Raw genomic sequence first — 57,671 nt, 5'->3', positions numbered from 1 at the left:
TCTGCTGTGAGAGCGGGTGGATCAAATAAAATAAATATGGCAAATATTGTTGCAATTGTTGGTCGTCCAAATGTTGGTAAATCTACCTTATTCAATCGTCTTACGGAAAGTAGAAAAGCGATTGTTGATGACTTTAGCGGGGTGACGCGCGACCGTCATTATGAAACAGCCGAGTGGATCGGAAAGAAATTTACAGTAATTGATACAGGTGGTTTTGTACATGGTTCGGATGATGTCTTTGAAGAGGCTATCCGCGATCAGGTCTATATCGCTATTGAAGAAGCTTCGGTCGTTATATTCATGGTGGATGTCACCACTGGCATTACCGACTTGGATGACGAAATCGCTGATATTCTGAGAAGAAGCTCCAAACCTGTGTATGTAGTGGCCAATAAAGTCGATCACGCGAAATTGCATCATGAATCGGCAGAGTTTTATGCCTTTGGTTTAGGAGAGGTCTTCAATATCTCGTCGGCTACAGGATCGGGTACAGGTGAATTGTTGGATGCTGTGGTTTCTCATTTCGAAGTGGAGGAGGAAGAAGAAGAATCCTTACCTAAATATACCATCGTAGGCCGCCCGAATGTGGGTAAATCTTCTTTGACAAACGCTTTGATCGGAAAAGATCGCAATATTGTAACGCCAATGGCGGGGACAACACGTGATTCAATCCGTATACATTACAATCAATATGGACATAACTTTTTATTGATCGATACTGCAGGTCTTCGTCGTAAGTCCAAAGTAAATGAAGATATTGAGTTTTATTCGGTGATGCGTACCATCAAAGCCTTGGAAGATTCTGATGTGACGATTTTAATGTTGGATGCACAGGATGGATTAGAAGCGCAGGACGTTAATATTTTCAACCTGGCGGAGAAGAACCGTAAAGGTATCGTAATTGTTGTCAATAAGTGGGATTTGATTGAAAAAGACAACAAAACAATGAAGGCTTTTGAAGATCGCATCAAAGAGAAAATAGCACCATTTACAGATGTGCCTATTATCTTTACTTCCGTAACCGAAAAACAACGTGTTCTTAAGGTGTTGGAAGTTGCCGACAAGGTATATGCCAACAGGACCAAAAAGATCCCTACTTCCAAATTGAATGAAGTGATGTTGGATATTATCGAGAATTATCCACCGCCATCCTTAAAGGGTAAATATATTAAAATTAAATATGCAACACAGTTGCCAGGACGGACACCGATGTTTGCATTCTTCTGTAATCTGCCACAATACATCAAAGATCCGTACAAACGTTTTATTGAAAACAAATTGCGTGAGCACTTTGACTTTACAGGTGTGCCAATTCAAATATATTTCAGACAAAAATAGATTTCCAAGCAGCGATTAAACATGGACCATAATCTCTTTTTATATAATACGCTTTCGCGAACAAAAGAAAAATTCGAACCTATTCATCCCAATCTCGTTGGTATGTACGTATGTGGCCCCACAGTGTACAGTGATGTGCATTTGGGAAACTGTCGGACGTTTGTGTCTTTTGATTTGATTTTTAGATACTTGCGTCATCTTGGTTATAAAGTGCGTTATGTGCGCAATATTACCGATGCAGGGCACTTGGAAGGCGATCGTGATGAAGGGGATGACAAATTTGCAAAAAAAGCAAAATTGGAACAATTGGAACCAATGGAAATCGTTCAAAAGTATACGATAGGTTTTCATGACGTATTGCGTCTTTTCAATACGTTGCCGCCCAGTATTGAGCCTACTGCAACAGGACATATTTCCGAGCAGATTGAAATGATCGAACAGATTATAGAGAATGGCTATGCCTATGAGCGGAACGGTACGGTTTATTTTGATGTTGAAAAATACGTTGAAACATACGATTATACGATATTGACCAATCGTAAATTAGAAGATATGCTCAATAATACCCGTGAATTGAGTGGTCAGGATGAGAAAAAGGGGCGTTTGGATTTTGCTTTGTGGATCAAAGCAAAACCTGAAACGATTATGCGTTGGCCTGCACCTTGGAGTGTTGGCTTTCCTGGTTGGCATATTGAATGTTCGGCCATGAGCAGAAAGTACTTAGGTGATCAGTTTGATATTCACGGCGGTGGAATGGATTTGGCAGCTACACATCATACCAATGAAATTGCACAGTCTGAAGCATGTAACCATACGAGCCCTGCCAAATATTGGATGCACACGAATATGTTGACTGTAAATGGTGCTCGTATGTCCAAATCTGCAGGAAATGGATTTTTACCGGGCGAACTATTTACTGGAAATCACCCCTTATTGAATAGAGGTTATTCGCCGATGGCCGTACGCTTCTTTATGTTGCAGGCACATTATAGAAGTACGTTGGATTTCTCTAATGAGGCATTGGATGCAGCCGACAAAGGGTATAAAAGGCTAATGACTGCGATCAGTCTTTTAGACAAATTGAAGGTGTCGAAAGGTGCTGATTCATTCAATTTAGCTGAAATCCACCGCAAGTGTTATGCAGCTATGGATGACGATTTTAATAGCCCTGTACTCATTGCCGAATTGTTTGAAATTGTACGTGTCATCAACTCGATTTATGATGGCAAAGCGAAAGTAACAGCTGAAGGATTGGAAGGTCTTAAAGTATTCATGAAAGAATTTGTTGAGGATATCCTAGGGCTTAGAAACGATCAGACCTCAGCATCCGATGATATCGATGACGTCATGAATCTGGTCATTAAACTACGTAATGAAGCCAAAGCAAATAAAGACTTCGTCACCTCAGATCGTATTCGTGATGAGCTTAATTCTATTGGAATTCAATTGAAAGATAGCAAAGAAGGAACACTTTGGAATAAGATTTGATAGATAAGAAATCGAATTTATAAAAGAGGAATAAAATGGAATATTCCTATTGGGAAAACACATCATCGTGGAAACCAAAGGATATTCCATATAACCTTTAAAAGAAAGATCATTTTGCATATGAATTTTTGGAATAGGCTATCCGTCGTCGCAGTGATGAGTGTTGCTGGTACAACACTATACGCGCAGATACCTGAGAAAGTTGGAAGCCTATTGCAGGCTGATAAGGATGCTGCTGCATTGGCTAAAGCGTCTACGCCGCATCAGGCGTTTCTTTCGATCATTGATAAGGAATCTACGTTTTATGTCCCGTCAGCAGTAAATGCTTATAACTATCTTAATAATAGACCAAATATTCCCGATGTTTTAAATTGGCAGCCTACGTTTGCGTTGATTGCTAAAAGTCAGGAGTTTGGTGTGACTTCGGGGTCTATGGACTTTCAGAAAGTAGGTGCAAGACTGCGTCATGGAGAATACCTGACTGTGTGGAAACGCAATAAGAAGGGCAAGTGGCTGGTCGATATTCGTGCCGAAGTTGAAAATAACGGGAAGGATGGGGAATTTGATCTTGAATATATCGAACCTACGGATTCGTGGTATCTGAAGCATCGCTCTAAAGTGCGATTGGATCAGCGTGAAGATATTGTCCTGGAGACGGACAAATTGATGTCAACAGTTTTGAAGGCAGACAACCCAACCGCATATAAGGAGTTCTTAAGCGAAGATGTCCGCTTTTTGTTTCCTTGGACCAGTCCGATGGAAGGAAAGGCAACAATGATGGCTTATCTCAAAAAACAACGGATGACGATAGAAACAGTACCCGAAGAAGTAAAACGTTCTTATAGTGGCGATTTTGCCTATACCAAGGGAACTGCAACGGTGCGACAAAAGGATAAAGTTGTGAAGTATAATTATATTCGTATCTGGCAACTGAGCGAATTGGCGAAGGATGATGTGAAGAAAGCGAACTGGAATATTCTGATCGAGATGATGTTTGAGAAATAGCATGACGATTGCAAAATAAAAAAAGGGCTTGAATATATACTATTCAAGCCCTTTTTTTATAGGATAAGTGTATTGTACACTTATTGTTTTTTCCATTTTTTCAATCCTTCACTCTGACCGAAGTCATCACTGATATTAATGTAAGTGGTCTTCAATTTATCATCGAACCATTTGCTCAGATTACGATTGGTTTTATCCTGAACGGCGGCCTCTTTGATCTTTGTGAAATCCTCATCCAAATTTGCTTTGTGCGGTGGGATACGTGTTTTTAAGTAATTGAAACGGTAGCCTACATCGCCCATTTTGTCTGTAAATTGCTCTGGTTTGGAGTATTCTCCTGGTTTTAGTGGATCAATTGCTGTAAATACTGATTTCTCCAAGCCATCCATAGGAATTACGGTTGTGCGGCTTGAGCCTTCTTGATTTAAGATCATACCACCATTGAATTTACTTTCCTCTGCATCTGAATAATTTGTAGCGGCATGGTAGAAATCCATTTTTTTGTCAACAACCAATTTATAGATACTGTCCAATTTGTTTTTTGTTCGTTCCAACGCTGCAGCACCAGGATTGATCTTCATCAGGATATGGCGTGTGTGTACCTCTTCGCCACGTCTTTCTAGCACCTGAATAATATGAAAGCCATATTTGGATTCTACAATAGGTGATATTTCTCCAGGTTTTGATTTAAAAGCCATCGCAGAGAATTCCTTTACATAGTTGTCACGTGTACCAAAACCTAAATCACCACCATAAGGGGCAGATCCGGGATCTTGAGAATATATACGGGCCATTGTACCAAAGTCCGAGCCATCTACAATCTGTTTGCGGATACCCTCAATCTTCTCTCGCTGTTCCTTTTTCTCTGCATCGGTCAATTTGGGCATCATGACAATTTCACCGATTTCTACCTCGGTATTGAAGTAAGGCAGACTGTCTTTATTCAAGCCTTCAAAATAACGCTTTACTTCCAACGGAGTTACATCTATCTTAGAAACGATGTTTTGTCTCATTTTCTGCGCTTTTAATTGTTCGAAAACACTAGGACGCATTTCTTCTTTGTATTGCAATAAAGAGCGGTTAAGGAATTTTTCAAGACGTTCTTGCCCCCCTGCCTGTTGGGACATATGGCGCAGACGTGCATTGAGGTTGTCATCAACTTCGGTCTCGGTTACATCGATGGAGTCAATTACGGCTTGTTGAGATAATAATTTTTGGACAATTAACTGTTCCAATATACCATCTTTATAGTTTTCATCTGGTTTATTCCCTTGCGCCAACCATTGAGAATATTGCATATCCACGTCGGACTGTAAGATAATGCCCGATCCAACCGTTGCTACAACGCGATCAATAACTTGACGTTGCGCAAGACTGGCCTGAATTGATGCAAACAGCAATAAAAACAATATATAAATGTTTTTTTTCATCCGTATAAATTATTTATGATATTTATGAGTGATCTTCATTTGTATAAATGAATTCGTTTCACTCGGTTATTTGTTCATCATTTATTTTTTTGTCACAAGCATTCACGCTGCCTTCGGCGGTATGCGTAGTAATTGTGTTCAATATATACTTTTTTGAACAACAGCACAAAATTATCAGATTATATGAATTATTCGTACTTTTATTTAACAATATTTTTGTATTCCCAATATTTTAAATGGGCGATTTTAGAATTGTTAAAATTGATGTGCTAAAATACGCATTTGCCTATTAGAAAGGACGGTTTTAACCAAATTTAACAAGTCTATTGACGATATTTACGCCTATAAAATAGCGGGGTTTTTAGATCCTCACACGGAGGGATGAATGGGTGAATTTAAGTAGGGTCCCGTATAATTTAGAAACAAACTTGATGTAACGGTCTCATTCAACAAATGAGTATCTACATTTATAAAATAATTTCAATGAAAAAAGCATTTATTTATTTGATGACAATTTTACCTCTTGCTAGTTTTGCGCAACAGATTCCCATGTTTGTGGGCACATATACAAGCAAAACCGCGAGCAAGGGCATCTATATTTATAATTTTGATGTTAAAACTGGTGAAACAACTTTGTCGAGCACGCAAGAAAGTAAAGATCCATCCTTTTTAGCGCGAAATAATAACTTTATCTATGCCGTTAATGAGGTGCCAAATCAAGAGGGAACTGTTTCTGCCTATTCTTTTAAGGACGGTCATTTAACTTTTCTAAACTCACTTCCTTCCGGAGGGGAGTCGCCTTGTTTTGTTGAAGTACATCCTAAGGGTAGCTTGCTCGCTGTGGCAAATTATACAGGTGGCTCTGCGGCGCTGTTTGATTTAGAAAGTAATGGGGTTTTAAGCAAAAGAGCACGTTTAATACAACACGAGGGTAAGGGGGTGGATCCCGTACGCCAAGAAAAGCCACATGTACATTCTACTTTTTTCTCCAATAAAGGGGATAAGTTGTACGTCCAAGATCTTGGTTTGGATGAGATTTCTATTTATCCTGTGAATAAAACGGGAAATGCTTATAGCCTTGCTGATGAATCAGAAGATATCTTTACGCCTGCTGGTGGCGGTCCTAGACATATTGTATTTGATAAGAAAGAGAAATTCCTATATGTCGTATTGGAAATGACCGGTCAAATTGCATCGTATAAGAAAGATGGCGACGCATGGATGTACCAAAGTACTTTCGATATCAACCCCGAAGGTTTTAAAGGAAGTAATGGCGGTGCTGATATTAAGATCTCTGCTGATGGAAAATTTCTGTATGCGACCAACCGGGGCGATGCCAATACGATAGCTACTTTTTCGGTAGAGAAGGATGGGGAATTGAAGAAAATAGCGAATCTTTCAGTAAAAGGTAAAGGTCCGCGTAATTTCAACCTTTCTCCGGATGGGAAATATCTTTTGGTCGCCAATCAATATACCAACAACATTGTTTTGTTTAGTCGGGATGCTAAAACGGGTTTGTTGACGGATACTGGGAAAGAAATTGCTGTACCAGCACCTGTTTGCATTATATTCTAATTCAGAAAAGAAGTTCGAATAAGACAAGAAGATTTTTAGGAAAAACCGTATGCGCTTTTCTTAAAAATCTTCTTTTCTACAATCTAATTTACCTTCCTTTTCAAGGTCATTTAAGGTGGTTCCCTTCCATGTTTTTACCCGCTGTATATAAGCAGCCCTGCCAATCATATGTGCTGCAACCGGAGCCGTTAAGATCAGAAAAAATCCAATAGCTATAGCCTTGGTCGTTACGGATACATCCGGGAAGGTCATTGCCGCACAGATGAGTAAAAGTCCCACACCCAGCGTTGCCGCCTTTACCGTAACCGAAAGACGTAAATAAAAATCGGGCATCCGCAAGATGCCAATAGACGCAAATAGTATGGCCAATGCCCCGATGGTACTGAGTATGGCTAAAGTAATATCAATCATCTTTGCTTTGTTTTTCTAAATAAAATGAAAATGCGATGGTACCAAGAAATGCGATAAGCGCCAAGATCATGGCAATGTCTAAAAACACTTCCTGCGAAGTTCGTATACTATAAACGGTAATAATGCCAATTCCGATGGTGATAATGAGATCTAGGGCAATAACACGATCAAATATCTGGGGACCTTTATACAGACGAATAAAAGCCAGTATGACTGAGATAGTCAAGATCGGAAGGATCACATAATCAAAATAGCTATTTAAAGTCATCTTAAGAGTTCTAAAAGTCTTCGTTCAACATTATTTTTAAGGGTAGAAACAAACTGTTCCTTGCTTTTCATGTACATGACGTGAATAAAGAGCGTTTTTTTATCTTCACTTACGTCGAGGATAAGTGTGCCGGGTGTCAACGAGATAAAGGTTGAAAGCAGATTAATTTCCAAATCGGTTTTTGCATCCATGGGATACTTGACAATCGCAGGTTTGATAAAAAACTTGGGGGTTATCACGTCGTAGGCAACCTGCACATTGGCAACAATCATTTCCCACAGGAAAAAAAGAATAAAACTCAATGTTTTGGGGACCCGATAAAAGTAGCGTTGATCCACCTCATTCCTGTTCATAAGCCAGAGGATACCAAATCCCAACATAAAGCCGAATAGGAAGTTGGTGTAATACATCGATCCCGTCAATGCGACCCAGATAAAGGATAACATGAGGTTCATTAAAAACTGTTTTATCATATCATTTCTGCCCTCCTAGTACAGCGTTTATGTAAGGTGATGTGTCCAATAATTGTGTAGCGATCTGATCCGCTACATGGATAATCGCTTCGGCGTTGAGTCCGATATACAGAGACGCAGATGCCAAAATAACGATAGGGAGTATGAGCATTGTTTTTTTATAACCGATCATACCCGCAAATTTATCGTCAATGACTTCCGGATCAGGGACATCTTTCCAGAATACCTGTGCCCACATTTTGGCGATGACAAACAAGGTGATAAAACTGCCGATAATCAGGGCTCCTGCGAAAGCATACTTTTCTAACTGGAAAGCATCTTTGAATAGATAGATTTTAGGCCAGAAGCCCGATAGTGGCGGGATGCCTACCAGTGAAAAAAGAACAATGGCAAAAAGTAATGAAATCTTTGGGTATTGGGCATAAAGTCCGCCCAGTTTAGTCATATCCATGGTACCGCGGAGTTGCCGTATAACGCCAGCGATGAGAAATAAATTCGTTTTGACCATGATATCATGGATCAGATAGAATACTGCCCCCAATAAAGCCCATTTGCTATATAAGCCCAATCCGCCAATCATAAAACCAATATGACAAACGATCAAATAGGAAAACAACCTCCGGATATTGGTTTTGATCAATGCACCAAAAGCGCCCGTCAGAATTGTCAATATGGCTAGTACGATAAGGAGTTCCTTGGTAAAATGATTGGGAATAAATAGTAGGGAAAATACCCTGAACAAGGCGTAAATCCCAACCTTGGTCAATAAGCCCCCAAATGTCGCCGCTACGGCCGAAGGTGGCGTATGGTAAGAGGACGGTAGCCAGAAATAGAGTGGAAATACGGCGGATTTAATACCGAAACCAATCAGGAAAAATGTTGCTGTAATTTCTACTAATGCCTGGTTTTGTATTTTAGGAATACGCAGGGCTAGGTCGGCCATGTTTAATGAACCTGAAATTCCATAAAGTATGCCTATTCCGGTTAGGAAAAATGTGGAGGCCAGGATATTCATGGCCATATATTTTACAGCTCCCTCCAACTGGGATTTTCTACCCCCCAAGGTCATGAGTACAAAAGAGGAAATAATAATGACTTCAAACCATACGTACAGGTTGAAGATGTCACCTGTCAGAAAGGCGCCGTTAAGTCCCATCATCAAAAAGTGAAAGATCGGGAAATAACCATAGAGGATGCGCTGGCGTCCCACACCGACACAGGAAAAGATGGAGACTGCCAGACCTGCGATAGAAGTCAGGAGAACAAGGGTACTACTGAATAGATCGGCAACAAAAACGATCCCAAAAGGAGCTTTCCAATTGGCGGCATTCATGGTCAAAATACCATCATCATAAACCTTGAAGAATAGTTTAAAGGCAAGAATAAGTGCGAGCAAGCTTCCGCCAACGCTCAGAAAACGTTGTGCAGTGGATTTGCGCCACAACATCAGTTGGACAATAGCAATAAATAAATGCACGATAATCGTGGCAATAATGTGGTTGTCTATCATATATCTTCTTCCTCAGGCGTGTTCAAATCATCCAGATCATCGGTCCCCAGCAATGCATATACACGCTTGAGTAAAACGATGGCAAAGGAGGTTAGGCCAAAGCTGATCACGATGGCCGTTAAAATAAGTGCTTGTGGAATCGGGTCCGCATAAATATCGGTGAATACCTTCAGATCGGGTCCAATGATGGGTGGTTTACCTTTAATAATATTTCCCAATAAGAAGATCAATATATTGGTACCATTGCCCAGTAACATAATCCCTAACAACAATTTCACCATGCTTCGACGCAAGATGAGGTATATTCCGGCAGCATAAAGGATGCCGATCAATAACACGAGTATCAGTTCCATTATTCTTCTTCTTCAGTAGTTAAAGCAATTGTAAATAAAATTGTCAGGACGACACCTATGACAACAAAGTACACACCAAGGTCAAAAAATAAGGCGGTTCCTATCATCCCGATAACAGGAATTTTCTCTTCCAGCCAAAGTCCGGTCATGACGGGATAGCCAAAAAATGCAGGTAAGAACATGCTTATAGCCGAAATTCCTAATCCTATGGGAATAAGTGACAAGGGTTTGTACTGAATCAATTTCATGGTATTTTGAGGGCCAAAGGCAAAACTATGCAGCACAAAGGCAATCGAAGCAACCAAGCCGCCAACGAAACCTCCGCCAGGGTAATAATGCCCCCTGAGTAGAAGGAACACCGAGAAAAGTAAGAGTATCGGTAATAAATACCGCGTAGCGGTCTGTAATATTGTACTGTTCATTTGTTACTATTTAGCAATGAGTTATCAGCTCATTTGTGCATAACCTTTATCTATCATTATTCTTTATCAGAGGATTTTAAACGTAATTTTAATAAGCTATATACCCCTAATGCAGCAATACTCAATACCACAATTTCAAACATGGTGTCAAAACCTCTGAAATCCACAAGTATTACATTGACGACATTTTTTCCTTTAGCAAGCACATAAGCATAATCGCCATAGAAATCACTGATATTGGTTGTCGTTGGTTCATGGAGTACACGGAGTGCGACCATGGATAGCAAGATTCCAAAAACGATAGCGACCACGGCGTCGCGAATGATGGTGCGTCGGTTGGCCAAATTCAGAAAAGAAGGGAGCTTAAAGAGTACCAATACGAAGAGTACCACCGTGAGTGTATCAATGGTGAATTGCGTCATCGCTAGATCTGGGGCACTGTAAAACACGAAAATAAGACATATGGCATAACCTACAACACTGGTGGCTACTACGGCTGTTAAACGGGATGAGGTGCGGATGGTGAGTACAATGGCGCCGATCAAAATGCAGACTGTGGTGACTTCGTAGAAACTCACAGGAGATAAGGTTTCCCATTTGATATGGAGTGGCCCGCCCAGGTATAACTGGTAGGCGATCAATAATTCGGCAAATAAGATAATTTTCAACAGATACGAACGCAAATAGCCGTTGTGCATTTTGTTTGTGAAGAAGGTAGAGAACAAAACAATTTCCTGCGCACATAATCGGATGATATATTCAGGAGAAATCTTATTGAAATTTGCAATCCAAGCCAATTTTTTCTCGCTGGGCCTGTTTGTGAAATAAAGTAACGTACCAGCGGCAATTGTAATAGCGCTTAATAGCAGGATTAAATTAAAGCCATGCCAGATTTTCAGCTGAAATGTTTCGGGTTTTGCGAGTATGCTTGTTGCAGTAGGTCCAGCGATCCATTCGCCGATAAGTCCGGGGATACAGCCAAAAACAACACCGAGAACGGCTAAAAGTAGAGGTGGGATCCACATGGCTTTATAGGGCAGGTGGATTGTATTAAATTGCTCGGGTAGCTTACCCATAAAAGGTTTGATACCGGCCATAAATCCAGCAGAGACCAAGAGTATATTTGTTACTACTGCAGCGATGGTCAAATAGAGAAATAAATCGGGTGTGGCATGTAGTGTTGCCTCATAAATCAGATCCTTTCCAATAAATCCAAATGTAAGTGGAATACCTGCACTGGAAAGTGCCGCTAGGAAACCTGCTATAGCGACAGGCATTAATACCCTGCGTAGCCCCCGTAAGACTGTAAGATCCCGCGTTCCCGTTTCATGGTCTATAATTCCCGTAATCAAGAATAAGGCAGCTTTATATAAGGCATGTACGAGTATAAAGACACTTGCTGCGATAATGGCATCCTTGGTGCCGAGTCCCAATAAGAAAACCAAAATACCGAGGGCGGATATGGTTGAATAAGCGAGTACTCCCTTGAGGTCTGTTCTGAAAAGCGAATGGAATGCGGCATAAAGCATCGTGAGGCCACCAATGGCCATAAGGGAATACATCCAGATCGGGTTGCCCCCAAGTATCGGTGAAAAACGGGCCAAAAGGTAGATTCCTGCCTTTACCATGGTCGCCGAATGTAAGTAGGCCGACACAGGTGTTGGCGCCTTCATGGCACCGGGTAACCAAAAATGGAAAGGGAATTGTGCTGATTTCGTAATCGCTCCAAGTGCTACGAGGCCAAAGACCAGGGGAAAAAGTGGATGTTGCTGAATGATCGATACTTTGCCGATGAGTGCTGTAATATGGTAAGTACCGGCAATATTACCCAGCAAAATAAAACCTGCCAGTAGAAAAAATCCACCCAACCCAGTAATGGATAGTGCGGTCAGTGCGCTTTTGCGCGAATCATTTTTGTCATTGTTAAATCCAATGAGAAAAAATGAGCTGATCGAGGTCAGTTCCCAGAAGATAAACAATAGTAACATGTTGTCCGACAGGACAAGCCCCAGCATAGCCGACATAAAAAGGCAGAGGTAGCCAAAGAATCTATCGATATACCGATGACCTTTGAGATAGGCATTCGCGTAAAAGAATATACAGGAGCCGATCCCAGTAATCAATAAGGCAAAAAGTAGTGACAGTCCATCTAATTTAAAATCCAGATTGATGCCTAAGGAGGGCACCCACGACGTTGATTGTACGAAATAGGAGCCTTGACCAATAGGTACAATATATTGAGCAAAGTATAAAAATAGAAGTACCGGTAAGAATGCGAGAATAAAACCCCATTTGGTTTTTAGGAATCGACCAAATGGAACAATAAGGCTCGATGATATTAGTCCTGACAGAACAGTAAATAGCATTTAGTCTTTGTTTTAATTTTTTATTGAAGTGTTTGTTTTATTTGTCAATAAGAACCTTCTATATTTCATCGTTGCCAACGCTTATATGGCGATGAAGGTTTTTTAAAAGTCTACAATATAGTAAAAAAAAGCGAAAAAATGCTAATTTTTGACCGTTTTTCCTCTATATAAATGATAAAAGCAGGGATTTTGTTTTGAATTCGGAAAAAAAATCAAGGTTAAAAATTCTTAAAAAAAATGCATGAAAAAACACTAATTTATTGAGAAATATGATTTTTACGCGATGATATTCATATTTTATGTAATAAAAATGTTAAATCTTGTTAAACAAAATTTAAAAATTCTATCTTTAGAGTAGTTAATCAGCCGCCAAGGACTGTTTCTAATCAATTTTGTTATACCCGTTGGAATTATGGGCCCTGAAGAGAAGTTATTTAGAACGCATTATAAAAGCTTGTGTCATTTTGCATGGAAATTTGTAGGAGAGTCTGCTATTGCAGAGGATTTGGTGCAAGAGGCATTTATTACATTCTTTAGAGAGCAGCAACGAATGGATGAATCCGAAACTTTTGTACGGAACTATTTATATACTGCGGTGCGGTTTTCTTGTCTGAAGCATTTAAGGCATGAAAAAGTAAAGGAAAAGTATTGGACCCGAGTAAAGTTCATTGAGGAAGATGCGCATTCAGTTGAGCTTTCTATGATTCATACCGAAGTGATCAATGAAGTCTATCGGATTATTGCTGAAATGCCGGCTGCTTGTCAGAAAATTTTTAAGATGGGCTATTTGGAAGGGTTGTCGAATCTTGAAATTACAGAAAGACTTCAGATCAGCGTAAATACAGTGAAAACGCAAAAACAGCGTGGTATGAAGATTTTATTAGATAAGCTACACCCCGAATTTTTACCCTTTATTATTTTTTTATTAAAATAATTTTAATTTCCTGTCACCCTTGACGAATCTATAGGGTTTCTAACCTATAGATATGAAAGCTAATACCAATTACATAGCCAAACTCATCAATAAGTTACTTCGTGGTCAAGAAACCATGACGGATTGGGATGCTATTGAGCAATGGCGGAAATCTGACAAAAGTAATGATGATTTGCTTGAGAGCTTTCGGGACGCAAAAAATATTGAGGAGGATCTTATCTTTTTGGACAATTTGGATGAAGATGGTGCTTGGCATAAAATTCAACATGTTTCCGCTAAAGCAAAGAGAAATTATAGACCACTTCTTCGTGCGGCAGCCATTCTCGTAATATTGCTGGGAACATCGCTCTTTTATATCCTTCAGCAGAAAGGTAAAGTTTTAGAGAAAGTAGCAATTGTACATCCTGTAAAAGGGGATATTTCACCGGCGAAATCTGGAGCTTTACTCGTCCTGGCGGATGGATCGATTATGCCTTTGGAGAAATCTAACAAAGCTGTTGATCCGAAAATAGTTGCCTTAACGAATAAAGATAGTGTTGATCAACTGAATAATCCGAAAGCAGAGACTCGAATACAATTTAATACGCTGGTTGTTCCTAAGGGTAATTTTTATAAATTAAATTTAGAAGATGGTACTCAGGTTTGGGTAAATGCCAACTCTCAGCTTAAATTTCCTGTAAAGTTCAAAGAAAATGAGCGTCGCGTCATCTTGGAGGGGGAGGCTTACTTCGAGGTTGCTCATGAAGCTGAGCGTCCTTTTGTTGTGGAATCTAGAGGAAGCGAAGTGAAGGTGTTGGGGACACATTTCAATGTTAACGCTTATAGTAGTAATGTCCGTACGACATTATCCTCGGGAAGAGTTCAAGTTAGCCATTCAGGCAATGTTATCGTTCTTGAGCCCGGAGAGTATGCGAATCTCAAAGGTGAACTTCTCAGCAAAGGGAAGGCAGACTTAGATCACGATCTTTCCTGGCATAATAATCAGTTTTATTTTAAGAAAGAAACGATTGTAGAGATTGCCTCTACACTATCTAAATGGTACGATGTTCAGGTTCGATTTAAGAAAGATGTGGCGCTGGATAAGGTGTATAACGGTAATTTTAAACGCGATGTTAAGCTGTCCGAAGTTTTGGAAATGTTGACTTACGTCTGCGATTTGAAATTTGAGCTTCAAGGAAAAGAATTAATTGTCGAAAACAAATAAAAAGGAGTGCTTATGTAAGAGAAATAATACCTAACCTAAAGGTCTTACATGTAAAGTAGAACAGGAATGTTGCAGCATCCCTGTTCCGAAATGATCAAAAGGCCTAGAAATTTTTAAAGCGAATTAAGTAAACCCAATTAACCACAAAGAGTAAATGTATGAATAACTTACCATTTGGCAAAACGTGGCGACTGATACCTCATGACCCACGGTTTTGTAAACCTTTACGTATTATGAAAATTAGTACCTGCCTTCTTTTCGCCTTTGTGACCGGAGTTCAAGCCAACGGCCTTGCACAGAAAGTTACTTTAAAGATGAAAAACGCAAGGATTGAGGAAGCGTTGAATGCGATTTCCAAACAATCCAATTTGCAATTATTTTATGGGGAAAATGTTGATTCTAAGTTGAGGGTCAATGTGAACTTGAAAAATGCTTCGGTAGAAGAAGCGTTGAATTCTGTCCTACGTAATAATCATATAGACTATAAGATTATTGCCAATACGATTTCAGTGAATGGTGAGGAAGGTAATCGTTCGGATCGAATTGCGCTGCAACAGGGTGTCTCTGGAACTGTTAAGAGTCAGGATGGAAAAGGGTTGAGCGGTGCGACAGTAACCGTAAAGGGAACCTCTATTTCAACACAGACTGATGACTTGGGCCATTTTAAAATCAATGCTTCTTCATCGGCTGTTTTGGTTGTACGATATGTAGGATTTGGCACTCGAGAAGTCTCTATGGACGGTAAGTCAACCGTAAATATTACACTTACAGCTAATGATTTAAAATTAGACGAAGTCAACGTGGTTGCGACCGGATATCAAAATCTTGATCGTAAGTTTTTCACGGGAGCATCTACAAGAATTGATGCGAAAGAAGCCGAACGAGCTGGGGTTCCTGATGTTTCCCGAATGTTAGAAGGCCAAGCAGCGGGCGTCTCTGTTCAAAACGTATCCGGCACATTTGGTGCAGCACCAAAAATTCGGGTACGGGGTGCAACCTCATTAACTGGGGATAATAAACCCTTATGGGTAATTGATGGTGTCATCCTGGATGAGGCGGTCAATATCTCCAACGAAGCATTATCTACAGGAGATGCTAATACATTATTAGGGTCTTCTGTAGCAGGGCTAAACCCCGACGACATCGAATCGATTACTGTGTTGAAAGATGCTGCCGCAACTGCGATGTATGGTGCTGCTGCGATGAATGGCGTGGTCGTTGTGAATACAAAAAAAGGTAAAAATACAGATGGGCAGGTACATTTTAATTATTCTGGAAACTTTACGACCTATATTAAACCCAACTATAATCAATTCGATATCATGAATTCTGCTGAGCAGATGCAGTTGGTAATTGATATGGAAAACAAAGGTTATCTCAATCACTCTCAGGTTTCGAGAGCTGGAACAGGAGGGGTGTTTACCAAAATGTACAACCTTATGTATGAGTATGACCCTAGTACTGATTCTTTCAAACTCAGAAATGATGCACCTTCTCGTTATAATTTCTTACAACGTTATGCAAATGTAAATACAGATTGGTTTGACCTATTGTTTAGAAACAGTTTTGTACATGACCACTCGTTAAGTATGAGTACCGGAACTGCAAAAGCGCAGACCTATGCTTCAACCAGTTTTATGAATGATCCTGGCTATACGCTTGGCAATCAGGCAAAACGTTTTACGGCGAATATTCGTAACAACTATAAGATCAATGATAAATTGAGTACAGAGTTTATTTTTCAGGGAAATATCCGTGATCAACGTACGCCTGGAACTCTAAATCGTAACTCCGATGCCGTTTATGGTAGTTATTCCCGGGACTTTGACATTAACCCATACTCCTATGCGCTCAATACCAGTCGTATTATTACACCGTACGATGAAAATGGTGACCTAGAGTATTTTACGCGAGATTATGCGCCATTTAATATCTTCAATGAACTTGATAATAATTACATCAAACTAAAATTGATGGATATTAAAGTTCAGGCGGGTTTAACGTATAAGATTTTGCCCTCCTTGACCTATTCAGCAACCGGAATGTATCGTTATTATAATTCCGAAAGGCAACATATGATCACGGAGAATGCCAACCTTTCTAAAGCCTATCGGGCAAATCAAGACCAAACCGTCAATAGCGGAAATCGCTTTCTCTACGCTGATCCCGATTTTCCGAATACCGATAAATATGTTATTCTTCCCAATGGAGGATTTTTTAATGTCGCCAATAACAATATGATCAGTTATTATATGCGGCACAATTTGGAATTCAACAAAAAGTGGAATGACCATACCATGAACTTGTTTGGAACCTATGAACTCCAATATGCGGATAAGCAGAGCCACGATTTTAATGGACCGGGAATCGAATATGGAAATGGCAATCTGGTTTTACCTGCCTATAGGTATTATAAAAAGCAGATTGAATCTGGCGATTCACCATTTGCGATGAATTATACCTACGATCGTAAACTCGCTTATGCATTGCGCGGTGCTTATAATTATAAAGATAAATACTCATTTAACTTTACAACACGTTATGACGGGGCCAATAAAATGGGCCGTACGAATGTCGCAAGGTGGTTACCTACATGGAACGTATCTGGAGCATGGGATATCGATCAAGAGAATTTCTTTAATAGAGATAAAAAGATCTTGTCACGCGCTAGGTTAAGGGGAACTTATGGTCTGGTTGCTAATATGGGGAATGCTTCTAATTCTTCGGCCGTTTTCTATAATGCTATTACTTATAGACCTTACGACGGAGAAAAAGAAGGCAAGATTAGTATAAATGGCCTGGAAAATTCCGAGCTAACCTGGGAGAAAATGTACGAACTTAATATTGGTACAGATTTAGGATTTTTGAACGATCGAATCGATCTGAATTTTGATTATTACAGGCGTAATATATTTGATTTAATTGGGCCAATTCGTACTTCAGGGATTGGTGGACAATTTGAGAAATTAGCAAACTACGCTGATATGAAAGGTCATGGGGTTGATATTCAGGTTGGCGGATATCCATTTAAAGACCCGAATGGTTTTACCTGGCGTACACAGCTTACACTTGGTTTTAACAAAACGAAAATTACCAAATTAAATGTAACCCGCAATATCTGGGATCTGATTTCAGGCGAAGGTGGAGCAATGGTTGGCAAACCCCATAGAGGTTTGTATTCTCTGGACTTTGATAAGTTGGCAGCCAATGGAGGTTATCCGACCTATATCGGTACGGATGGTACTCCAGGTGAAACTTATTTCTGGTTTCAGGACAATCAAACGGAATTTCTTAAATATGAAGGACCGGTGGATCCGACGCTTGCCGGAGGTTACTACAACCGATTGGAATATAAAAATTTTAGTTTTTCCTTTTTGTTGAAGTTTGGTTTGGGCAATATGGTTCGTCTACAGCCTAATTATTCTCCTGTGTATCTAGATATGTATAATGTATCAAGGGAACTGATCAATCGTTTTATTTACAAAGGCGACGAATATTTAACAGTAATTCCTTCTACACTCGATGGGTTAACTGCAGAATTTGATGTCCAGAATGCTGCTGGTAACCGTACGGCATCTGTTTATTCTTATAATGCTTACAATTATTCATCAGAACGTGTAGCAAAAGGTGATTATCTACGTTTATCGCAAATTTCAGTTGGATATAATATTCCTCAATCTGTTGTCAGTAAAATTAAATTTAGAACTGCGCAAGTAAATTTGGTGGGTAATAACCTCTGGTTGATTTATTCCGATAAAAAATTAAATGGAGTCGATCCTGAGTTCTATAACAATGGAGGGGTAGCCTTACCCGTTCCGAAGCAAGTAACTCTATCTGTAAAATTGGGATTTTAAACGACTAAATTATGAAACTTACAAATCTTAAATATTTATTCATTTCTTCTACGCTGCTACTCAGCAGTTGTAACAAATATCTGGATCAGCAACCGGATATGCGCGCCGAGATCAATACGGTTGATAAAGTCAAAAGACTGATTACGTCAGCTTACCCTTTTGGTAATTATCTTGCTATGGCCGAAACCTATTCAGATAATGTGGAAGATAAAGGTGTCGGCGATCTATACCAGCCAGTTCCTTTCTTATATTTTTGGCAAGACATCAACAATAATGATACAGACAGCCCCAATAGCTACTGGAATAATTGTTACGCAGCGATTGCAGCTGCAAACCATGCTTTGGCAGCAATTGAAACGAATAACTTCGGGAAAGAGATTGCAGCGTTCAAAGGTGAGGCTCTAGTTGCAAGGGCGTATGCGCATTTTATGCTCGTAAATTTCTTTGCAAAAGTCTACGACTATAAAAATCCGGAGGCTAATACTTCACCTGGGATCCCATATGTTACTGAACCGGAGACCGTGGTGATCAAAAAATATGATCGTGGAACGGTGAAATCTGTTTATGATAATATTCGGAAGGATCTGGAAGAAGGATTAGCACTTTTAGACGGGAATCCAGCAGAATGGAATGTACCAAAATACCATTTTACACCAGCTGCTGCACATGCCTTTGCAACACGATTTTATCTGTTTACCGGCGAGTGGCAAAAAGTGGTTGACAATGCTAACAAAATTTTTGCAGGAGGAAATTTTGCAGGAAAATTAATCCCCTATAATTCCACATTCAAGAAAATGACCTTCGAGGAGGTGCATACGGTCTTTTCCAAAGCCGATCAACCTTATAGTTTGCTGATTAACGAAACTTACAGTGGTTATCAACGCTGGTGGAATAATCGTTATGCTATGGGTATCAATGTGTTTCAAAAGATTTATAATGGTAATACTGCTGCAGGAGCGAAGTTCTATAATTTCGGTGTCTCCTATGGTGCTCCACACTATACTACCTATATCTGGAAGGAATTTTGGTACGTAACAAATGCAACCGCAAATACAGGATTTCCTATGCTTATGGTCCCGGTATTAATCACAGATGAGGCACTAATGAATCGAGCAGAGGCTTATTTGGAATTGGGAAATAATGCAGCTGGTATTGCCGATATGAATTTAATGGCAAGCAATCGAATAGATGGTTACAATCCTACAAACCATGCTGTAACGGCTGCAAAATCCAAAGCATTTTTTGGTGTTCAAGATGATAAGGAAGCACTTATTCAGACGGTTCTACAATTTAAACAAGTTGGATTTATGTCGATGGGTTTACGTTGGTTCGATATTATTCGTAAAGGCATAACAGTAAGACATCTTGTTATTGCCAACGATGAGAGTGAGTCTTATATCGAATTAAAACCTGAGGATCCACGACGTGTTTTCCAGATCCCACAAGAAGCGAAGTTGTCAGGTGTTGAACAAAATCCAAGGTAATTTTATGAAAACGATAACAAAAACATGTATAATAGTCGGTCTGTTTGCCGGTTTATATTCCTGTGTAAAAGAGGAGAAGCTGAATACTAAAATTGAAAATTACGACACCTTTGTTCCAGGAGCTATCGACGAATGGATTACAAAGAATCTGACCGATCCCTATAATATTGAAGTAGTCTATCGGTATCAGCGAAATATGCATGATATCAATAAAAATATAGCACCGGCAGACGAATCCAAGGTTATTCCGCAAATGGATGTGGTAATTAATGGATTTTTGGATGTTTATAAGAAAATCGGGGGAGTACCCTTTATAAAAACATACACACCCAAACAGTTTGCTTTATTTGGATCAGGTGACTACGATGTGGATGGTTCAGTAAAAGGTGGAACTGCAGACGGAGGTAGAAGGATCACTTTGTATGGGGTTAATAATTTTGACATTGCGAATTCAAATTCTGTAACCGGTAACCTTCAGGTTATTCACCATGAATTTACCCATATCCTTAATCAGATGAGATTTATCCCTGCTGAGTTCGGAAAAATCTGTGCAGGTGATTATTACTCGAATTGGACTGCACAGGAGAATGACCAGGCAAAAGCAAGATCATTGGGCTTCATTACACCTTATTCGAGAAAGTCGATTGGAGAAGATTTTGCTGAAGTCTTATCACATTTAATCGTCGCTGGTCAATTATATTATGACGATTTTGCTTACGATAGTGGAAAGGATGCTTACCCCAAGTTTAAACAAAAAGAAGCGATTGTACGGGATTATATGATGCAAAATTTTAACATCGATGTAACGCAATTGCAGATTGAATTTCAGCGCGTCATGGCGGAAAAATATAAATCTAGCCGGTATTCCGCCACAACAGCATTAAGCAATGACTATGTTGGTTCGTTGGACTGGGATATCCGAAACACCTGGGGATTAGAAAACACGATTTCCAGCAAGCAACGATCACTATTTATGGCAATTTTGGATGAGCTCGGAGGCTGGACCACCAAATCAATGACCTTCCAGTTTGTCTCCGCCACAAAGGCGACATTAAACATCGGTTTTGGCGATAATAGTGTAACCTACACGGCATCCTATGACTTTGATATTGTAAAAAATGCAGACAATACATTTAAAATCGCTAAGTCGGCGACCCAAGGGACAGGCAATAATTATGGTAATGGTAACATCGACTGGGTATTAAAAGATACGAAACCCCTGATCGATTATTTGGGCAGTACTAGTTTTTCGGCCGACTGGAAACAAGTTGATTTGTCGGTTAATCCGAGCGATTATCTGCAATTTTTGATCTTAAAAGATACAAAGGATCCAAATGCAACATTTATGGGCAAAGTAAATTTAAGGAAGTATTAAATTATGAAAAAGATATTTTATTTAATGTTTTTGGTCCTATTGGCTTTCAGTTGTAGCAAACCAAAAGAAATGGATCCCATATTCGGTAATCCCGACGATAGGATTTCCGATACATTATTGTATGTTAAAAAGACATTGGTAGATGCACCATACGGATGGAAAGCTTATACAACCACGGAGATATCCAAAGGGGGATATGGCTTCTATATGCAGTTTGGTGAAAATGATCGATTAAAGATGGTTGCGGATTTGAACGAGACTACAGCTTCTGTGATAAAAGAGTCCACCTATCGCATACGTCAGATAATGTATGCTACGCTTTCTTTTGACACGTATAACTATATTACTATGTTGCAAGACCCAGATCCTAGTGTGTATGGTGGAACAGCTGGAAAAGGGCATGGTAGTGATAATGAATACGATTACGTGAAGACCCATGGCGATACCTTGTTTTTTCAGGGACGGAAGTTTATTAAACCGCTTATTTTGGTTAAAGCAAAAGAAGATGAAGCCAAAAAATATACTTCGAAGGGCTATCTTGATGTAATTAATAAAAACAAAGCATTTTTTAAGAAAAACCCCTTGACCTCTATTGTTGTGGGCAATGTGGAAGCAGAATTGGCATTTGGTTTTCGAACCAAAAGAATGTCTATTATTACAGCCAATTCAGATGGAAGCTTTTCTTCTTCTTTTGTTGAATTCTGTAATACAATTGACGGTATTGAAATCGTTGGCGGAGTGGTGATAAATAATGTTCAACTAAAACGTTTCATATGGAAGGATGAGAATTCTCTTGTTGGTCTTGACAAAGATGGTAAGGAATATCCGTTGAAAATTAATTCTTCTTCTGTGGTTCCGTATCTTACAGCGTTAGGGGCAAGTTTCTCTGTGATTACAATTCCAGATGCGACCACGTATAATGGCTGGAGTACAAATTTTGCAACACGTAAAGCGCAAGCAAAAGCAGGAATTAATAGATGGGCATTCGACGGGGTTAATTTCTTTATTTTAAGGACCATAGATTTTAAGTTCCAATCGGTTAATAAAAGAATGTCTATTGTGTTTAATACGACATACGAAGGTTCGAAGACATTCAACCTAACCTATAACTATACCTATACAGTTGAAAATGGTAAATTTAAGTTTACGTTAAGTGGAACACCTTCGGGGAATGATGGAGCTCTTTATAACGATGTACGCTATTTACTGCAGGAGCGGATCAATGTAGATACATTTGAACTCGGGTATTTCGTGAATTCTGAAACTGGGGAAGTTATGTCTCAATTTAAGAGCGTTGAGCATCCTGATTTTTATTTTACAGGCCAAAATAATTAATGTTTTATTTCAGTATCGATCGGGCGATGTTCGGGTCGATACTGATATTTTTATGTATAATAATATGGCTTGGCCATGTGAGCTGGATTATGATGAATATTCGTTACCTACTTATCTATTTTTCAGTTCTTATTTTTTGTGCTTGTTATAGGCAGACTCATGTGATAAAGACTGAAATTATAGGAAAGCTTCCCCTATCAGCGCCCTTCTATATCGATTTATATAGTTTCGAGACAGGTGAAAAGATGATGTCTGATACATTAGATCAAGAAGATTTTGATTTAACTAGTAAATCGCTTCCAAAGGGGATTTATCAATTGGTTTTTTCGTGGGAGCGGGATGTTGTGAAGTCGCAGGAGATTGAGCGATTTGCCCGTCAGCCTGAACTTGGTACACCAAAGTATTATATTTCAACTACATTTTGGCTCGATCCCAATGAGTCCGGAAAATATAAGTTCTTGCTTGAAAGTCCTGGTAAACAAGCGGAGTTAGAAGAACTACTGTTGGCTAAAAATGGAAGCAAATCTATTAAAATGGCGGTTGTATCAGGTGGGAAAAACAACAAGTTATATAATGAATACTTAACACTAGTGGATCGTTATAAGGATAAAAACAGACATCAAAAAGATAGTCTTCAGCAAGTAGCAGTACGTTATAGTGATCATAAATTCTTGCAAGAAGTAGGTCGGATACAAAAGCTCTTATCAAAAGACTGGTTGGATAATGTGAAGAATGAATTATTAGCAGATGAAATCGATTTTATGAAAAGGAATATTGACAATGAGGTCATTCATCGTATTTATCAAATTCAGTTAAACAATAGAGAAGATGTCGAACGGTATCGTGAAATATATAACTTGTTTCCATTTAACGTGAGACAGAATTTGGCCGCTAGTAATTAAAATAATAGACCTATTAAAAATCATTAGTTATGAGAGAAGTCTTTAAAACACAGATAAACTTCGGTAGTTATATCTGGGGAGTTGCGATGATTATATTTATCGTGATGCTATCTTATGAAGGTCTTGAAAAAGGACTGTATCTAGGCACACTATTGTTATTTGGCGTATTCGCGATAACTTGGTATTTTACATTCTTTTACAAAAGGTATTGGATTGAAGGCGATAAGCTTTTTATTAAGACAGTCTCGGGTACAAAGTCTGTAGATGTTACTTCTATACGTAAATTAGAAACTGATAAGGTAGACTGGTTTGGTACGATGAGACTTACAATTTTAAGGCCTTATAGAAAAGGAATGGTACTGCACTATAATAAGATTGACGATATATTCGTTGATCCAGAAAATCCTGCCGAATTTATTGATAAATTAAAACAGATTGCACCGAATATCGATGTCATAGCAGGTAAATAGTTTACCGTTTTGAGTCACTTATATCGAACCAAATCTGTTGTTAGATCCTAAAGTTACTTATGCTAAACGACTCTGGCTTCCTGCTAATTGGAGATTCAGTGATATAGTCGATAAATCGCCATAAATAGAGCGTCCTGTATAGTAAATTGTAGCTATTCCTTAGGAGTATGAGCTGAAAAAGATAAGCATTACAAATCTTTGTTACAATAAAAATTGGCTTTTGGGGAACAATCCCATTTTGTGTGTTATTCTTCGTTTTTACTTTCTTTAAAGCAATTCCCATTTATTTTTCATTGCCGATTTTCTAAGTTTATAAGGACAAAAGAGCATATGAAGTTCTGCTTGGTAACTTTTTTGTGTGAATAATAAAAAATATTTAGCACTTTTACCACACAATTATTAAGCACTTACATGTAAGTGCACATATATGTCCTAAAACATCCGCTACGAAGTACAATTTGTAGTCACGGAATCTTAACAATGCAGAAGGAAGAAGTATTATTTAAAACACACTATAACGGATTGTGCCACTTTGCTTGGAAAATTGTTGGTGATTTAGCTGTGGCTGAAGACCTGGTTCAAGACTCATTTGTCGCTTATTTTAAAAACACTGAGCAAGTCAGTGACAATGAGATTGCGGTTAAAAATTACTTGTATAGTTCGGTTCGTTTCGCCTGTTACAATCATATTCGCCACGAAAAAGTACAACAAAGATATTGGAATGTCGTGGGTTTTACAGAAGAGGATAATATAGCCCTTGAATTAAACATGATTCATAGCGAGGCCATTCAGGAAATTTACAGAATTATCGAACAGATGCCAACCTCTTGTCAACAGGTCTTTCGCCTTGGCTATTTAGATGGCTTGTCTAATCTTGAAATAACCCGGGAATTGAAAATTAGCATCAATACCGTAAAAACCCAAAAACAACGCGGTATGAAAATGTTGTTAAAACGGCTAAATCCTGAGTTTTTACCCGTTATTATATTTTTGTTAAAAAATATTTAAATTCTTGTCACCCCTTTTCTAGCCTTAAGTTTCTTTACTATACAATATGGAAGAAAACTCAGGGCATATCTCCCAGCTGCTTCAAAAATTTTTATTCGGTCAATTGACTGAGGTAGAAAAAGTACAATTTGAAGAATGGCTACAGGCTAGTGACCAAAATAGACGGCTTCTAGAATCATTTCGAAAAGCAAAGAGTATTGAACAAGATTTGGCCATCGTTAAGCAATTAGATGCAAATAGAGCTTGGGAAAAACTTAATACCAAGAAAAATAAAACTAATCATAAGTGGTTTATCGGCATTGCAGCTTCGTTACTTCTATTGACCAGTTTTTTCTATCTATGGCAGAGCAGTTATTGGGCGACAGATGACGATGCTGTACATAATCTAACTTTGAATTTGGGGCAGGATGTCGAACCGGCACAGAGTGGGGCCATTTTACAGCTGTCCAATGGTGAAAAGGTTGTATTTAATGACAAGACTTCCAAGACCTACGATAAAAACAAAACATTTGTCGGAAATGCCTCGGAATTAATCGTTAAAAACGATAGAAGTGAGCATGTATCTCATTTGAATGCGCTCATAGTACCGCGTGCAAGTTTTTACAAAATTACATTGAGTGATGGTACCAAAGTCTGGGTCAATGCACAGTCTAAATTAAAATTTCCAGCACAATTTTCAGAAAATGAAAGAAGAGTGAGTTTAGAGGGGGAGGCTTATTTTGAAGTGGCACACGATGCTAAAAAGCCTTTTTTCGTTGATTCAAAAGCTGGTGAAATCAAAGTTTTGGGCACGCATTTCAATGTATTTGCTTATCACGATGATATCCGTACAACTTTAGTCGAGGGAAAGGTCGAAGTAAGACAGAAGGACAAAAAACTAGAACTGAGTCCAGGAGAATTTGCATCCCTTTCAAAAGATTACGTAATAAAAGGGAAAGCTGATATTCAGCAAGATTTAGCTTGGCATAACAATGAATTTTACTTTAAAAAGGAAACGATTGTAAATATTGCCCATCAATTGTCACGATGGTACGATTTAGAGGTAAAATTTAGAGGTAATGTACAACTCAACAAAGAATATAGTGGCAGTATACAGCGCGATGTAAAACTTTCTCAAGTGTTGGAGATGCTATCTTATGTTAGTGACCTTCGATTTGAAGTTCACGGCAAAGAATTGATTATTGAGAACAAAGACTAACTTATTTTAAAACATAAAACTAATTCAGCGAGGCTTATGATATAATACTACTATCCAATCATTATAGCGCCCCCAAAAAGAGAACAGGAATGTTGGCGCATCCCTGTTCAGAAATGTGATCAAAGGGCTCATAACTTAAAAGTGAACTATTAATTACCTAATTAACCACAAAATGTAAATGTATGAATAACTTACCATTTAGCAAAGCCTGGTCCTTGTTACCCCAAGATCATAGGTTTTGCAAACCCTTACGTATTATGAAAATTAGTACATGCCTTTTATTCGCATTTGTAACCGGTGTTCATGCAAAAGGAACAGCACAAAAAGTTACATTGAAAATGAGGAATGCACGGATTGAGGAAGCGCTTTCAGCAATATCCAAGCAATCTAATCTACGTGTTCTTTATAGTGAAAATTTAAACGCTAAATCTCGCGTTACAATCAATCTGAAAAATGCTTCAGTAGAAGAAGCATTAAAATCGATTCTAAGCGATAAAAATATTGAGTATAAGATTATTGCAAATACAATTTCTGTCAATAGCAATGTAAAGAACGAAGTAGTTTTCGAGAGTATCCAACAGTCGATCAGCGGAACTGTTAAAAATGCTGATGGAAATCCGTTGGCTGGTGCTACAATCACGGTCAAAGGAACCTCTATTTCTACTCAAACTGATGCAAACGGACATTTTAAGATAAATGCTGGGGGAAATGCGGTATTGGTTGTGCGATATGTAGGATTTAACAACACTGAGGTTGCTGTCAATAATAGAAGTACAATCACTATCATATTGGATTCAAATGAAAGACAGATCGAGGAAGTTGTAGTGACAGGTCTTGGAGCTAAAATTGACAAGAGAACATTTACAGGAGCTACCGCTAAAGTCGATATGAAAGATATTGAATTGGGAGGGCTTCCTGATCCTTCTAGAGCTTTGGAAGGACGTGTAGCCGGTGTATCGGTTCAAAATACAACTGGAACATTTGGATCCGCACCGAAAATTAGAGTTCGTGGAGCAACATCAATTTATGGTAGTTCAAAACCACTTTGGGTAGTGGACGGTATTATTATAGAGGATGTGGCAAATGTTTCTTCAGATGATCTTTCTTCAGGGGATGCATTGACGCTAATCAGTTCCGCCGTAGCTGGATTAAATGCGAATGACATCGAGTCGTTTACCGTGCTAAAAGATGGTTCTGCAACATCAATTTATGGAGCTCGGGCGATGGGGGGTGTTATAGTTATTACAACTAAAAAAGGAACTGCAGGTAGAAATTCTGCAAGCTATGTAGGAGAGTTTACTTCCAGAGCTATCCCTTCTTATAATAATTTTAATATCATGAACTCCCAAGAGCAGATGGCGTTTTATCAAACTCTTGAACAAAGAGGGTGGCTAACAATGGCTGATGTTGCTAATAGGTCCGAATCGGGAGTTTACGGAAAAATGTATCAGTTGATCAAAGCGGGACAATTAGAAAATACACAGGGGGCAAGAAATGCTTATTTAAGGCAAGCTGAATACCGTAATACAGACTGGTTCAAACAATTGTTCAGCCGAACGATTATGCAAAATCATTCGGTCAGTCTTTCTTCAGGTACAGACCGAGCACAGTATTATACATCCATCAGTGGAGTTTTTGATAACGGATGGACGCGTAAATCTGATGTGAAGCGTTACACCGGTATGTTTAATGCGTCCTATAATTTGTTTGATAATCTAAAATTAGATCTAAGAACAAATGGTTCCTATAGGGATCAACGAGCTCCAGGTACAATAGGTTCATCTGTGGATCGAGTCTCCATGGAAATTAAGCGAGACTTTGATATCAATCCATATACATATGCGTTAAGAAATTCCAGGACACTCGATCCTAACGAGTTCTATACCCGGAATTATGCTCCTTTTAATATCCTGCATGAGTTGGATAACAATTACATGGATATCAATGCTGCTGATATAAAATTCCAGGGTGAACTAAAGTGGAAGCCTATTAAAGCCCTTGAATTGGGTGTATTAGCTGCTACACGCTATCAGCAAACTTCGCAACAGCATTATATCAAAGATCAGTCGAATCAGGCATTAGCCTACCGTTGGATGCCAACAACATTTATCCGTGACGCGAATCCTTTCTTATATACTGATCCGAGTGATCCTTATGCTGTTCCTGTTTCTGTCTTACCTGCTGGTGGTATATACAATCGTACCGACAACAAGATGTTTACGCGAGATTTACGTTTTACCGCAGCTTTTGATAAGACATTCAATGACATCCATAAATTATATGTATTTACTGGAGCCGAATCCAATTCCGTGAATCGTAATCAAAATTGGTTTAGAGGTTGGGGCTTACAATACGATCTAGGAGAGATCCCATATATTGATTACACCTTATTTAAAAAAAATCAAGAGGAAAATGCTGATTACTATTCTATAGATCGCAAAAAAAACGGTGATGTTGCTCCTGCGCGCAATAGACAAGTTGCTTTTTATGGTACCGCAAACTATACATTTGATAATAGGTATACGATCAATGGAACATTGCGTTATGAAGGTACAAATCGTTTAGGACGTACAACCTCTGCACGTTGGATGCCGACATGGAACGTTTCAGGAATGTGGAATGTAATGGAAGAGGATTTTTTCAAGAAATTGGAGACACCTTTTTCAAACCTGAGTTTTAAGGGTTCTTATAGTTTGACTGCTGATAGAGGTCCCGACTTTGTAACCAATTCGAAGATTATCATTCAAAGTTACAATCCATGGAGACCAAGTACAGCTGATAAAGAAACCGGTCTTTCTATTTCGGATCTGGAAAACTCTGAGCTGACCTATGAGAAAAAACACGAACTCAATATTGGTACCTCAATCGGTTTGTTCCGAAACCGTATTGCATTAGATGTCGATTATTATAAACGTAATAACTACGATCTTATAGGTATTGTCAATACACAGGGGCTAGGAGGAGAAATCTCGAAGTACGGTAACGTTGCGGATATGGAATCGCATGGTATAGAGCTTAGTTTATCTGCAACGATTTTGAAAAAAGAGAATTTCTCTTGGGTATCTAATTTTATCTATTCAAAAGCGAAGAATAAAATTACTGCCTTGGAAAACAACAGTAGAATTTCTGATCTAATTGCGGCAGGCGGCTACGGTGTAGAAGGTTATCCTGTGCGCCCCTTGTTCTCTATTCCGTTCAACCGTATTATTGAAAATGGATTGCCACTTTATAATTATATAGATGGCACGCAGACAACTACTGGTGTTTATTTTCAGGAGCGAAATAATATAGCTTTCTTGAAATATGAAGGTCCTACTGAGCCAACAGATATGGGAAGCTTTGGCAACATATTTTCTTATAAGAATTTTAAACTCAATGTATTTATTACCTATTCTTTTGGAAATGTGGTGCGATTAGATCCTGCTTACACAACAGGCTATACAGATTTAGATGCCATGCCGAAAGAGTTCGCAGATGCTTGGACAGTTCCAGGTGAAGAAGCATTCACAAATATACCTGTCATTTTGGATTCCCGTTTTATTCGGAACAATAGTCAGTATAGGTATGCATACAATGCCTACAACTATTCTACGGAAACTGTTGCAAAAGGTGATTTTATTCGCTTGAAAGATATCTCATTAGCGTATGAATTGCCAAAGAGTGTTGTTAAGTCCTTAAAGATGTCTAATCTAGGTGTACGTTTCAATATGGTGAATCCATGGTTGATTTATGCCGATAAGCGTCTAAATGGGCAAGATCCAGAATTTGTTAATTCAGGAGGTGTAGCTCTACCAATTGCAAAGCAATATACATTAACCTTAAAAATGGGATTTTAGCATATGAAAAATAGACTATCATACATATTGATTTTGGCCGGCTTATCGGCAATGGGCTTATCGTCCTGTAAAAAGTATCTTGATGAATTGCCAGACAACAGGGCCGAGTTGAATACTACCGACAAAATAGGTAAAATGCTAGTTGGGGCATATCCTAGCAGCGCTTATGTTGTGGTTACAGAATTGTCTTCAGACAATGTAGATGATGTAGGTCCGGTATATTTAAACTATCCAAGATTTATAGAAGAAATCTACAAATGGCAAGATATATCGGAGACGAATAACGATGGTATTGAACGTATTTGGGGAGCATGCTATAGTGCAATAGCCAGCGCCAATGCGGCGTTACAAGCAATTGAAGAGCAAGGAAATCCTACGAGTCTCAGTGCTCAAAAAGGAGAGGCATTGTTGGCTAGAGCCTATAATCATTGGATACTCGTCAATGTTTTTGCACAGAATTATTCAAAAACATATGGCACAACTGACCTTGGTATAACCTACATGACAAAGGGAGAAACTACTCTAAATCCCAAGTATGAGCGCAATACTGTTGCTGAGGTTTACGATTATATTAAGAAAGATGTTGAAGAAGGATTACCATTAATTAATGATGCTTCTTATGCGAATTCTAGTGTTGCAAAATATCATTTTAATCGTGCAGCGGCTTATACTTTTGCTTCCCGTGTTGCATTGTTTATGGAGGATTGGGCGAAGGTAGTTGATTATGCTACATTGGCCCTAGGTGAAAATCCGAGTACCACGTTGAGAGATTATAAGACTATCGCCCCCTTTTCAGCTACTTATGCAAACTTTACGCGCGAGTACAATGCAAGTTCTGTTAAAGCAAATTTTCTGATAGCGACCGCATCTTCTTCTATGGGGCAGACGTTTGGCAATTACTCAACCAATAATAGGCTTGCCCACGGAGGTAGTATTGCAATGACAGAAACCATTTTTGCCAAACAACCTTTTGGACAGGCCAAGGCGAGTACAGATTACAGAATTAAGGCAACGGTTTACTCCAGTACTACAACAAATAAGGTTATTTTTCCACACGTGGCGCGCATGTTTGAATACACCGATCAAGTAGCGGGTATAGGGTACACAAAAGGTGTATTTGCGCCAATTGTATCGGAGGAGGCTCTACTTAATCGAGCAGAAGCAAATATTCATTTAAAAAATTATAGTGCAGCTCTTTCCGATATGCAGATCCACATTGACAATAATACGATCAATGTTCCTGCTACAGTTAGTGAAGCTTCTATTAATACATGGGCAAATTCATTTGATTATTTTACGCCAACAGCACCTACACCAAAGAAAAAGTTGAATCCAGAATTTTCAATTGAGTCTGGTACCCAAGAGAATATGCTTCACGCTGTATTGTCTTTAAAACGACTGAAATTTTTGCAAACCGGTATGCGATGGTTTGATGTTAAGCGCTATGGAATAGAAATTACGAGAAGGGAGGCACCAGCGGTGTTTAATGGTACTGTGACATATACTGTTACAGATAATACACTTACCAAGCGCGATAAAAGACGTGCGATTCAGTTGCCGCAAGATGTTATTAATGCGGGCTTAACTCCTAATCCTAGATAATATGAAAAACAATAATCTATTAATATCAATATTAGTGTCCTGTGGAGTGATGTTCTCTGCCTGTAATAAAGAGGATAAACTTGATTCTAAAAGTGTTTTTGTGGATTCAGAAATTCCCAAAAATGCATTAGATAACTATTTGTACAACAACTATACAAAGCCATATAACGTAGAAATACTTTATAAATATGTTGACAAGGAATCCAATATGACCTATCGATTGGTACCAGCTCCATATGACGCTTCGATTCGTTTGTCGAAACTGATGTTGTTTTTGGTGATGGATCCGTATAGTGAAGTAACTGGAAGTACACAGTTTTTAAGAAATAATTTTCCAAAGATCATTACTTACACAGGTTCTGTACCAGTACAGACAAATGGTGTTATTATTCTTGGTACAGCTGAATCTGGTACAAAAGTTTCTTTATACAATTTACTGGAGCTCAATGAAGCTAATGGTAAAAATCCTCAATTCTTGACCAACGGATTCTTCAAGACGGTACACCATGAATTTCAGCATATCTTAAATCAAAATAAACCCTATCCGAGCAATTTTAGAGAAATTTCGGGTAGTAACTATATTGAAGATGAATGGAATACGAAGTATCCAAACACCCCAGTTGGAATTGGGACCGCTATAGCAGCCGGCTTCATATCGCCATATGCTTCTAAGGCTGATACTGAAGATTTTGCTGAACTGTATTCGTTCTATGTTACGCGAAGTCAAGCTGATTTTGATGCCATGTTGAATGTAGAAAATTCGACAGCAGCGGGAAGGGCATTGATACTATCAAAATTGGCTATTGTAAAAAGCTATATGAAGTCCGAATGGGGAATCGATATGGACATTTTACGTGCTAATATTATTGCCCGTTATCCTCGACTCAGTACATTTGATCAAACAACTTTAAATTAAGAAAAATGAAAATAAAACTATTTATACTCGCAATAGCCATTTTATCTTTGAGCGTAAGTTGTGAAAAGAAAATGGATCGGATCTTTGATGAGAGCCCGACTGATCGTTTGAATGCAAGTGTGTCCAATGTATATTCAACATTGCAGTCTAATAAAGATGGGTGGCTGATAAAATACTATCCAAGTAGCGCATTAGAGTTTGGTGGTTATACCTTATTTACAAAATTTACCAACGGGGTTGATGTTACTGTAGAAGGGGATATGACGACATTGGTAGCACAGACTAGTACCTATACAATCGTGCCAGGAGCAGGGCCTATTTTAACATTTGACACTTATAATCGCCTTTTTCATTATTTTGCATTGCCAGGGTATTTCAATAAAACAAGTGCGTATCAATTACCTGGTTTTCTAACGGCGCAAATCGGTTCCGTTAACGAGGGAATGAAAGGTGAAAATGATTTCCTGGTAACAAAAGCATCAGCAGATTCGATTGTTATGGAAGGTAGAAAGTCCTACAATAAGTTGGTGATGGTGCCGATTAAATCTGCAGACGCAGCTACAATTGTGGCAGCATATCGTGCAGCTGTTACAAAGTTTAATGCTTTTTCAAATTACAAATTCGAGGTCGGGACAGAATCTTTTCCTGCAACATTTGCTACAGCGGCAACGAAGAGAGCATTGCTTATCGCAGGAAATTCTAAACCTTATGCCTATCGTTATACGCCTACTGGACTTGAATTTTACACGGAATATGATGTTAATGGAGTGAAGTTTAGAGAATTGAAGTATGTAGAACCAACAGGTGTGTATACCAAAGGGTATTTTACCAACGATGCAGGTACGATCAAGTTAGTTCCACAAAGTTAAAAGCAATTTTCTCCCTGCGAAATCAGGGAGAAAGTTTCATATGTTTATTTAGTAGCCCCCTCAGAATATTTTTTGGAGGGGCTTTTTTGTAAATATTTTTTTCCATGTAATGAATCTATTGATTTAGTTGTCATAATTAAAGGATATAGGCCTTACCTTAATTAGTTTAATTCATATAAACCAAAGTGTAAATTTTATGAAGTATTTTTTTAGTGCCCTTTTACTTGTTTTTGCAGCTCAGTTATTTGCGCAACAAAAAACCAATCAGACTAAACATCTGCCATTTGAGACGATCTATTTTGCCGGTGTTCAATTTAACAATGCAAGCAATTTGAATAGGATTTTGAAAGATTATGATTCCGGAAAGGTACCTGGGTTTGGCTGGAATGCTGGAGCTGGACTTGCATACAGGATCAAACAAACCCTCATTGGCGTGAATTTTAGCCTGTCGACAAGCAGTAAAAACGACAATACGATGAACACAGGAGATTTTACGGTTTATGTATCTACCAATGCGATACATACAGGCAGATTGATCTTTAGTCCGCAGCTGGGAGTCGGTACGCAGTCTGCTACTTTTACCGTTCAAAAGAAAAATCTGAATGGGAAATTTGAAGATTTTTTGACAACGCAGTCCAACCAGACAAAATTGGAACATGATGCTGCTATTGTCGATTTAAGTGTTACGTTGAAAACATCTAATTCCGAACGAACTAGCTTTCGTCCGGAATGTAGAATAGGTTATAAATCGTCTATTGCACAGAATGAATGGAAAGTAGTGAATGCTGCAGTTTCAAATGTTACGAAGGATAGACTGGGCCATTTCTATGTACAGTTAGCTTGGGGTATTGGACGATAACAGCAAAACAAGGAATAGCGGATGCAGTTTATAAATTTAATCTAATGTTCGGACTTTTTAGTTAGCACCATTACCGCATAAGTTAACTTATCGTTATACTTTTGTGAATGCCCTACTTGAACTTGCTGTAAAACATATAGATAGTGAATAGGAAGGAAAGTGTATGATCCATAAAGAAGTATAGGTGTTGCAGAAAAGCAAATAATGCAATAACTTAGCGTAACCTATTTTCTGAAATTTACTTACCATGAAACGTATTATTTTCCTCCTATTCATTATTCTTATAAATTCAGTTGCAGTGCAAGCGCAACAAAAGACCAGAGCATTTCAATTTAAGAAACCTGTTAAGGTCGTTGAACATGCTAAGTATAGCAAGATAAACCTATACGACGCAAGAGAGATAAAAGATAATCTCGGCGTCATACAGGTCGGTATGATGAATGCAAACCGGTTGTTGGTGGCGGAGCCATCATTGGAAAAACAGTTGCAGAGCCAATTGGAACAAATAACCGGTCGTAAGGGAAATGGTGAATTGCTGATGCGATTGGAAAAATTCTGCATAGCGGAATTGACGGGAGCTTTTTCTGAAAAGGGATTTTTGGACTTTAGAGCAATCTTATTCTCAAAAGAGGCTAATGGAGAATATTTACAGCTAGCCCGAGTTGATACAGCTATTGTCGTTAAAGGGATGGATGTAACCAAAGCGACTTTGGCACGCGCCAGCGAGGTTGTCAATAACCTGATCTTTGATGCATTAACCAAAAACGGCGATACCACAAAAAGCTATAGTCTCAGTGAAATCGAACATTACGACGATATTCAAAAGAAACAATTAGCGTTATATAATACTTCAACCTATAAAGATGGACTTTATCGGAGCTACGAGGAATTTGCCCTTCAAACACCATCAGGTGGGCAGGCCCAATTAAGAGAGGGTGATTTAAACTTAGGCTTCTTTAAAGAGAATGAAAAAGGGAAACTTAAAAAGGTAAACCCGAAAGATTATTATGCAGTAGTGCATGCTGGTAATCCTTTTATTTCAAGTCAGGATCAGTTTTATGCTTTAATCAAGGAAGATGATGATTTTATTTTTGTTGGCCCCGTTATGGAAACTGCATCTGCAACCAATGTTGTTGTAGCTTCCGTGTTGCTAGGTGCGATAGGAGGTGCGTTGGTTGCAGGCCCTGAAACAAACTACTATACACAGAAACTCGATTATGCAAATGGTAGCTTTATTCGAATGCTGAATAAACAATAATATGTATCTCTTATTTACATCGTAAAAAACTTTTGGTCGAATCTAGTATATCGTCTTATATTTCGTCTAAATTTGATGTGTTCGGGGTTTTCCACAGAATGTTAATAACATTGTGGAAAACGTTATCAATCCAGAGTTGTTAAATAGGTTTCTTGTTATCGAAATGGATTAATTATATAAATTAAATAAATTTCTCTTTGGGTGTTAAATGTTTTTTTGTATATTAAGTTGTACTATATTAACCCTTGACTAATGAAAACCAAATTTATACTTGTTTTAATATTGTCCTTCATCGTCTGCTTTTCAATAGCAGCTGCTATATACTATTTCTTGGATGAGAAATCGTCCATTCCAGATTCCTTGTTCGTGGGGGCTATATCAAGCTCTATCGTGATTACATTATTCTCAAAGTTCAACACAGCCACTCGGCGCAAATAATTATATTTTCTTGGCACCAACTCTACACCAACTTACGATCAACTCCGTACTGTAACCACCTTGTGTGCACAGTGAGTCCACGTTGAGTCCACCTTTTAAAGGTGCTTTCACTGTACAGACATCCTGTCTGCACCTTGCTTGCAGTCAGAAGGCGGTTAGGAATTGGTTATAACTAATCCCAAAAAAGGTATCACTAAATTTTCAAATTTACAATTGCTGTTTGCTGCAGCTTCCGAAATCCTTAAAAATGAACAAGATACTTGACATAGGGTCGTTTTGGTAGTATATTTATTGTATGGGAATAAATGATAATGGCTATATCCGTGGACTGGTTGGCCCACTGGTAAGCAGAAAGGTAGGAACAAAGAACTACATTCAAGGTAAACCACATCGTGTAAAACAAAACGTCGACACGAAGAAAGCTGGTAAAGATTTTGGACAGGCAAGTCGCGCGGGCGCTGCAATTAGGCAGGCTTTTGGGTTAGTGCATCAGGAACTGCATGATGGATAGATGGGCAATCGCTTGAATAGACAGATTTATAGGGCAATGAAGACAAGTATCAATGACGATAGGGGAACACTGTGCCTAAACAACTGTAGGCTCGACAGATTGGTGAATTTCCAATTCAACGAAAATTTCCATATGCAGGATGCGCTGAATATCGATCCAACGGTTAACCTAACCGAGGAGAATCAGATCGAAATATCATTTCCAATATTTGACATTAACCGAGCATTGCTGCTACCCAAAGATTGTAATGCTATCGCCTTTAAATTCCATACCTTTTCTTTCAATTTCAAAGAAAGGGAGTTCACTGAGGTAAAAGATGAAGAATGGGAAATCGATATCGTCTATGGACAGGATCCAATTCCGGCCAAGACGATCAGCATTCCATGCAACGAATTTGTTGGTACACCCATCCTGGTTGGATTTACGATCATATATCTTTATAAAAATGGCCGACGGTGCAATGTGCTCAATGAAGTTGATTGTACGCCAGCAACTATTCTAGCTGCTTTCCAGTTATAAAAGTGATATTAATCTTTACGTATATTTTTTCCTACCGGAGCGGATATCCATTTACCGCTCCTTTACCACCATTTACCGACTTTTTTATTCCGTTGATCTAAATGTAATAAAATAGGATGCTGCGTTGTCTTACTTTTGAATCAGAATCTTAAAGGAAATGATGCAACAAAATCAATATCCTTGCGACAATAAGAAAAGAGACAAAAAAACTAACAATATAAAGTATAGCAATTATGAAAACTTTAGTAAAGACATTCGCAGCAGCAGCATTGATTACACTATCAACTTTCGCAATGGCAGCAGCTGACCCTGGTAAAGCATTGAACCTTTCCACAGCCGATTTGGCCATCGATAGCTATGTGTCGGTAATGACAGAAGGCGCATCTCAGGGCGTAGAAAAATTGTTTGCATCCGAATTCAATCAAAAAGTTCAGGGAAAAGCTGCACGCACCAATAGCCGTTCGGAAGTCATTTCGTTCCTGAAAAAGCAAAAAGGTGAAAAATTGAACTGCAGCACAAGTACCGAAGTACTCGAGGAATCTGAAAACTATATGGTGGCACGTATCACCATGAAGTTTGAGGATTTCACGAAAACAGATTTGGTGACATTAATCAATGAATCGGGAACCTGGAAGGTTGCAAGCTCCGTAAACTCGTATAAATAGAAACTGTTTAATTAAATTCATATGTTTATTTTAGCCACGTCGGGATGATGTGGCTTTTTTTGTTGTATCTTTGTTAATGGATCTGTTTAACTAAGTATAACTGAAATGGATGGTCACAAAGAACATACTTCACAATGTCTTAGCGAATCTGAAATTGCTTTATTGAGGGCCGGACTTAATCGTACTTATAAGGAGCGATTTGAAATGACTACCCGTCTTTACAAAATTCAACAAACGCTTAAAAAGGCAAAAATTATTCATAAACCCTTTTATCAGAAATAGTGTATGGATATTTTTGATCAGGAAATTTTAGAGTTTTGGCAGAATTTAGAGCAATCAAATGTAGCGTACATTATGATTGGAGGTTATGCAACCAATTTGCATGGCTTTCAAAGGTTTACTGGTGATTTAGATATTTGGATAAAAGACTCATTGGATAATAGAAAACGGTTAAGGGAAGCATTCAGGCTATCTGACCTTGGTGATATTCCACAGCTGGAAACTATTCCTTTCGTAGCTGGCTGGACAGATTTTCACTTGAATAATGGGCTTCGCTTGGACATTTTGACAGATATGAAAGGGCTTGAAGGTTTTTCATTTGATGATTGTCTCGAATTGGCATCCATCGCGGAAATTGATAACGTAAAAATCCCTTTTTTACATATAAACCAGCTCATCGCTAATAAAAAGGCAATCAATAGACCAAAGGATCAGATCGATGTTCAGGCATTGGAAGAAATTGTCAGACTTCGAGAGGATGAAGGTGAGTAGGTTTTCTGAGTTATCCACAATTTTATTAACATAATGTGGATAACATAAAAAAGGTGTTTTGAAATCCCAATGCGATAAAATTAAATTTTATTTGGCCGGCTAATTTTTTTACTATCCGGGATATTTGTTATTATTACCCTGTATTAACAATTATTATGAAGTATTATTTACATTTTTTGACAAGATCTATCTGCTTTTTATTATTCACCCTTTGTGTATCACATCTTCTCGCTCAGAACAAGATTTCCTACTATAAAAAAAATGGAGAAGAAACTAGGCTGAAGGACTCTGCTTATTACCTTAGGATAGTTCGTCCCGAAGGAAATGGAAATGATACATTTTATCGCGTGGAGGAATTCTATTTTCACAATGATTCAGTTAAGCTTAACGCTATAAGTAAAACTGCCCAATCACCTTTAAAATATCATGGGAGAAAATATGAGTTTTATGAAAATGGTCGTTTAAAGGACTTAGAAAATTTTTTTAATGGAACCAAAATAGATTCTGCCTTTTATTTTTATCCAAATAATCAATTGAAGAAAATTTTGTTTTATCCAAATAGGGTGGACGCAAAGGGGGAAGTACAGGTAGAAAAGCCCATTTATGTAGCATATTATGACTCTCTCCGGAATAGAACATTGGAAAATGGTAATGGTTTAATTCGTTTTTCAGGGTACAGGAATAACTATGAAGAAGGAACTATGTTAAATAGTTTACGCGAGGGCGAATGGCACGGCAAATTGGGAAAAGATAGCTACGTTGAAATCTATAGCAAGGATAAATTGATTTCGGGCATCACAACTAAAGAAAATGGGGTTTTAATAAATTATGATTCAACAAATTATATGATTCCACCTCAATTTCCCGGTGGAATATCCAGATTAATGGGCTATATCGGCAGTCATTATATTTACCCCAAAGAAGCTATTCAAAATAATGTAAGCGGTGTGTTGTTGATTATGTTCATGATCGACCATGAAGGGAATGTAAGAGATGCTGTAGTGAAAGAGGATTTGGGGTTTGGTACAGGGGATGAAGGTATTCGCGTGCTAAAAAAGGCTGGGAAATGGAAGCCTGGTGTTCAGCGCGGTGAAGCGGTAAATGTGGCTTACATACTACCTATCCGACTGAATGCTAAACGGTGATGTGAGAATTAGTTTCATACAACAAAAGAGCCTTCCCCAGGGAAGGCTCTTTTGTTAAAAGTATGCACTATACTATTTTTTCAAAGCCGCAGCGCCTTTGATGATTCCTTCTACAACGGCAGGATCTTGAAGTGTCGAAGTATCACCTACATTGGCGATATCGTCTTCGGCAATCTTGCGTAAGATACGACGCATGATCTTTCCTGAACGTGTTTTTGGTAGATCATCAACAAATTGGATAATGTCTGGTTTAGCAATTGGACCGATAATACGTGAAACGGTTTCCATGATATCCTTTCTGGTGGCTTCTGCATCGGTATGGTGATTCGCAATGACATAAGCATAGATACCTTGGCCTTTTACTGGGTGCGGATATCCGACAATAGCGGATTCAACAACGTCAGCGTGCATATTGATGGCATTTTCAACTTCTGCTGTACCAATGCGGTGGCCCGAAACGTTCAATACATCATCTACACGGCCTGTAATTTTATAATAGCCTTCTGGACTACGGAAACACCCGTCGCCTGTAAAATACATATCCTTATACGTCGAGAAATAGGTTTGACGACATCTGTCATGATCCCCCCATGTCGTGCGTAGCATACCTGGCCAAGGGAACTTGATACATAGGTTTCCTGTGACATCATTGCCTTCGATTTCTTTTCCATTCTCATCCATCAAAGCGGGTTGAATGCCCGGCATCGGGAACATCGCATAACTTGCTTTTTCCGGTGTTACTCCCGCCAATGACGTGATCAAGTGGCCTCCATTCTCTGTCTGCCAATAGGTATCAACAACAGGACAATTCTTTTTACCAACTTTTTCATTAAACCAGTTCCAGGCTTCTTCGTTGATTGGCTCACCTACAGATCCCAAAACACGCAAAGAGGAAAGATCGTTCTTGTCGACAAATTCGTCACCAAAAGCCATCAATGAGCGCAATGCCGTAGGGGATGTATAGATAATATTGACGTTGAACTTATCAACAATGTCCCAATAACGGCTTGCATCTGGGAAGGTTGGAATACCCTCAAACATTAAAGAAGTAGCTCCTTGTGATAACGGCCCGTAGACGATGTAACTGTGTCCTGTAATCCAGCCAATATCTGCTGTACAGAAAAATACATCGTTTGGCTTATATTGGAACGTATTCATAAAGGTATAGCCTGTATACACCATATAACCGCCACAGGTATGTACTACACCTTTAGGCTTACCTGTGGATCCCGATGTATAAAGGATGAATAAATTGTCCTCAGCATCCATCTCTTCTGCTGGACATGCTGGATTTCCTTGTGTTTCTACTTTTTTGATCTCATCTTCCCACCATACATCGCGTCCTTTGATCATCGATACCGGTGTACGTGTACGTGTTAAGACAATTACTTTTTCAACAGTGTCACATTGCATTAAAGCATCGTCCACAATGTTTTTTAAACCAATGGTTTTATTGCCACGGTAACTACCATCTGAAGTAACGATCAGTTTGCATTCCGCATCGACGATACGATCCGCAATAGAACGTGCTGAAAAACCTCCAAACACCACCGAGTGGATAGCGCCGATACGAGCACAGGCTAATACAGCGATAACCAATTCAGGAACCATTGGTAAGTAAATACATACCCGGTCTCCTTTTTTGATGTTATTATTTTTAAGTACGTTGGCAAATTGCTCTACCTTTTGTAGTAATTGCTTATAGGAAAGAATGCGGTGCGCTTCATTTGGATCGTTAGGTTCCCAGATGATGGCTGGTTTATCACCATTAGCATAAATATGGCGATCAAGACAGTTTTCTGTAATATTTAATTTAGCACCCTCAAACCATTTGACATTGGGTTCCTCAAAGTTCCAGCTCAGCACTTTATTCCATTTTCTCTTCCAGAAAAAATGATCTGCAATGCTCGCCCAAAACTCCTCAGGTTGTTCTACACTTCGCTTATATTCACTTTGATATTCTTCAAATGATTTTATTTGTAGGCTCATCGTTATTAGGATTATTATGAATTATTTTAATTTATATTGTTATCGTTGCGAAATTGTTTTTGATATTTCGATTTCGGTGTACAATTTAGCGGTTTTTGCCCATTTTATCAAAAAATTGATGTTTAATATAATGTTAAACTACTTTTATCTATAAGATTGTTATCTTGCATCAAGATTTACCAAGATGTCTTTTCTAAGAAAGCTATTCTATATTACAATCTATACAAATCTTCTGATCGCCATGGCGGCCATGGCACAATGCGCGCTGACTTATATCATATTTGAACGGTCTATCAATTGGTATATCGTTTTAGTGGAAGGGACAGCGACTTTGTTGCTTTATAATTTTAGCCTGTGGTGGTCCAAACCGAAGAACCCAAAAGAATCAAAATTCCCGCGGACACGCTGGATCTTTAATCATGAATGGGTCATGTGGTTAAATAATGGTATCGCTCTGCTTGTGCTTGGTTATTGCTTGTGGTATATTCATGTGTACTCCTTTTTGTTTTTGGGATTTATTGGAATCCTGAGTCTATTATACGGAATGCCCCTGTTTACTTTCCGTGACCGCAAAGTGGGCCTTCGACAGATACCTGGGGCCAAGATTTTTCATATTGCCCTGGTCTGGGTCTGCAGCAGTGTGGTGCTTCCCTATGTGGAACTGGCCAATGTCGGTGTCAAAATAGATCAGTGGGTTTTTATTGCGCTCTGCGGATTGAAGTTCATATTTTTGGTTATCTGTACATTGCCTTTTGATATTCGGGATATCCAACAGGATTCCTATTATCACCTGCGGACTTTGCCCAATATGCTGGGCGAACAAAAAGCTAAAAATCTAACTTATGGGTTGTTGGGCCTTCATTGTGTTTTGATCTTGACGGTACCTTACACGGTACCTATTAAATTTGGATTGATTCTGACCAACGTGCTCATATTTGCATTGCTAAAATTGGCTGTTTTCAAAACAAAAGATCATTACCACTATGCTTATCTACTTGACGGTAGCTTGGTGCTTCAGTTTCTGATTGTTGTTCTTGTCCAGACCTTTTAGCCCTTACATTATAGGCTGTAAAAGCTTAAGCCTATTACCCTTCGGCATCCTTAAGAATAGAACTGGCTACCCCAAAAACACCTTTGTTTGATCAGAGATCTTGACAAATAGCTCTTTGTAAAAATTAAGATGTCAGAAAGGCGATGATCTTATCTGCAGCCACTTCCGATAATTTATAATAACTTTCGAATGTCCATCCGGCAACATGTGGAGATAAGATCACATTGTCTCTACGGATAAGATCTGCATACCAGTTCTGCTCAGCCAGTTTTGGAAACTTTTCTACTGGCAACACATCGAATGCTGCTCCGATAATGGAACCGGAATCAAGGCCGCTAAGCACTGCGGGTACTTGTACAATACCGCCTCGTGCCCCCAGTAAAAAGAAAATAGGTTTTTTAAATTTAGCCAGATAATCCGCATCAATCATCCCCTTTGTTTCATCCGTTAAGGGGATATGGAAACTGATCACATCGGCTTCTTTGCAGATCTTTTCCATGTCTGCTGCCGATGCATATTGATCCGCGTAGTCGATTCGATATTTATCATAGGCAAGCACCTGTACATCAAAACCGGATAGTTTTTTTGCCATGGCCATACCATTGTGCCCATAGCCGATCAAGCCTACAGTACGTCCCTTAAGTTCGTATCCACGATTGGCTTCACGCAACCACTGGCCAGATCGTATTTGTTGGTCACCCCGATTCAGATTGTTCATTAGACTGAGCAACATACCGATCATATGTTCACCTACAGCATCCCGATTGCCTTCATTGGCCGGAATTAACAGCACATCTCTTTGCGCAGCAACTGTATCGTCGATATTGTCCATACCTGCACCGGCACGGGCGATAAAGCGGAGGTTTGGTGCCAGGTCAAAAAAAGCTTTATCTACCTGAAATTTGGAACGGATAACCATACCCGAGTAATTGGAGATGATTTTTTCAGCTTCTTCTCGGCTGATATCAGGTTGATAATTGTAATGTATACCTGCCTGCTCAAATTTTTTAAGCATGACCTCATGAATATCGTCGACGATCAAAATTGTAGCTTTCATTCAATTATTTTTTATGTAGGGTCTGTTCGTGCATGTCATTCCTGTGGAGTACGTTGATTTAGATCCTAGTGTCTTCATTACGGTTGATCTGCATAAAATCTACAGATAGTAATTTGTTCAGCTGTTGTTGTTTCATGCGGTTAGGCATTATTTTCATGCCAAAATTTCGCATTCCTATTAAGAATGGATTCTCCCATTGTGCAATTTTTCCTATCCTCCAGGAAGTATTACAGATATAGTTTACCCGATCCAATCTTCTTTTTTCGAATCCTTGGAAAGCCAAATTAACGGAAGCTGAGGTCTGGAGTTCATCCACGAGCACAGCAACATCTTCAATAGCCTGACAGGCTCCCTGGCCCAGGTTGGGAGTCGTCGCATGTCCGGCGTCACCCAATAATAGGATATTGTCAAAAGCGAGTTGTTGAAGTGGTTCGATGTCAATGATGTCATTTGCAATTAGTTCGCTATCCTTTGTTTCCGAAAGAATTGTTGGAATAGGGACATGATAATCTTTGAAGTTGTCGAGGAGCTCCTTTGTTTTCCAATTTTTTAAGACCGGATTTTGTGCCTCAGCATTGATGCATGCGTACCAATAAATGCGGTTATTGACAAGCGGTGTCATCCCAAAGCGTCCTTTGCTGCCCCAGGTTTCCGTCCCTTTACTGAGCTGTATACTGCTATTATCGATAGTTGCCCGCCAACAGGTATAGCCTGAATAGCGGGGTGCCGATCCCGGTATCAGTTGTTGTCGTAATGCTGAGTGTACGCCATCGGCAATCAAAAGGGCTTGACCACGTACATGGCTTCCGTCTGCGAAATAAACTTGAATATCTTCTCCCTCTCGTTCAAAGGAAACGGCTCGTTTGCCGAGATGAACCTGTCCATTCGGGATTTTGGATAAGAGAAACTGATGCAGATCTGCCCGATGGATGGCGAAATTGTCCTGTTGATATTTTTGACTGATTGACCTGGTGTCTGGTTCAACAAGAATATTTCCCTTTTGATCCAAGACATTATAAGATGCAAGGTAATGCCCTATCGGAACGATTTCATCTTTCAATCCGAGATGTTCCAAAGCTTGCATGGCGTTGGCCGCGAGCCCGAATCCAGCACCTATGCCTTTGAGTTCAATGGCGCTTTCATAGACATGTGCTTCAATACCTACTTTTGCAAGCCCTATCGCAGCACATAATCCAGCGATACCTCCGCCAACGATAATAAATGTGCTGTCCGATGAATGCATACTAAAGACTGTTTGCTATTTCGCTTGTTAAACCGACAAAATCATCTACAGTCAATCGTTCTGCGCGTAGCTCGTATAGTGGATTATCGGACATTTTATCTTTGGGAACAACACCCGAAAGTGAGTTACGGAGGGTTTTACGACGTTGATTGAAGCCCGCTTTAACAACACGCCAAAATAGTTTTTCATCACAATTCAATTGCTCACGGTCATTGCGCGTCATGCGAATAACGCCCGACAATACTTTTGGCGGTGGATTAAAAGCTCCTGCTTTTACAGTAAAAAGGTATTCTACTTTATAATAGGCCTGTAAAAAGACACTCAAGATACCATATTCCTTGCTGCCCGCCTTAGCTGTACAACGTTCGGCTACTTCTTTCTGGAACATACCCGTCATTTGAACGACACGTTGGCGTTCATCCAAAATTTTAAAGAGAATCTGGGAGGAGATGTTGTAAGGGAAATTGCCAATGACAGCCATTTTCTCACCAAAATACTGTGAAAAGTCAAGGTTCAGGAAATCACCGTGGATCAATCGCTTACCCAATTGGGGATATTTATCGTCCAAATAAGCAATGGATTCGTCATCCACATCGATCAAATAGGTTTCATATTCCTCTTTTTGCAAGAGAAAATCAGAAAGTACACCCATTCCCGGACCTACTTCAAGCACTTGGCTAAAACCCAATTTAGGATCCAATGCTTCCACAATCTTTTGTGCAGCATTTTTATCGTTCAAGAAATGCTGTCCTAAATGTTTTTTTGCTCTTACTGTGCTCATGTTGCAAAAGTAAAAAATAAATAAGTGAAAAGTTATTCTAAGAAAAAAATCCCTATTTTTGAATCAAAGCATTTAAACAGAATGAGCGATAAATTAAAAATCGGAATTACCGTAGGCGATATTAACGGCATTGGACTTGAAGTCATCATTAAATCTTTGGTAGATCAGCGTATGTGCGATTTCTTTACGCCAGTGGTTTACGGAAATACAAAGGTTGCTTCTTTTCACCGTAAAGCGATTGGTGTAAATGATTTTAGTTTTAACGTGATCAATGATGCTGAGCAGGCGCATTCCAAAAGAGCAAATATGATCAATTGCTGGCAGGAAGACGTCAAGATTTCGTTGGGTGAAGAAAACGAAATTGGCGGTAAATATGCTTTCCTTTCGTTGGAGAAAGCTGTTGAAGACCTGAAAGCCGGCAAGATTGATGCTTTAGTGACTGCCCCAATTAATAAGCATAATATTCAACAGGAGGGATTTCAATTTCCGGGCCATACCGAATATCTGCAGGCCAAAGTAGAGGCTGATGATGTATTGATGTTTATGGTTTGTGATGAATTACGTATTGGTGTGGTAACAGGTCATATTCCACTGCATGAGGTTGCGGCTAATATTACCGAAGAAGCTATTCTTAAAAAGCTAGCCCTGATGAATGACTCGTTGAAGAAAGATTTTTGGATTGAAAAGCCTAAGATCGCGGTTTTGGGCCTAAACCCACATGCTGGCGATCATGGGATTATTGGTACAGAAGATGATCAGATCATTAGACCTACCGTAGAAAAAGCAAATGAACAGGGGATCTTCTGCTTTGGTCCATACCCTGCCGATGGATTCTTCGCAAAAGGTGCTTATGAGAAATTCGATGCGGTACTCGCAATGTACCATGACCAGGGTTTAATTCCTTTTAAGCATATTGCCAAAGGTGCCGGTGTAAACTTTACAGCTGGTTTACCTATCGTACGTACTTCGCCAGATCACGGTACAGGCTATGATATTGCTGGAAAAAACTTAGCTTCTGAAAGCTCTTTTGTAGAGGCAATTTTCTCGGCTTTACATATTGTAAAACGCCGCCGTGAACAAGCCGAATTACTTAAAAATCCACTTGCTTTCCGTAAGTTATCCAAAGATAGAGACTAAATATTCCGTCTTACTTTTTTAGGGACAAGGATAAAGATTGTTGATGTTAGTCTGTAAGCTCGCCGCTTACAGTGTCAGCGTCTTTGATCCTTGTTCAATTGTCTCTAATTCCAATACAAAAAAAATTGTTACTTTTGCAGACTGTTTGGTTTTTTACCTGCTGTTCTAACTATGTACGATAATTTACAACATCCAATATTTTCAATCATTAAGGAACTCGCCGAGACAACAAATACAGAATGTTATGTCATTGGGGGGTATGTTCGCGACTATATTATGAAGCGGCCTTTTAAGAATGATGTGGATATTGTTGTCGTCGGCAGCGGCATTGAATTTGCGACTTTATTGGGTGATAGGCTACATACCAAAGTTGCTGTCTATAAGAATTTTGGTACAGCAATGTTGGTTTATGAAGGACTCAATGTGGAGTTTGTCGGTGCCCGAAAGGAATCTTATCGTGCCAACTCACGTAAGCCTATTGTGGAAGACGGTACCTTATCCGATGATCAAAATCGACGTGATTTTACGATCAACGCGATGGCGTTTTCATTGAATAAAGCGGATTATGGTACTTTAGTGGATCCATTTGACGGCGTGCAGGATCTTGAACAGCGTGTTATTCGAACGCCTCTGGATCCGATAGAAACGTTTTCCGATGATCCGTTGCGTATGATGCGGGCCATCCGTTTTGCGACACAACTAAATTTTAAAATCACGATTGATGCGATCAAAGCGATTAGCGATACCAAAGAGCGAATAAAGATTATCTCGAAAGAACGTATTATCGATGAGATCAATAAGATTATTCTCTCACCTAAGCCGTCAGTCGGTTTTAAATATCTTTTTGATACTGGTCTCCTGGAATTGATATTTCCAGCCATGTATAATTTACATGGGGTTGATGTCATTGATGGCAAAGGCCATAAAGATAATTTCTACCATACGTTGGAAGTGCTGGATAATGTATGTGAATTGTCTGAAGATCTCTGGTTACGTTGGGCAGCGATTATGCATGATATTGCCAAACCGGCAACAAAACGTTTTGATAAAAAGCTCGGCTGGACGTTTCATGGCCACGAAGATCGTGGTGCCCGTATGGTACCAAAGCTTTTTGCTGAATTGAAGCTGCCGCTCCATGAGAAAATGAAATTTGTTCAAAAGCTGGTACAATTGCATCTTCGGCCTATTGTCTTGGCGCAAGATATCGTAACGGATTCTGCCGTACGTCGTCTGTTGTTTGAAGCGGGAGATGATATTGAAGCCCTTATGATGCTATGTCATGCGGATGTGACCACAAAAAATGAGTTTAAAAAGAAAAAATATCGTCAGAATTTTGAACTTGTCAAACAAAAATTGAAGGATGTCGAAGAGCGAGACAAGGTTCGAAACTGGCAGCCGCCGATCAGTGGAGAGGATATCATGATCCTATTTGGCTTAGCGCCAGGGCGTACTGTAGGCCAGCTGAAAAATTTGATTCGTGAGGCTATTCTGGAGGGCGAGATTCCAAATTCCCGATTAGAGGCTTATCAATTCTTGGTGAAAAAGGCAGGGGAAATGAACCTGACGGTCAAACAAGAAATCCCATTGGAAATTTCCAATTCTTAAAATATAGTATTAATTTTAGAGGGTTAAAAGAAGAAAATAGCAGAGATGGCAATTTATAGATTTAGAGTTACTTTTGAGGATTATGAAGATGTATATCGTGAGATCGACATGCCTTCTAAAAGTACATTTATAGACCTACATGAGGAGATCCATAAATCAACAGGATATGCTCCAGATGCATCTTCCTCTTTCTATGTGAGTAATGATCAATGGAAAAAGGGAATTGAGATCGCATTTAAGCCTACACAACGTAAAAAAGATGCTGAGGTATTGTTGATGGAGAATATCCGTTTGAGTAAGTTTATCGATGATCCACATCAGAAATTTTACTACGTTTACAATTTTGATCGTCCTTATGATTTCCAGGTTGAATTGATCAAGATCTTGAAGGAAGAGGATGGGAAGGACTATCCGGCGCTGTTTAAGTCTATGGGTCAGGTTCCTAAAACCATGACTGCGGCTAATTTCCCAGTAGCGGATGCTGTTGAAGAGGACGATTATGTGGAGGAAGACGATACGCAATATGGCGTAGATGATGAAGACGAATTGGATGGTTTCGACAGTGATGGTGACGATGAGGAAGAGAGCGAAGAAGGTGAAGAGCGTGAAGAATCCAACGGCTACGAAGACGAATATTAATTAAGAAGACTTTACAGGTCCTTTTAGGCCTGTGAAGTGCTATATTATGGCAAATAGAAAAACATTGATAGCCATTGTGGGGCCAACTGCCGTTGGTAAGACTACAATGGCTATTTCATTGGCACAATATTTTAAAACAGCGATAATTTCTGCTGATTCTCGTCAGTTCTATCGGGAAATGTCTATTGGTACAGCTAAACCAGATCCAGCGGAACTTGCTGCTGCTCCCCATTATTTCATTGATTCACACTCCATCACGCAGGATTATTCTGCAGGAGATTTTGAACGTGAGGCTTTACTGAAACTAGATGAACTATTTCAATTGCATGATGTCGTAATTATGGTAGGTGGATCGGGCCTGTTTGTACGGGCCCTGTGCGAAGGATTGGATGATCTGCCCAAGGCCGGGGATGAAGTGCGCGAGCGACTTAATCATGAACTTGCAGTATTGGGATTGGAGGTCTTAAAAGATCGATTGAAAAGTATTGACCCTGCATATTTTGAAACGGCAGACATCGATAATCCGCAACGTGTCGTACGGGCTCTTGAAGTTTTTGAGGCGACAGGTAAACCGATGTCCTTTTACCATAAGAAAGATGTCGAGAAAAGACCTTTTGATATACTTACCATTGGCTTGAATATGGATCGGGCAAGATTATATGAAAGGATCAATTTACGTGTAGATTTGATGATGGCAAATGGCTTACTGGACGAAGTTAAAAACCTACTGCCCTTTAAGACGAAACCTGCACTGCTCACTGTCGGTTATGCTGAGTTGTTTGATTATCTCGATGGCAAGCAGTCTTTGGTGGAAGCGACCGAAAAAATCAAACAAAATTCGAGACGTTATGCCAAGCGACAGATTACATGGTTTAAAAAATATGGTAATACGCACTGGTTTCAATCCCAGGAAACAGCCGCTATAATTGATTTTATTCAAAAGGAGCTGACGGGAGAGCATTCCTAAGCATTTAGCAGGAGTAGAGAACTTGACGTTATCCGCGAAGATTCAAACGAAGCTTATAGACCGCGTTTCAAGGCATGTATAACGTATATAGGCAATAAAAAAAGCCTTTGTTATTATTAATAACAAAGGCTTTTCTATTTCATTTTGGAAATTACTTTACTAAATAGTTCCATCCGAATGGATCTTCTACTTTGCCATAGCGCAAGTCGTTGAGGTAATTCAAAACACGATTTGAAAACTCTCGGCCCTCTACTGGTGGCAAGTGATAATCTTGTCCTTCAAAACCGATACGGCTGATATCGGTAATTGTGGCTGCCGTACCAGCTGCGAAAGCTTCAGTTACTGTACCGGCTTTAATACCGTCAATTAGTTCTTGAATAGATACCTTTCTCTGCTCGGCTTTATAACCCCATTTCTCCGCCAATTCCATAATTGTACGGCGTGTTACACCGTGTAAGATTGTATCACCATGTGGTGTAATAATCGTATCTCCAATGCGGAAAATAAGGTTTGCCGTACCTGCTTCTTCAATATATTTATGTTCAGAAGCATCTGTCCACATAATTTGGTCATAACCTTCGTCATTGGCCAATTGTGTAGGGTAAAGCGATAAGGCATAGTTACCCGCATTTTTAGAAAAACCAACACCACCTTCTGCTGCACGCGTATAGTAGGTCTCAACTTTTAAGCTGATTGCTTTGCTGTAATATGCGCCTACAGGACCAGTGATAATGATAAATTTGTATGACTTTGAAGGGTGTACACCTAATGCCGCTTCTGTTGCGAACATAAAAGGACGGATGTACAATGATGAACCTTCTTTTGCCGGGATCCAGTTACGGTCGATGTCCAATAGTTTGCTTAGGCCATCCATAAAAATCTCCTCAGGTACCTCCGGCATTTGAAGACGTGCGGCAGATTTGTTGAATCTTTCCCAGTTTCTGTCCGGACGGAAGATACTCACTGTTCCATCTGCAAATTTATAAGCTTTGATTCCTTCAAAGATCGCTTGACCATAATGTAAAGCGGACATCGAAGGACTAATACTGATATCTCCATAAGGGACGATGCTGACATCTTTCCATTCACCGTCATCATAGTTTGCGACCAGCATGTGGTCGGATAAAATCTTTCCGAATTTTAGATTGTCGAAATCTACTTGCGAGAGTCTTGAATTTTGAGTTGGCTCTACGCGAATTGAATAGTTCTCTGTCGCGTTCATCTTATTTTTTAATTACTTAGGCTAAGTTAGGAAAAAAATGAAATATAAGTTGCACGTATACCCGGATAATTTACCCGCTTTGATATGCCTTTTATTTCGGACAGTTGTTCCCTATTTTACTACACTTTTTTTTGAAATGGAAGAATTTTACTTCATATTTCTCGGCTAGCCCGTATTAATAATTAAATGTGTTAATTTTTTATTAATTAACACGGTGATTTGATATTGTGGCATAAAGTTTGGCTATACAGAATGCGGTCCTATAGATGGGCTTTTTGGTCCGCAGTAACGCTATAAAATCACTTATCATAAAAATAAACTTAGTATGGAATTGACTCACAGTCTTAACAAAAGTAGTGAAGTAGCATCAGGCGATAATCGCTCAGTGTTACAGGGTGAAGTTGAAGTTCAGAAGAAAGGTATTTCTATGAATTTTATCCTTGGTTTTTTTGTTTTTTTATATAAAACGGCAATTAAACCTTAACAAACCTCCATTATAGTCTAAGCTTTCTTGAGCTTATCAATTAGACGAACTCACAGCAGTTCTTTAAAACAACAAAATTCAGCAATACGAGATTAGCCAAAATAAGGGAATCCAAAAATTTTGGCTAATCTCCAGCCGGAGACCACCCTATTATTCGGTCAGTATGTGGAATTTTTCATTCGGTACGCCGTATTATTCGGCTAGTATTTTCAATAGCGGGTCGAGATATTCGCGACTATTGCTCAATCTTGGAACCTTATTTTGTCCACCTAGCTTACCTCTTGATTTCATCCATTTATAGAACGTATCTTCGGGTGCATTGTGTACAATAGGCGGTCGGAGCGCCATATTCTTAAATCGTTTGGCGTCATAATCCGAATTGATTTCACGGAGTTTAGCATCCAATATTTCACAAAAACGCCTAAAATCATTGGGTTGTTGTTCAAATTCTATCACCCATTCATGTGCTCCGGCTTCGGCATCTTTAAAATAGACAGGCCCAGCAGTATAATCTTTTATACGAGCCTGTGTCAACTTGCTCGCTTCGGCCAGAGCCTGTTCGGCGTTGTCAACAATAACCTCTTCGCCAAAGGTGTTAATGAATTGTTTGGTACGTCCGGAGATCTGAAAGCGATAAGGAGATAATGACGTAAACTTGATGGTATCTCCGATTTTATAACGCCACAAACCAGCATTAGTTGAAATGATCAATGCATAGTTTTTGCCAAGCTCCACCTGATCCAAACGTAAGGTTGACGGATTTTCTTCGTGCATTCGCTCAGTAGGTAAGAATTCGTAATAAATACCATAATCTAGCATAAGCAGAAGATCTTCCGAATCCGACTGATCTTGTAAACCAAAATATCCTTCTGAGGCATTATAATTCTCTAGATAATACATATTGTCAGAAGGGATCAATTTTTGGAATTGCTCGCGATAAGGTTTGAAGCTCACTCCGCCATGCCCATAAAACTCTAGATTTGGCCATACTTCCAGTAGGTTGTCTTTGCCTGTAATCTCAAGAATACGTTTGGCCATAACAATATTCCATGTCGGTACGCCAGCTAGGCTCGTTACGTTTTCTTTGAGTGTAATTTGGGCAATCTGCTCAATTTTCTCTTCAAAGTTTGGGTTTAAAGTAACCTCCATATTGGGCGTTCGCTTAAATTCTGCCCAGAAAGGAAGGTTACGGATGAGGATTGATGAAAGATCGCCGTAGTAGGAATCCGGACTGAAATTGTTTATTTGTGAGGAACCACCAATAACAACAGATTTTCCTGTAAATACGCGATTTTCGGGTCTATTATGGCAATAGATTGTAAGCATATCTTTACCACCCTGGAAGTGACATTCTTCGAGCGCTTCCTCACTAACGGGAATAAATTTGCTACGGTCAGATGTGGTACCTGAGGACTTGGCAAACCATTTGATATCAGAAGGCCACAGGATATTCTGTTCGCCTTTTATCATGCGATCAACGTAGCCCTTGATATCATCATAGTCCTGTATAGGGACGCGTTCTTTGAAGATTTCTGGCGTTAATATACTTGTATAATCGTATTTTTTTCCCCATTCCGTAGCTTCAGCAGTGGCAATTAAACTTTGGAACCATTCTTCTTGTACATCGTGTGGGTATTTCATGAAAAGTTCAATCTGGTGAATTCTTTTTTTCATGAACCAAGTAAAAATGGAGTTTAATAAGGCCATAGGGGGGAGATTCTTTAATCTTTAAAATTTTTTCCTTCTTAATTCAAAATGTCGACCGAGATAAAATTTACGGGCAAGCTCATTATCTGCAATTTCCTCAGGGGTACCCGTCAACATAATCTTTCCTTCGGTCAGGAGGTAGGCCCTGTCCGTAATAGATAGGGTTTCCTGTACGTTGTGGTCGGTAATTAAGATGCCGATATTACGGGTTTTGAGCTTGGCTACGATCGTCTGAATTTCTTCTACGGCGATTGGGTCAACCCCTGCAAAAGGTTCATCCAAAAGTATAAAAGATGGATTTGCAGCTAATGCTCGCGCAATTTCGGTACGTCGACGCTCACCACCGGATAACAAATCACCCCTGTTCTTGCGGACACGGTGTAGGCTGAATTCTGTGAGTAGTTCTTCCAGTTTTGCCAAACGTTCTTCTTTATTCGGATAGTGGATTTCTAATACAGCCAGGATGTTGTTTTCTACAGAGAGCTTCCGAAAGACCGATGCTTCCTGGGCGAGGTAACCTATCCCGCGTTGGGCACGTTGGTACATCGCATCCTGCGTAATCTCCTGATCGTCGAGGAATACTTTACCTTCATTGGGCTTGATAAGACCAACAATCATATAGAATGAGGTCGTTTTTCCTGCCCCATTAGGACCTAATAACCCGACAATCTCTCCTTGTTCCACATGGAAGGAAACATTGTTTACAACGGTGCGCTGCTTATATTTTTTTATGAGATGTTCTGCCTTTAAAATCATCTTCGTGGAGTGTCTTGTGTTATATGTATCTGTTCAATAGGACTACTTAAGAACCCTCACCATTCTTTCATGCCTGGTATCTAATCCAGTATGAGGGTTTTATGCCTGACCAAATCTTGTGTAAATATATTTAATATCTTCTTACTATTGCAATACTAATACTTAATCCCTTTGATGTTTAGCTGTAAGTTTCTTTTGTTGCGCCACACATTCTCTTCAATGCTGTAACAGATGTCGAAACTTTGTCCGGAATTGATATGTGTGATATGTTCTGCCAGTCCAAAACCGATACAGTCAAATGAAGGAGAGTCTTCTTGAACAACGGTCATCTTGAGGTGATTCGTGCCTACAATAAAGGCTTGTCCTACTGCATTTATCTTTTTACTGAGGAAAATAGGAGATTCATTTTGGGGGCCGAAAGGTTCAAACTGCTGGAGAATACGGAAGAACTTAGCGTCGATATCCTTCAACGCTAGCTTAGCATCGATCAAAATTTCTTGGGTCAGCATTTCAGGACTGATACGTCGCGATACCACTTCCTCAAAACGATCTTGGAATAGGGTGACATTATCTAAGGACATCGTTAGTCCGGCAGCATATTTATGACCACCAAATTGCTCCAATAGATCGGCGCATTCGCTTAAGGCTTCATACAAGTCAAAACCTAGTACCGAACGGCAGGAACCTGCAATATGACCATTTGTTTCGGTCAATATAATCGTCGGACGGTAATATTTTTCGGTCAGGCGGGAAGCTACAATACCAATGACACCTTTGTGCCAGTCGGCTTTATACAATACAGTGGATTTGCGGCTTTTAAGTAGGGCATTGTCCTCAATGAGTGCCAGCGCTTCTTCTGTTATTTTGAGATCAAAGTCTTTACGGACATTGTTTTGATCGTCAATGCTCGAACTAAAGTCTTTGGCTTCTTGTAGCGATTTGGAAATCAAAAGCTTGACGGCATCTTTGGCATGGTCTATTCTTCCAGCAGCATTAATGCGTGGGCCGATCTGGAACACAATGTCATTAACTGTAAAGATCTTCGTTCGATTATTTGATAAGTCAATCAGTGCCTTTAGTCCGACGCAGGGATTCGTATTAAGTTTAATAAGGCCAAAGTGGCTGAGTATTCTATTTTCACCGGTAATCGGAACAATGTCCGAAGCGATACTCACGGCCACAAGATCCAAAAATTGATAGCAGGCATTGATATCCATGCCGTTGGTCAATATAAAAGCCTGAATAATCTTAAAGCCGATTCCACAACCTGAAAGTTCTTTATAGGGATATTCACAGTCTGCACGCTTGGGATCTAATACGGCATAGGCTTTGGGAAGTTCTTCACCGGGAAGGTGGTGATCGCCAATGATAAAATCAATTCCTTTGCTATTTGCGTAATCTATTTTATCGACGGCCTTGATACCGCAGTCCAAGGCAATAATTAAGCTGAAACCATTTGCTGCGGCATAGTCGATGCCTTGTGTGGAGATGCCATAACCTTCGGCATAGCGGTCTGGGATATAAAACTCCAGCTGGCTATGAAATTCCCTAAAAAAACTATAAACAACGGCTACCGCTGTGGTACCGTCTACGTCATAATCTCCATAGATCAGAATTTTTTCTTTGTTGCCGATGGCTTGGATAATACGGGTGATGGCTTTCTCCATGTCCCGCATCAAAAATGGATCGTGCAAATCCGATAATTGAGGTCTAAAAAACTGCTTTGATTCGTCAAAAGTCTCAATTTCTCTGCTCACGAGCAACTCTGCCAATACAGTGTTGATGTTTAATTCCTCGCGCAGTTTGTTGGTTATTTTGACATCAGTTTTAGATTTTAGTACCCACCTTTTTTGCATATCTTTGCACAATATTTTAAGTGTAAATATACGTTTTAAGGCTGGACTTACCTAATTCCTAAACCCGGTATTGATCCGCTGTTGCTTAACGTGCATATTCCCAATGTTTTAAATATGGTGCAGGCTTATTCTTTATATGAAGGTTCTTTTTCCGTAGACAAGAGTAGAAAATTTATTCCCTTTGATCCACTTCTAGACGACCCTAAGGACCGACCGGGGGCGATGTTTATCCGTGTCCATCCCTTCTTGATCCAAACTAATGCCGGACTTGTTCTCTGTGATACCGGCCTTGGCTATACCGATGACAGTGCTGTGCTACAGCTGCATCATAATATCCGTAAGGCTGGCTTTAGACCCGAAGATGTAAAATATGTACTGATGTCCCACCTTCATAAGGATCATGCCGGTGGGATGGTCACATTTGAAAACGGAACTGGACGTATCGCATTTCCTGAAGCCGAATATATTGTTCAACGTGGGGAATGGGAAGACGCCTATTCAGGGATCTCCAGTTCATACAGGACCGAGATTTTTGATGTGATTCAACGCAGTGGAAATTTGGTACTGGTGGAAGGTGAAGGAAAAATAAATGATGAAATCAGCTATGCGCTCAATGGTGGACATACCGCGCATCATCAGGCATTTCATATTCAAACGGATGATCAGCACTATTTCTTTGGCGGAGATGTATTACCTGAGCCTGAAGAAATTTTCCATAATTATGTCGCCAAATATGATTTTGATGGTCGGCGCTCCAAAGCCTTGCGTCAGGAGTATTGGGCAGAAGGCGCGCCAGCAGGCTGGATTTTTTTGTTTTATCATTCTAAAAATATAACCATTGGCCGTAGTCAGATCCGGGAAGATGGAACCTATAAGCTGGTTAACGCAAAGTTATAAAGTAAAAACCTCCATGACCTTTTGGGAACATGGAGGTTTTTGGAAGGTTTAGTATCCCGGATTTTGTGGGAAGGCTGCACCAGTGTTACTGTCAATAACTTCTTGTGGAATAGGCCAAAGAATAAATTCTTTTTTCACCACATTTTTTGATTGTGTGTTTAATGTTTGCACACGGCGTAAAAAGATATCCTCACCAAAACGGGCAAGGGTCATACGGCGCATTTCCTCACCAATAAGCTCCCGGGCGCGTTCGTCGAGAATCAAATCAGCATTGATTGCTGTGGCATCGATTAATGACGCTTTTGCACGGGCACGGACAGCATTGATGGCATCTTTAGCTTGTGCCGGTTTATTGGCGCGCCAGTATGCTTCAGCCAATAGTAGGTAAGTCTCTGCCAGACGTACTTTCACACGGTCCTTCATATTTCCTTCAAATGCAGGATCAACAGCTGTCTTTCCGTAGAAAAATTTGGTTGTTGTCGGGAATA

49 protein-coding genes (1 of these 49 cut by a window edge) are annotated in these 57,671 nt (G+C 39.4%); 32 read left to right on the top strand and 17 right to left on the bottom strand.

The features are described 5' to 3' along the window. Positions 1-36: 36 nt before the first annotated feature. The 3 genes from der (at position 37) to M2419_RS26150 (ending at position 3,831) form a co-directional block, all read left to right on the top strand. Complete coding sequence (gene der, locus M2419_RS26160) at positions 37-1,338, top strand: ribosome biogenesis GTPase Der (protein WP_153845736.1); 1,302 nt, start codon at positions 37-39, stop codon at positions 1,336-1,338. 21 nt (positions 1,339-1,359) lie between these two features. After that, entirely contained in the window at positions 1,360-2,826 is a 1,467-nt protein-coding gene (cysS, locus tag M2419_RS26155; RefSeq protein WP_153845735.1) for a cysteine--tRNA ligase, read from the top strand. Between the two features lie 120 nt (positions 2,827-2,946). Continuing rightward, positions 2,947-3,831, top strand: a complete 885-nt coding sequence (locus M2419_RS26150) for a DUF4440 domain-containing protein (RefSeq protein WP_153845734.1) — start codon at positions 2,947-2,949, stop codon at positions 3,829-3,831. An 80-nt stretch (positions 3,832-3,911) separates the two neighbouring features. Here the strand turns inward: M2419_RS26150 and M2419_RS26145 are convergent, their stop codons facing one another. Beyond that, entirely contained in the window at positions 3,912-5,261 is a 1,350-nt protein-coding gene (locus M2419_RS26145) for a peptidylprolyl isomerase (RefSeq protein ID WP_153845733.1), read from the bottom strand. A 483-nt stretch (positions 5,262-5,744) separates the two neighbouring features. Here M2419_RS26145 and M2419_RS26140 point away from each other — a divergent pair, with 483 nt between their 5' ends. Continuing rightward, positions 5,745-6,836, top strand: a complete 1,092-nt coding sequence (locus tag M2419_RS26140; RefSeq protein WP_194932862.1) for a lactonase family protein — start codon at positions 5,745-5,747, stop codon at positions 6,834-6,836. A 60-nt stretch (positions 6,837-6,896) separates the two neighbouring features. Here the strand turns inward: M2419_RS26140 and mnhG are convergent, their stop codons facing one another. Genes mnhG through M2419_RS26105 form a run of 7 tightly spaced genes read right to left on the bottom strand, consistent with a single transcriptional unit; the run spans position 6,897 to position 12,639 of the window. Next, a complete protein-coding gene (gene mnhG, locus M2419_RS26135; protein WP_046671613.1) occupies positions 6,897-7,247 on the bottom strand; it encodes a monovalent cation/H(+) antiporter subunit G in 351 nt (116 codons plus the stop codon). After that, positions 7,240-7,515, bottom strand: a complete 276-nt coding sequence (locus tag M2419_RS26130; protein ID WP_046671612.1) for a monovalent cation/H+ antiporter complex subunit F — start codon at positions 7,513-7,515, stop codon at positions 7,240-7,242. Before M2419_RS26130 ends, mnhG begins: the two co-directional genes overlap by 8 nt. Continuing rightward, positions 7,512-7,970 (bottom strand): Na+/H+ antiporter subunit E, encoded by a 459-nt coding sequence (locus M2419_RS26125; protein WP_227550155.1) that lies wholly within the window; start codon positions 7,968-7,970, stop codon positions 7,512-7,514. Before M2419_RS26125 ends, M2419_RS26130 begins: the two co-directional genes overlap by 4 nt. A 19-nt stretch (positions 7,971-7,989) precedes the next feature. After that, positions 7,990-9,498, bottom strand: coding sequence for a proton-conducting transporter membrane subunit (locus M2419_RS26120; protein ID WP_153845731.1), 1,509 nt, complete (start codon positions 9,496-9,498; stop codon positions 7,990-7,992). Further along, positions 9,495-9,851, bottom strand: a complete 357-nt coding sequence (locus M2419_RS26115) for a Na+/H+ antiporter subunit C (protein ID WP_046671609.1) — start codon at positions 9,849-9,851, stop codon at positions 9,495-9,497. Before M2419_RS26115 ends, M2419_RS26120 begins: the two co-directional genes overlap by 4 nt. After that, positions 9,851-10,273 (bottom strand): Na+/H+ antiporter subunit B, encoded by a 423-nt coding sequence (locus tag M2419_RS26110; protein ID WP_046671608.1) that lies wholly within the window; start codon positions 10,271-10,273, stop codon positions 9,851-9,853. The genes M2419_RS26115 and M2419_RS26110 overlap by 1 nt, the downstream gene beginning before the upstream one ends. 56 nt (positions 10,274-10,329) lie before the next feature. Beyond that, positions 10,330-12,639 carry a putative monovalent cation/H+ antiporter subunit A gene (locus tag M2419_RS26105; protein WP_153845730.1) on the bottom strand — a complete coding sequence of 770 codons (2,310 nt, stop codon included), beginning with the start codon at positions 12,637-12,639 and terminating at the stop codon, positions 10,330-10,332. A 412-nt stretch (positions 12,640-13,051) separates the two neighbouring features. On the opposite strand from M2419_RS26105, the gene M2419_RS26100 reads away from it, so the two are divergent. From M2419_RS26100 to M2419_RS26000, 21 genes are all read left to right on the top strand, one after another. Continuing rightward, positions 13,052-13,573, top strand: a complete 522-nt coding sequence (locus M2419_RS26100) for an RNA polymerase sigma-70 factor (protein ID WP_153845729.1) — start codon at positions 13,052-13,054, stop codon at positions 13,571-13,573. A 52-nt stretch (positions 13,574-13,625) separates the two neighbouring features. Continuing rightward, complete coding sequence (locus tag M2419_RS26095; RefSeq protein WP_153845728.1) at positions 13,626-14,777, top strand: FecR family protein; 1,152 nt, start codon at positions 13,626-13,628, stop codon at positions 14,775-14,777. 233 nt (positions 14,778-15,010) lie between these two features. Next, the gene (locus M2419_RS26090) at positions 15,011-18,631 is read left to right on the top strand and encodes a SusC/RagA family TonB-linked outer membrane protein (protein ID WP_259256116.1); all 3,621 of its coding nucleotides are present in this window, start codon (positions 15,011-15,013) and stop codon (positions 18,629-18,631) included. A gap of 11 nt (positions 18,632-18,642) precedes the next feature. Then, the gene (locus tag M2419_RS26085) at positions 18,643-20,115 is read left to right on the top strand and encodes a RagB/SusD family nutrient uptake outer membrane protein (RefSeq protein WP_153845726.1); all 1,473 of its coding nucleotides are present in this window, start codon (positions 18,643-18,645) and stop codon (positions 20,113-20,115) included. A 4-nt stretch (positions 20,116-20,119) separates the two neighbouring features. Beyond that, positions 20,120-21,490: a substrate import-associated zinc metallohydrolase lipoprotein gene (locus M2419_RS26080; protein ID WP_153845725.1), complete on the top strand. Its 1,371-nt coding sequence runs from the start codon at positions 20,120-20,122 to the stop codon at positions 21,488-21,490. A gap of 3 nt (positions 21,491-21,493) precedes the next feature. Continuing rightward, entirely contained in the window at positions 21,494-22,825 is a 1,332-nt protein-coding gene (locus M2419_RS26075) for a DUF4302 domain-containing protein (protein WP_153845724.1), read from the top strand. 161 nt (positions 22,826-22,986) lie between these two features. Continuing rightward, on the top strand, positions 22,987-23,727 hold the full coding sequence (locus M2419_RS26070) for a hypothetical protein (protein ID WP_153845723.1): 741 nt from the start codon (positions 22,987-22,989) through the stop codon (positions 23,725-23,727). A 29-nt stretch (positions 23,728-23,756) separates the two neighbouring features. Continuing rightward, positions 23,757-24,197 carry a PH domain-containing protein gene (locus M2419_RS26065; protein ID WP_153845722.1) on the top strand — a complete coding sequence of 147 codons (441 nt, stop codon included), beginning with the start codon at positions 23,757-23,759 and terminating at the stop codon, positions 24,195-24,197. A 480-nt stretch (positions 24,198-24,677) separates the two neighbouring features. Next, the gene (locus M2419_RS26060; RefSeq protein ID WP_153845721.1) at positions 24,678-25,205 is read left to right on the top strand and encodes an RNA polymerase sigma factor; all 528 of its coding nucleotides are present in this window, start codon (positions 24,678-24,680) and stop codon (positions 25,203-25,205) included. Between the two features lie 46 nt (positions 25,206-25,251). Next, entirely contained in the window at positions 25,252-26,403 is a 1,152-nt protein-coding gene (locus M2419_RS26055) for a FecR family protein (protein ID WP_153845720.1), read from the top strand. 257 nt (positions 26,404-26,660) lie between these two features. Next, complete coding sequence (locus tag M2419_RS26050; protein ID WP_259256115.1) at positions 26,661-30,239, top strand: SusC/RagA family TonB-linked outer membrane protein; 3,579 nt, start codon at positions 26,661-26,663, stop codon at positions 30,237-30,239. A gap of 3 nt (positions 30,240-30,242) precedes the next feature. Further along, positions 30,243-31,841, top strand: a complete 1,599-nt coding sequence (locus tag M2419_RS26045; protein WP_153845718.1) for a RagB/SusD family nutrient uptake outer membrane protein — start codon at positions 30,243-30,245, stop codon at positions 31,839-31,841. A gap of 1 nt (position 31,842) precedes the next feature. Continuing rightward, positions 31,843-32,757: a putative zinc-binding metallopeptidase gene (locus M2419_RS26040; protein ID WP_227550153.1), complete on the top strand. Its 915-nt coding sequence runs from the start codon at positions 31,843-31,845 to the stop codon at positions 32,755-32,757. 5 nt (positions 32,758-32,762) lie between these two features. Next, on the top strand, positions 32,763-33,626 hold the full coding sequence (locus tag M2419_RS26035) for a DUF4302 domain-containing protein (RefSeq protein ID WP_153845717.1): 864 nt from the start codon (positions 32,763-32,765) through the stop codon (positions 33,624-33,626). Between the two features lie 196 nt (positions 33,627-33,822). Further along, on the top strand, positions 33,823-34,485 hold the full coding sequence (locus M2419_RS26030; RefSeq protein ID WP_153845716.1) for a hypothetical protein: 663 nt from the start codon (positions 33,823-33,825) through the stop codon (positions 34,483-34,485). A gap of 247 nt (positions 34,486-34,732) precedes the next feature. Beyond that, complete coding sequence (locus tag M2419_RS26025; RefSeq protein WP_153845715.1) at positions 34,733-35,743, top strand: hypothetical protein; 1,011 nt, start codon at positions 34,733-34,735, stop codon at positions 35,741-35,743. A 733-nt stretch (positions 35,744-36,476) separates the two neighbouring features. Further along, the gene (locus M2419_RS26020; RefSeq protein WP_259256111.1) at positions 36,477-36,692 is read left to right on the top strand and encodes a hypothetical protein; all 216 of its coding nucleotides are present in this window, start codon (positions 36,477-36,479) and stop codon (positions 36,690-36,692) included. Between the two features lie 36 nt (positions 36,693-36,728). After that, complete coding sequence (locus tag M2419_RS26015; RefSeq protein ID WP_259256110.1) at positions 36,729-37,211, top strand: hypothetical protein; 483 nt, start codon at positions 36,729-36,731, stop codon at positions 37,209-37,211. A 233-nt stretch (positions 37,212-37,444) separates the two neighbouring features. Then, a complete protein-coding gene (locus tag M2419_RS26010; protein ID WP_112374911.1) occupies positions 37,445-37,876 on the top strand; it encodes a nuclear transport factor 2 family protein in 432 nt (143 codons plus the stop codon). Between the two features lie 285 nt (positions 37,877-38,161). Next, positions 38,162-38,647: a hypothetical protein gene (locus M2419_RS26005; RefSeq protein WP_153845713.1), complete on the top strand. Its 486-nt coding sequence runs from the start codon at positions 38,162-38,164 to the stop codon at positions 38,645-38,647. 155 nt (positions 38,648-38,802) lie between these two features. Next, positions 38,803-39,792, top strand: a complete 990-nt coding sequence (locus M2419_RS26000; RefSeq protein ID WP_153845712.1) for an energy transducer TonB — start codon at positions 38,803-38,805, stop codon at positions 39,790-39,792. A gap of 72 nt (positions 39,793-39,864) precedes the next feature. On the opposite strand, the gene acs is transcribed toward M2419_RS26000, so the two are convergent. Beyond that, a complete protein-coding gene (gene acs, locus M2419_RS25995) occupies positions 39,865-41,781 on the bottom strand; it encodes an acetate--CoA ligase (RefSeq protein ID WP_153845711.1) in 1,917 nt (638 codons plus the stop codon). 184 nt (positions 41,782-41,965) lie between these two features. On the opposite strand from acs, the gene M2419_RS25990 reads away from it, so the two are divergent. Continuing rightward, positions 41,966-42,832: a hypothetical protein gene (locus M2419_RS25990; protein WP_153845710.1), complete on the top strand. Its 867-nt coding sequence runs from the start codon at positions 41,966-41,968 to the stop codon at positions 42,830-42,832. A gap of 124 nt (positions 42,833-42,956) precedes the next feature. On the opposite strand, the gene M2419_RS25985 is transcribed toward M2419_RS25990, so the two are convergent. Genes M2419_RS25985 through rsmA form a run of 3 tightly spaced genes read right to left on the bottom strand, consistent with a single transcriptional unit; the run spans position 42,957 to position 45,913 of the window. After that, positions 42,957-43,889, bottom strand: coding sequence for an NAD(P)-dependent oxidoreductase (locus tag M2419_RS25985; protein WP_153845709.1), 933 nt, complete (start codon positions 43,887-43,889; stop codon positions 42,957-42,959). Positions 43,890-43,947: 58 nt separating this feature from the next. Further along, on the bottom strand, positions 43,948-45,132 hold the full coding sequence (locus tag M2419_RS25980; protein WP_153845708.1) for an FAD-dependent monooxygenase: 1,185 nt from the start codon (positions 45,130-45,132) through the stop codon (positions 43,948-43,950). Between the two features lies 1 nt (position 45,133). Next, complete coding sequence (rsmA, locus tag M2419_RS25975; protein WP_153845707.1) at positions 45,134-45,913, bottom strand: 16S rRNA (adenine(1518)-N(6)/adenine(1519)-N(6))-dimethyltransferase RsmA; 780 nt, start codon at positions 45,911-45,913, stop codon at positions 45,134-45,136. An 81-nt stretch (positions 45,914-45,994) separates the two neighbouring features. Between rsmA and pdxA the strand changes: the two genes are divergently transcribed. The 4 genes from pdxA to miaA all read left to right on the top strand — a co-directional run bounded on the left by pdxA (position 45,995) and on the right by miaA (position 50,261). Then, positions 45,995-47,050: a 4-hydroxythreonine-4-phosphate dehydrogenase PdxA gene (gene pdxA, locus M2419_RS25970; protein WP_070560760.1), complete on the top strand. Its 1,056-nt coding sequence runs from the start codon at positions 45,995-45,997 to the stop codon at positions 47,048-47,050. Positions 47,051-47,221: 171 nt separating this feature from the next. Then, positions 47,222-48,655 carry a CCA tRNA nucleotidyltransferase gene (locus M2419_RS25965; RefSeq protein ID WP_153845706.1) on the top strand — a complete coding sequence of 478 codons (1,434 nt, stop codon included), beginning with the start codon at positions 47,222-47,224 and terminating at the stop codon, positions 48,653-48,655. A 45-nt stretch (positions 48,656-48,700) separates the two neighbouring features. Next, the gene (locus M2419_RS25960; RefSeq protein ID WP_153845705.1) at positions 48,701-49,294 is read left to right on the top strand and encodes an IS1096 element passenger TnpR family protein; all 594 of its coding nucleotides are present in this window, start codon (positions 48,701-48,703) and stop codon (positions 49,292-49,294) included. A gap of 46 nt (positions 49,295-49,340) precedes the next feature. Continuing rightward, positions 49,341-50,261, top strand: a complete 921-nt coding sequence (gene miaA, locus M2419_RS25955) for a tRNA (adenosine(37)-N6)-dimethylallyltransferase MiaA (protein WP_153845704.1) — start codon at positions 49,341-49,343, stop codon at positions 50,259-50,261. 151 nt (positions 50,262-50,412) lie between these two features. Here the strand turns inward: miaA and M2419_RS25950 are convergent, their stop codons facing one another. Next, complete coding sequence (locus tag M2419_RS25950) at positions 50,413-51,483, bottom strand: branched-chain amino acid aminotransferase (protein WP_046672808.1); 1,071 nt, start codon at positions 51,481-51,483, stop codon at positions 50,413-50,415. Between the two features lie 325 nt (positions 51,484-51,808). Between M2419_RS25950 and M2419_RS25945 the strand changes: the two genes are divergently transcribed. Further along, complete coding sequence (locus M2419_RS25945) at positions 51,809-51,967, top strand: hypothetical protein (RefSeq protein WP_153845703.1); 159 nt, start codon at positions 51,809-51,811, stop codon at positions 51,965-51,967. A 192-nt stretch (positions 51,968-52,159) separates the two neighbouring features. Here M2419_RS25945 and M2419_RS25940 read toward each other — a convergent pair whose 3' ends face one another. The 3 genes from M2419_RS25940 to recJ form a co-directional block, all read right to left on the bottom strand. After that, positions 52,160-53,674, bottom strand: coding sequence for a GH3 auxin-responsive promoter family protein (locus M2419_RS25940; protein ID WP_153845702.1), 1,515 nt, complete (start codon positions 53,672-53,674; stop codon positions 52,160-52,162). Between the two features lie 21 nt (positions 53,675-53,695). Beyond that, positions 53,696-54,430, bottom strand: coding sequence for an LPS export ABC transporter ATP-binding protein (gene lptB, locus M2419_RS25935; protein ID WP_028072074.1), 735 nt, complete (start codon positions 54,428-54,430; stop codon positions 53,696-53,698). Between the two features lie 155 nt (positions 54,431-54,585). Further along, positions 54,586-56,286 carry a single-stranded-DNA-specific exonuclease RecJ gene (gene recJ / locus M2419_RS25930; RefSeq protein ID WP_153845701.1) on the bottom strand — a complete coding sequence of 567 codons (1,701 nt, stop codon included), beginning with the start codon at positions 56,284-56,286 and terminating at the stop codon, positions 54,586-54,588. Between the two features lie 114 nt (positions 56,287-56,400). Between recJ and M2419_RS25925 the strand changes: the two genes are divergently transcribed. Next, positions 56,401-57,183: an MBL fold metallo-hydrolase gene (locus tag M2419_RS25925; protein ID WP_153845700.1), complete on the top strand. Its 783-nt coding sequence runs from the start codon at positions 56,401-56,403 to the stop codon at positions 57,181-57,183. Positions 57,184-57,231: 48 nt separating this feature from the next. Here M2419_RS25925 and M2419_RS25920 read toward each other — a convergent pair whose 3' ends face one another. Further along, on the bottom strand, positions 57,232-57,671 hold the end of the coding sequence (locus tag M2419_RS25920) for a RagB/SusD family nutrient uptake outer membrane protein (protein WP_153845699.1). Its footprint extends 1,183 nt past the window's final position; only the last 440 of its 1,623 coding nucleotides appear in the window; its start codon lies beyond the right edge, outside the window; its stop codon occupies positions 57,232-57,234.

Source organism: Sphingobacterium sp. BIGb0116 (genome assembly GCF_024808035.1).
GTDB classification, from domain to species: Bacteria; Bacteroidota; Bacteroidia; order Sphingobacteriales; family Sphingobacteriaceae; genus Sphingobacterium; species Sphingobacterium paramultivorum.
This window is presented reverse-complemented; position numbering and strand designations above follow the sequence as displayed.

Excerpts from the sequence above, each read along its gene's own strand:
- der (WP_153845736.1), top strand. The coding sequence starts at position 37 with ATGGCAAATATTGTTGCAATTGTTGGTCGTCCAAATGTTGGTAAATCT.
- cysS (WP_153845735.1), top strand. The coding sequence starts at position 1,360 with ATGGACCATAATCTCTTTTTATATAATACGCTTTCGCGAACAAAAGAA.
- M2419_RS26150 (WP_153845734.1), top strand. The coding sequence starts at position 2,947 with ATGAATTTTTGGAATAGGCTATCCGTCGTCGCAGTGATGAGTGTTGCT.
- M2419_RS26145 (WP_153845733.1), bottom strand. The coding sequence starts at position 5,261 with ATGAAAAAAAACATTTATATATTGTTTTTATTGCTGTTTGCATCAATT.
- M2419_RS26140 (WP_194932862.1), top strand. The coding sequence starts at position 5,745 with ATGAAAAAAGCATTTATTTATTTGATGACAATTTTACCTCTTGCTAGT.
- mnhG (WP_046671613.1), bottom strand. The coding sequence starts at position 7,247 with ATGATTGATATTACTTTAGCCATACTCAGTACCATCGGGGCATTGGCC.
- M2419_RS26130 (WP_046671612.1), bottom strand. The coding sequence starts at position 7,515 with ATGACTTTAAATAGCTATTTTGATTATGTGATCCTTCCGATCTTGACT.
- M2419_RS26125 (WP_227550155.1), bottom strand. The coding sequence starts at position 7,970 with ATGAACCTCATGTTATCCTTTATCTGGGTCGCATTGACGGGATCGATG.
- M2419_RS26120 (WP_153845731.1), bottom strand. The coding sequence starts at position 9,498 with ATGATAGACAACCACATTATTGCCACGATTATCGTGCATTTATTTATT.
- M2419_RS26115 (WP_046671609.1), bottom strand. The coding sequence starts at position 9,851 with ATGGAACTGATACTCGTGTTATTGATCGGCATCCTTTATGCTGCCGGA.
- M2419_RS26110 (WP_046671608.1), bottom strand. The coding sequence starts at position 10,273 with ATGAACAGTACAATATTACAGACCGCTACGCGGTATTTATTACCGATA.
- M2419_RS26105 (WP_153845730.1), bottom strand. The coding sequence starts at position 12,639 with ATGCTATTTACTGTTCTGTCAGGACTAATATCATCGAGCCTTATTGTT.
- M2419_RS26100 (WP_153845729.1), top strand. The coding sequence starts at position 13,052 with ATGGGCCCTGAAGAGAAGTTATTTAGAACGCATTATAAAAGCTTGTGT.
- M2419_RS26095 (WP_153845728.1), top strand. The coding sequence starts at position 13,626 with ATGAAAGCTAATACCAATTACATAGCCAAACTCATCAATAAGTTACTT.
- M2419_RS26090 (WP_259256116.1), top strand. The coding sequence starts at position 15,011 with ATGAAAATTAGTACCTGCCTTCTTTTCGCCTTTGTGACCGGAGTTCAA.
- M2419_RS26085 (WP_153845726.1), top strand. The coding sequence starts at position 18,643 with ATGAAACTTACAAATCTTAAATATTTATTCATTTCTTCTACGCTGCTA.
- M2419_RS26080 (WP_153845725.1), top strand. The coding sequence starts at position 20,120 with ATGAAAACGATAACAAAAACATGTATAATAGTCGGTCTGTTTGCCGGT.
- M2419_RS26075 (WP_153845724.1), top strand. The coding sequence starts at position 21,494 with ATGAAAAAGATATTTTATTTAATGTTTTTGGTCCTATTGGCTTTCAGT.
- M2419_RS26065 (WP_153845722.1), top strand. The coding sequence starts at position 23,757 with ATGAGAGAAGTCTTTAAAACACAGATAAACTTCGGTAGTTATATCTGG.
- M2419_RS26060 (WP_153845721.1), top strand. The coding sequence starts at position 24,678 with ATGCAGAAGGAAGAAGTATTATTTAAAACACACTATAACGGATTGTGC.
- M2419_RS26055 (WP_153845720.1), top strand. The coding sequence starts at position 25,252 with ATGGAAGAAAACTCAGGGCATATCTCCCAGCTGCTTCAAAAATTTTTA.
- M2419_RS26050 (WP_259256115.1), top strand. The coding sequence starts at position 26,661 with ATGAAAATTAGTACATGCCTTTTATTCGCATTTGTAACCGGTGTTCAT.
- M2419_RS26045 (WP_153845718.1), top strand. The coding sequence starts at position 30,243 with ATGAAAAATAGACTATCATACATATTGATTTTGGCCGGCTTATCGGCA.
- M2419_RS26040 (WP_227550153.1), top strand. The coding sequence starts at position 31,843 with ATGAAAAACAATAATCTATTAATATCAATATTAGTGTCCTGTGGAGTG.
- M2419_RS26035 (WP_153845717.1), top strand. The coding sequence starts at position 32,763 with ATGAAAATAAAACTATTTATACTCGCAATAGCCATTTTATCTTTGAGC.
- M2419_RS26030 (WP_153845716.1), top strand. The coding sequence starts at position 33,823 with ATGAAGTATTTTTTTAGTGCCCTTTTACTTGTTTTTGCAGCTCAGTTA.
- M2419_RS26025 (WP_153845715.1), top strand. The coding sequence starts at position 34,733 with ATGAAACGTATTATTTTCCTCCTATTCATTATTCTTATAAATTCAGTT.
- M2419_RS26020 (WP_259256111.1), top strand. The coding sequence starts at position 36,477 with ATGGGAATAAATGATAATGGCTATATCCGTGGACTGGTTGGCCCACTG.
- M2419_RS26015 (WP_259256110.1), top strand. The coding sequence starts at position 36,729 with ATGAAGACAAGTATCAATGACGATAGGGGAACACTGTGCCTAAACAAC.
- M2419_RS26010 (WP_112374911.1), top strand. The coding sequence starts at position 37,445 with ATGAAAACTTTAGTAAAGACATTCGCAGCAGCAGCATTGATTACACTA.
- M2419_RS26005 (WP_153845713.1), top strand. The coding sequence starts at position 38,162 with ATGGATATTTTTGATCAGGAAATTTTAGAGTTTTGGCAGAATTTAGAG.
- M2419_RS26000 (WP_153845712.1), top strand. The coding sequence starts at position 38,803 with ATGAAGTATTATTTACATTTTTTGACAAGATCTATCTGCTTTTTATTA.
- acs (WP_153845711.1), bottom strand. The coding sequence starts at position 41,781 with ATGAGCCTACAAATAAAATCATTTGAAGAATATCAAAGTGAATATAAG.
- M2419_RS25990 (WP_153845710.1), top strand. The coding sequence starts at position 41,966 with ATGTCTTTTCTAAGAAAGCTATTCTATATTACAATCTATACAAATCTT.
- M2419_RS25985 (WP_153845709.1), bottom strand. The coding sequence starts at position 43,889 with ATGAAAGCTACAATTTTGATCGTCGACGATATTCATGAGGTCATGCTT.
- M2419_RS25980 (WP_153845708.1), bottom strand. The coding sequence starts at position 45,132 with ATGCATTCATCGGACAGCACATTTATTATCGTTGGCGGAGGTATCGCT.
- rsmA (WP_153845707.1), bottom strand. The coding sequence starts at position 45,913 with ATGAGCACAGTAAGAGCAAAAAAACATTTAGGACAGCATTTCTTGAAC.
- pdxA (WP_070560760.1), top strand. The coding sequence starts at position 45,995 with ATGAGCGATAAATTAAAAATCGGAATTACCGTAGGCGATATTAACGGC.
- M2419_RS25965 (WP_153845706.1), top strand. The coding sequence starts at position 47,222 with ATGTACGATAATTTACAACATCCAATATTTTCAATCATTAAGGAACTC.
- M2419_RS25960 (WP_153845705.1), top strand. The coding sequence starts at position 48,701 with ATGGCAATTTATAGATTTAGAGTTACTTTTGAGGATTATGAAGATGTA.
- miaA (WP_153845704.1), top strand. The coding sequence starts at position 49,341 with ATGGCAAATAGAAAAACATTGATAGCCATTGTGGGGCCAACTGCCGTT.
- M2419_RS25950 (WP_046672808.1), bottom strand. The coding sequence starts at position 51,483 with ATGAACGCGACAGAGAACTATTCAATTCGCGTAGAGCCAACTCAAAAT.
- M2419_RS25945 (WP_153845703.1), top strand. The coding sequence starts at position 51,809 with ATGGAATTGACTCACAGTCTTAACAAAAGTAGTGAAGTAGCATCAGGC.
- M2419_RS25940 (WP_153845702.1), bottom strand. The coding sequence starts at position 53,674 with ATGGCCTTATTAAACTCCATTTTTACTTGGTTCATGAAAAAAAGAATT.
- lptB (WP_028072074.1), bottom strand. The coding sequence starts at position 54,430 with ATGATTTTAAAGGCAGAACATCTCATAAAAAAATATAAGCAGCGCACC.
- recJ (WP_153845701.1), bottom strand. The coding sequence starts at position 56,286 with ATGCAAAAAAGGTGGGTACTAAAATCTAAAACTGATGTCAAAATAACC.
- M2419_RS25925 (WP_153845700.1), top strand. The coding sequence starts at position 56,401 with ATGGTGCAGGCTTATTCTTTATATGAAGGTTCTTTTTCCGTAGACAAG.